We start from the raw sequence: 54,922 nt of genomic DNA, 5'->3' as shown, positions 1-54,922 counted from the left end.
TCGGCCCGATCACCGCTGCCGACCTCGCCGACGAACTCGCCCGACGCGGCGCGCAATGGCAGCTGGCCGCGCTCGCCCCGCGGCTGTCAACGTCGCCGATGCTCAGCGTCTACGCGCGGCATGGTGGCGCCGCCGAGAACAAGGCTTTTGCCGACACCCTTCGCCGCCGCCCCGGCGCAGACGTCACGGCCGTCGAGCTCGACAGCGACCATGCCTTTGCGGACAAGAGGATTGCGCTCACTAGAGCGGTGGTGGGGTGGTTGGAAACGCGAGGGCAAGTGGTGAGCACGTGGCCCGGGCCGGCACAAGTGCAGGCACGGAGGTAGCGCGGCCCGATGTTCCAGGGGACACAAGGCGGAACTTTCCCCCCGAATCGGCGCGCCTCAGTGCGAGCCGATTACTGCCTCCACCCCGCCCCCAACTAACGTCTCCAGCGCCTCCCGCTGCCCGCCCTCCAGCCGCTGCATCTTCGGCGCATCTGCCGAAAATGCGTACGGCGGCACCAACCCCATCAGCAGCATGTAGTTTGCGCAACTATGTTGCGCATACGCCTCCTCGAACCATTCGAGGCCGATGATAGGATTTTGGATATTGATGAACGTACCCGGGAGCGGCGGGATCGGACTCGGCACCGGCGCATAGGGGTAGGCCAGCGCGTCGAGGGCAAGGATGGTCGCCCCAGCCCAGGCATAGACGGCCGGATCGGTATACCAGCCCCCGTAAATGTCGGGGATGGCGCCGATGTCCCACCACGCCTTGGGTACGACGTCCAGCGGATTGACGTAGATCTGCCGGAGCGGACAGGCGTTCACCAAGGCATCGACGAAGCCCTTGCTGCCCGCGGTCGGGCCGGCGAAGGTGATCGGAGTCAGCCACGCTGTCTTGGACGTCGGCAGATTGGCGACCAGCCACGGCGCCAGCACCGAGGCGATGCAGCCGCCGAGGCTGTGGCCGGTGACGAGGATGATCGGTTCGTGCCCGTCCACCTGCGGCAGATTGGCGAGATAGCCGAGCAATGTCTGGCCGTTCGAGGTCAGCGAGATCACCGACCACAAGGCGGAGACGCTGCCATTGGCGATCCATCGGTCGGCAGCGTTTAGCCAGCGCTCCTGCGGCACCGGCGTCGCATCCTCGTAAAGGTCCTCGAGCAGCCCGGCGAGGCTCGGATCGGCGGTGCCGCGGCTGACCACCGCGACCGCGAACGGCGAGGCGCCGGCCGGATCGGCGGCGGTGCCGGCGAACAGGCCGGCGACATAGAGCAGGTTGCCGTCGTCGGCATCGATCGCCGGCCCCCAGACGCAGCGCCAATGGGCGTTAGGCACCGGCGTCGACACCTTGTGGGCGACATCGTCCGGGATAGTGTCGACCGGCTCGTTATAGGCGAAGTAGGAAAGCTGGACCATGCTTGCCGCGATCACGCTCGTCGCCGTCGCCGCCTCGCACGTCGCCTGCAGGCTGCCCACCAGCGCGTCCAAGCGCTCCTTGCTCGTCATCCTGCCCTCCCTTGTTCGACGGCGTGGTCGGCCGGGCGGCCCCGGCCAAATTCGCTCCTCGGCTCGCAACCGCAATGTCGTTGGCTCCGACACGACCGCGCAAGGGAAACTCGCACCGAACTGGAGGAGGCTTGATCAAAAGCTCTCTGTCCGGCCCATTGCCCGGTCCAGCCGCCGGACCATCGAACATGCCGCGACGCTGCGCCGCAAGCGTCGTCATCGAGCGCCGGAACGGCCTGCAGAAACGCGGCCGCGCAAAAGGAGGGAGGGGGGCCGGAGCGATGATGTCTGGGGAGACTGCGTGTCCAGCGCCCCGGCCCTGTCGACGGAAGCAAGGGGGTAGCTTCCGGAACGGCGGCCTTTTACGACGCACGCGACTGTGTCGCCTAGCTGTGGATTCCACCGTACGCACAAAGCCTTACAGGGGCTCCGACCCGCTCCGGACTGCGCTTCAGGGAACCGGGAGGGCAGGCGCACGCTGGGCCGGGCGTGTCGGGGCAACGCCCCGGATCAAGCTGGCGGGCGGGACCCCTCCTGCGCCATGCGCCGCGCGGTCAGCACCGCGTCGGCAAAGGCGACCGGCGCTTCCTGCGGCAGGTTGTGGCCCGCCGCGATCGTGCGATGTTCGTGCGAAGCGGCGAACATGTTCGCCTGATCGGCTGTGCCGCCCGGCTTCAGCGGGTCCTCGGCGCCGTCCAGCGTCACCGCCGGCACCACGATCTTAGGCCTGGTTCGCAATCGCGCCTCGAGCGGCTCCAGCGCAGGATCGCCGGCTTCGGTGCCAAAGGCAAAGCGGTAGGAATGGATGACGACGTCGACGAAGTCCGGAGTGTGGAATGCGTCGGCACTGCGGGCGAAGGTCGCGTCGTCGAACCGCCAGCTCGGCGACCATTGTTCCCACAGCAAGCGGCAGAGCTCCCGCCGATGCCGCTCCAGGCACTCGCGGCCGCGCTCCCGCTGGAACAGATGCTGATACCACAACACGCTTTCGAGATGCGGCGCGACGCAGTGGCCGAGCCGCTCGACGTCGATCACGTCGTAGCTGGCCAAAGAGATAAGTGCCGACACCCGCTCGGGCCACAGCGCCGTGGCAACGCAGGAGGCGAGGCCGCCCCAGTCATAGCCGGCGAGCAGTGCGCGCTCGATGCCCAGGGCGTCGAGCAAATCGACGAGGTCCTGTCCGAGCGCGGCCTGCTGTCCGCTCCGCATCGTCCTTGGCGACAGGAAGCGGGTCGGGCCGAAGCCCCGAAGCCACGGCATGATCACGCGTGCGCCGGCCTCCGCCAGAATGGGCGCGACTTCCGCATAGGCATGCACGTCATAGGGAAAGCCGTGGGAGAGGATGACCGGCCAGCCGTCCGCCTCCCCAAGCTCCTGGTAGCCGATGCGCAGCGTCGGGGTATCGACGGTCTTCATCCATCCCTCCTCCCGATTTCGGCCGATCCGCGTATGCGCGCACCTGATCGGCGAACCCGCACTCGGTCAGCGCTCGCGGGCGAACAGCGCAGGATTGGCGATCGCCAGCCCGCTGCCGAAGACGATCGCATCCTCGACGAAGCCGGTCGCGGTCTGGCCGTATCGCCGCATCCCCCATTTGCGCGCGGCAAGCCCGACATAAGAGGAGGCGATGGCCGTGCCGACGGCGATCGTGGCCCCCAGCACACGCTTGTCACGCGGCGCCAGCGCCGCCCCCGCATAAGCGGCGGTCACGCTGCGGACGGCAAGCCCGATCGGCACCGTCCGGTCGGGCGCGGTCTTCATCTTGTCGCCCGCCATTTCGGCAGCGGCGAACGCGGCGGTCCCTGCCGCGATCACAGGGTTCAGCATCAGCGTCTGCAGCGGCAGTTCGGCTGCAATCTCCTTGCCGCGGGTGGCGGTCGCGATCACCGCCAGCGGCGTCATGCCGCGCTGGCCGGCGACCAGGCCAATGAGGAAGGAACGTAGCACAGAGTTTCTCCGATCAAGATCATGGCAGAGCGGCAGCCGGAAAGGTAACGACCAGCTGTCTGCACGGGCAGTGCACGAGCGCTTGAGAACGTCGTTTCAAACATCTTGCTCCATGAGCCTGCCCGCCCGTCGGCGGGAAGGCTTCGCCGGATCTCGCCACCGAGACGACCCGAGCAGGTTTCTCACTCGAACGGCTAATGCGGCCGGTCGGCAGGGCGAGTCCGCCGGAGCAGGCCGAGGACGCGCCAGAGCCCACGTCGCCGAAAAGAAAGTGGGCAGCGAGAGCGCACACCTTGCATCCCTCCTGCCGGACCTGTCGACGTAGCCCCGCAAGGCCGGTTCACCCGCATGCTGTCCGCCAAGGGCAACGGCCGCACCTAATCCAGACGGCCATGCCGTTGCGTGTTTCGCAACTTTCAGCTTGCACATTCAAGTCAAAATGCTAGAACAAAGAGAGAACATACGGCGGCTCGGGTCGTGAAGCACGGCAGCCGCTGCAATCCAGGTTCTGCAGGAGAGCGCGCATGCACGATCAGGCCACCCGCACCGAAGCCGGCCGCTTCCTTCCCGGCCAGAGCGGCAATCCCGCAGGGCGGCCGCGCGGATCGCGCAACAAGGCCTCGATGCTCGGTGATCTGCTCGACGAAGGCGACGTCGCCGCGATCGCACGGATGGTCATCGATCGGGCGCTGGCCGGCGACTGGCCGGCGTTGCGTGTCTGCTTCACCCGGCTGGTGCCGCCGGTCAAGGACGCGCCGATCGAGCTTGATCTGCCGAAAGTCACCTCGATCGGCGATGCCGTCTCGGCCGGATCGGCGGTGATCGTCGCGCTCGGCGCCGGTGAGATCACGCCCTGCGAGGCGCAAAAAGTCATGGCCGTGCTCGCCGCCCAGACCAGGAGTCTGCAGGCGGCCGCAAGGCCGTCCGACCAGTCTCGTTCCCGGCAAAGTGCCACCGGGAACGCAGCCGCGCCGACCTCCGCCTGTATTTCGCCTGTCGTTGCGGTCGAAATCGACCAAAAGGCCGGGGGCCGAGCAGATGGATCCTGCGCCGAGGGTCCCTCCAATCGCGGGTGTTCGACACGCGGCGAGAGCGGGAAGCGCCGCACGGGTCACGGCAACCCCGCCCGCCCGGCCGAACACGTAGCCGACGACAGCGACAACAACGCGAGCCTGTATTCGACCTGTTCTTCCGATGCGACGGCCAGCCGCGTCATCGACACCATGACATCCGCCGAGTCCTATACGGCTCAGGAGCCCAGCGCGTCTTCACGCGCTTTCGGCGCTGCCGACCTGCGGGATCACCGCGCCTCAACGCGGGCGGCCGAGCCCGTTATCGCGCCCTCCGGCTTTGCGGAGCGCCTGTATCCAGCCTGTTCTTCCGGTGGTGCGTCACATGTCGCGACCGCTGCCAAGGCAGCTGCGCCAGCGCCTGTGGCCGAGCATCCCGTCCCGCGATCCAACATCGGCGACAGCCCGCCGACCGTGCTCCCGGCCGCCCGCGCCGCGACGCGCCGACGCACGGCGCTGCGGCTGCTGGCATCGACCTGCGCCGGCCGCGTCGCGTTCGCCGTCGCCCCGAACCGCACGCGCGGCGCAATCCTGAAACCCCGTCTGCATCACGCCGCCTGACCCGGCGATCGCCCCCCATCACTCCCCTCCCTACTCAGGGAGAGCTGGGGGTGGGTGCGAACGTGCGGGCTGGACGCCCGCACGTTCCCCTCTCTCCGACGCAGCATCGGACCTTGGCCACGGCGTACACCGGCGGACGATCGTATCAGCGCTCTATTCTCCCCTACCGCGCCAGCCGAAGCACCGAAGACATGGCAAGGAAAGAGCACGCGCACGCTCAACCTTGATCATCGTTTCTGTTCTTGTTATGTTCCCGTCCGTTCGTGCCGGAACATGCTTGCCCTGTCCGTCGCGAATTCCGTCGGCTCCGGGCATCCTGCCCTTCTTGAAGGTCACGGATTGGCAAAGTTGATGGCGCGCCCCGCTTTCGCGCGGCAGCGGGGCCGCAGCCACTGCGCATCGAGCACTTTCAGTGCGCGCGTGGGCCCGCAAGGGAAATGGGGCACGCGGGCAGGCGAGCGCCGATGCAAACCTGTATTTCCCCGGTTCTACGGCTCGAACATCACAGGCGCGGCGGCGCGGCCGAACCCGGTTCAGCCCGGCCGGACGACCTCGCCGTCCGCGTTCCGCGACAGCGGCGTGTGGGCGATCACCGCCGCGGGCGGCAGGGCCCCGTAGATGTGTGGGAACAGCGCGCCGCCGCGCGATTCCTCCCACCGCACCGAGTCGCCGAGCATGGCGAGATCCACCGCGGCGACGATCAGGTTGGTGCGGCCGGCGAAATGCTTGGCCACCGTCTCGGTCAGCTGGTCCGCGGCCGAGAGGTGGATGAAGCCGTCCTGCAGGTCGATCGCCGCGCCGCGCCAGCCGCCGCGCTGCAGACCGGCGAATTCGTCGGCGTCGAGCACCTTGTAGGCGACTCTCTCCATCATTCCGCTTCTCCCCGGCGCGGCGCCGATGCGCCGCCCGTCCGTCCGCCTGTTGAATGCTGAAGAACCGACCGCCTCAGCCGTGCCGCCGCCCTGTCCCGCATCGTTCCGAAACACCATCCCGCTCGGCACATCGTGCCGAGCGCTCACTCCTCGCCCATGCGCAGCGCGGCGATGAAGGCTTCCTGCGGGATGCTGACCGAGCCGTACTCGCGCATCTTCTTCTTGCCTTCCTTCTGCTTGTCGAGAAGCTTGCGCTTGCGGCTGATGTCGCCGCCATAGCATTTCGCGGTGACGTCCTTCCGAAGCGCTGCGATCGTCTCCCGGGCGATGACCTTGCCGCCGATCGCCGCCTGGATCGGAATCTTGAACAGGTGGCGCGGGATCAGGTCCTTCAGCCGCTCGCACATGTGGCGGCCGCGCGCTTCGGCGGCGCCGCGGTGGACGATCATCGACAAGGCGTCGACCGGCTCGTTGTTGACGAGGATGCTCATCTTGACGAGGTCGCCCTCGCGGTGGCCGATCTGGTGATAGTCGAAGCTGGCATAGCCGCGGCTGATCGATTTCAGCCGGTCGTAGAAATCGAACACGACCTCGTTGAGCGGCAGCTCGTAGGTGAGCTGCGCGCGGCCCGCGACGTAGGTCAGATTTTTTTGGATGCCGCGACGGTCCTGGCAGAGCTTTAGGATCGGCCCGAGATATTCGTCGGGCACGTAGATCGTCGCCTCGATCCACGGCTCCTCGATGCTCGCAATCCGGTTCGGATCGGGCATGTCGGCGGGATTGTGCAGCTCGATCGTCCGCGCCTCGGCCTCGCCCGCCGCCTTGGTCAGGTGGATGCGGTAGACGACGCTTGGTGCGGTCGTGATGAGGTCGAGATCATATTCGCGGGTCAGCCGCTCCTGGATGATCTCGAGATGGAGCAAACCGAGGAAGCCGCAGCGGAAGCCGAAGCCGAGCGCCGCCGAAGTCTCCATCTCGAAGCTGAAGCTGGCATCGTTGAGCCTCAATTTGGAGATCGACTCGCGCAATTTCTCGAACTCGGCGGCGTCGACCGGGAACAGGCCGCAGAACACCACCGGTTGCACTTCCTTGAAGCCCGGCAAGGCCTCGGCGGCGGGACGGCGCACGTCGGTGATGGTGTCGCCGACCCTTGTTTCCGAAATGTCCTTGATCTGGGCGGTGATGAAGCCGATCTCGCCCGGCCCAAGCTCCGGCAGTTGCTCGATCTTGGGCCGGAACGCGCCGACCCGGTCGACCAGATGGGTGGTGCCGCCGGCCATGAACTTGACGTTCTGGCCCTTCCGGATCGACCCGTCGATCACCCGGATCAGGATGACGACGCCGAGATACGGATCGTACCAGCTGTCGACCAGCATCGCCTTCAGCGGCGCTTCGCGATCGCCCTTGGGCGGCGGGATCCTGGTGACGATCGCCTCCAGCACCTCGTCGATGCCGATTCCGGTCTTGGCCGAAGCGAGCACCGCATCGTCGGCGGGCAGGCCGACGATGTCCTCGATCTCCTTCTTGACCTTGTCGGGATCGGCCGAGGGCAAATCGACCTTGTTGATCACCGGCACGATCTCGTGGTCATGCTCGATCGACTGGTAGACGTTGGCCAAGGTCTGCGCCTCGACACCCTGCGCCGCGTCGACGACCAGCAACGCGCCTTCGCAGGCAGCGAGGCTGCGGCTGACCTCATAGGCGAAGTCGACATGGCCCGGCGTGTCCATGAGGTTCAGGACATAGGTCTCGCCGTCCTTCGCCTTGTAGTCCAGGCGCACCGTCTGCGCCTTGATCGTGATGCCGCGTTCCTTCTCGATGTCCATATTGTCGAGCACCTGGCTCGACATCTCGCGTTCGGTAAGGCCGCCGGTGCGCTGGATCAGGCGATCGGCAAGGGTCGACTTGCCATGATCGATATGGGCGATGATGGAGAAATTGCGGAGCTTGCTGAGATCGGTCATCGGTCTTTTCGGGAAGGTTCGGCGCTGCCCCTAGCAGGGGTGACGGCAGAATCCAAAAATTGTGGGGAGGTATCGGATCGGTGCCGGCCGCGAGACCCGGCGTCGTGCCGCTGCAGCGGACACAGTGCGCTCAAGCCACCGAAGGCGTAACAGGGAGGGCATGCGCGATGCCGCATCTCCCATCCGCGACTCCGTGCAGGATGTAGCGCCTGGACGGCACCCCGTGCGGTCCTAAGGAAGCGCCGCATGGGTGGCCCTTCTCTCACGGTACAAAGCCTTTGAGACTGCATTTTTTTCGCGAAGGACGCGTAGACCGCGACGATCGCGAAGAGGATCTGGACGACGGCCGTCAGCATTCCGGCAGTCCTCCCTGTGCCACCATCACCGTCATGCCTCGTGCGCCGACCGGATCGATGCGACCGTATGAAACGCCCACCTCGCGCTCTTGGCGTCCTTCGCGCCTTCGCGTCAGAAAGCGGCGCAATCGGCGGCTGGGCTTCAGTGGCGAAGCGAGGGCGTGGTCACGATGGCGGGGAGATTGCGAAGCGCGCGAACATCATGCGTGCTTTCATACGACCGCCGGCGAATACCCCGCGTGCCCCAGCGCCATCGGTCCACGCTCCGCGGATAGGACCAGAAAGCTTCGACATAGTTGCCGGGGGAAGAAAGCAGCGGGAACAGGAGGAAAACGCCGTTCCCCTCTCCCCCGCCGGCTTGGACGACGATAGGATGCCCTCTCACTTCAAGGACATCCCGATGAAGCGTCCCGCCCCTGCCGCCCTGCTCGTCACTGCCGCCCTGCTCGTCACCACCGCCACGCCGGCCGCAGCGGAAACTCTGCTCGTCGGCAACAAGGGCGAGGACAGTCTGAGCTTCATCGATCTCGCCACCGGCAAGGAGCTCGGCCGCGCCGCCACCGGCCGAATGCCGCACGAAATCGCGCTCTCCCCCGACGGCAGGCAGGCGGCGGTGGTCGCCTATGGCGGCGCGTCGATCGACATCTTCGACATCGCCGCGCGCACCAGACTGCGGACGATCGACCTGTCGCCCAATGCCGGGCCGCACGGCCTCGTCTGGCTGGCAGACGGCCGCCTGATCGCGACCACCGAGCGCAGCCGCAGCCTGACCATCGTCGACACGCGCAAAAGCGACGCCGTATCGACGATCCCGACCGCGCAGGAGGCGACCCACATGGTCGTGGTCAGCCGCGACGGCCGGCGCGCCTACACCGCCAACATGCGCTCGGGGACGGTCAGCGTTCTCGATCTCGAAGCGGGGCGGAAGCTGCGGGACATCGCTGTCGGCGGGGAGCCTGAGGCGATCGCGCTGTCGGCGGACGGCAAGATCCTCTGGGTCGGCGACAACAAGGGCGCGCGGGTCCAGGCGTTCTCGACCTCCGTCGACGTGCATGATCCGATCGCCGTGGTCGCGACTGGCGGCCGCCCGATCCGGCTGGCGATCAGCCCAGACGGCAAATGGGTGGTGAGTTCCGACCTCGAGACCGGCGGCCTCAGCGTGATCGACGCGAGGACGCGCAGGAAGGTGCGGGACATAAGGGTCAGCGGCAATGCCGAGGCGCAGCAGGTGACGATCCTGTTCTCGGCGGACGGCGCCAGGCTCTACGTCGCCGAGACCGGCCGCAATCAGGTGGCGGAAGTCGATTTCGCCAGCGGCAAGGTCCTGCGCCGGCTCGAGGCCGGCAAGGCCGGCGACGGCCTCGCCGTTGCGCCTTGAAGCCTCAGCCCATGGCCTGATCACCTCAGATCGGGCTGCCCGCTTTCGGCCCTGCGTGCCGAGGAGGCTTCACACTCATGGAATCGCCCGCCAGCCGCGGCCGGCGTTTCGCGGGGCTCAGGCGTAATTGCCCGTCACGCAGGGGCTGGTCGCGCCCTTGCCGTTGGCGCCCCACATGCGGAAGCCCTTCGAATCGACGTGGAAGCGGCGGCCCGAATAGAAGCCGAGGCCGATGTCATACTCACGGCCGCGGAAGCCGTGGATCTTGCAGATGCTGCGGATCATCGCGTCGCGCGACATGTCGACGCTCGCCGGAGTGAGATCGAGCGCGTAGAAATGGCGGTGGGCGCTCGCCTTGGCGCCGCCGGCGCATTGGTTGAGCGCCTCGTTGCGAAAGCCGGACAGAGCTTCGACCCGGCCGATCACCGGTTCGACATGGGCTTTCACGAATTCCAGCGTCTCGGAAATGTGCACCCACTCGCCCATCGGCGCGACTTCGAAGCGCGGCCCTGCGCATTCGCGCCAGTCGCTGGCGGTGCGCACCAGCTGCCAGGTGGGCACGACGTCCTCGACGCCGGCGGCCTCCAGATAGGATTTGAACGAAAGCACTTCGGCGCGGGCGCCGGGATCGCGCGCCAGCCAGGCGAGATAATCCGCCTTATTCTGTCCCTCGGCCATGCTCTGAGCGAGCGTCGGGGTGGCGAAAAGCGCGGTAAGCGCCAGCGCAGCAAGCCGGATTAGTTTTTTCATATCAACAAGATAGTGCATTTCCCGAGAGTTTCAACATGCGCCCGAGTCGTTGCGATCCCGTGCTAAACACGTCTTCCCCTCCCCGCCAAGAAAAGGTTGCATCCATGTCGGCGGGCCGTGCGTTGAGCGGGACGAAGGGGGAAGATCATGCAGGCCGGCAAAGCTTCAGTGCGCGCACCGGCGGCACATGCCCGCGTCGAGCGTGTCTCATCCGCTTTGCAGCGGCACCGCCGCTCCCTATCTCTGCGCCGCATCCTGCACACCACCCGCCAGTCTCTGGCCCTGATCGCCGACCGCGGCCGGCCCGGGCCGCCTCCTCAATTCTGACGCAAAGTCCTCATGCTCTCCCAGCCCTCCCGCCTGCTCGATCCCTCGCGGCATCTCGATGCGATCATCGACAATACCGAAATGGCCCTGTTCGTCATGGACGCGCGGCAGCAATGCGTGTTCATGAACCGGGCGGCCGAGACGCTGACCGGCTACCGGCTCGACGAGATCAAGGGTCGCACCCTCCACGAGGCCGTCCACCATCGCCACCCCGACGGCCGCCCCTACCCGATCGAAGACTGCCCGATCGATCGCGCCTTCCCCGAGCGCAACCGGGTCCAGGGCGAGGAGATTTTCGTCCACAAGGACGGCCATTTCTACCCGGTCGCCTTCACCGCCTCGCCGATCCGCAACGAGGCCGGCGAACCGGTCGGCACGATCATCGAGGCGCGCAACGTCGCGGCCGAGCACGCCAGGGATGCGGCGATCGGTGAAGCCGAGGATCGCTACCGGCTGGTCGCGCAGGCGACCAACGACGCGATCTGGGACTGGGATCTCGCCACCGATCACATCCGCTGGAACGAGGCTGTGCAGACCCTGTTCGGCTATGCGGCCGATTCGGTCGGCCCGAACGGCCGCTGGTGGAAGGACACCATCCACCCGGACGATCGGGGCCGGGTGGTGGAGAGCATTCAGGCGGTGATCGACGGCGTCGCCGACAGCTGGAACGCCGAATATCGGTTCCGGCGGGCGGACGGCAGCTATGCGGACATTCTCGATCGCGGCGCCGTGCTGCGCAACGGCACCGGGCGCGCGTGCCGGATGATCGGTGCGATGCTCGACTTGAGCGAGCGCAAGGCGGTCGAGACCGCGCTGAAGGAGAGCGAGGCGCGGCTGCAGGCGATCGCCGACTCGATCGATCAGATGATCTGGGCGACGCGCGCCGACGGCTATCACGATTATTTCAACAGCCGCTGGTACGAATTTACCGGAGTTCCGGCGGGCTCCACCGAAGGCGCCGGCTGGAACAACATCTTCCATCCGGAGGATCGCGACCGCGCCTGGGCGGTGTGGCAGCATTCGCTCGAAACCGGCGAACCCTATCATATCGAATATCGCCTGCGGCACCGTTCGGGCGAGTATCGCTGGGTGCTCGGCCGCGCCCAGCCGGTCCGCGACGCCGCGGGGCGGATCACCCGCTGGTACGGCACCTGCACCGACATTCACGACCTGCGAGTTGCCCGGGACCAGCTGCGGGCGATGACCACAACGCTTGAGCAAAGAGTGGCGGAACGCACCGCCGACCGCGACCGGATCTGGCGGCTGTCGACCGATCTGATGCTGGTCGCCGGCTTCGATGCGACGATCTCGGCGGTGAACCCCGCCTGGACCACCCTGCTCGGCTGGTCCGAGGAGGAATTGATCGGCCGCTCCTTCCTCGATCTCGTTCATCCCGACGATCGCGAGGCGACGCTCGCCGAGGCCGGCCGCCTGTCCGACGGACTCACCACCTTGCGGTTCGAAAACCGCTATCGGCGCCGGGACGGATCCTATGCCTGGCTGTCGTGGACGGCGGTGCCGGACACGCAGTTCATCCACGCGGTCGCCCGCGACATCGATGCCGAGAAGCAGGCGGCCGAGGAGCTCGCCCGCGCGCAGGAAGCACTCCGGCAGAGCCAGAAGATGGAGAGCGTCGGCCAGCTGACCGGCGGCATCGCCCACGATTTCAACAATCTGCTGACCGTCGTCACCGGCAATATCGACATGGCCAAGCGCGCGCTCGACGCCGCCGGCGCGCCCGATCCGCGCGCCCGGCGTGCGCTCGAAAATGCGATGAAGGGTGCCGAGCGCGCCGCCGCTCTCACCCAACGGCTGCTCGCTTTCTCGCGCCGCCAGCCGCTCGCACCGAAGCCGCTCGACGTCGACAAATTGGTCGTCGGCATGTCCGATCTTCTGAACCGCGCCCTTGGCGAGACCGTGCAGCTGGAGATCGTGACGTCCCCCGGCCTGTGGCGGGTCGAGGCCGATCCCAACCAGCTCGAGAGCGCGGTGCTGAACCTTGCGGTCAACGCCCGCGATGCCATGCCCGAAGGGGGGCAGCTGACCATCGAGACCGCCAATGCCCGGCTCGACGAGGAATATAGCGCCCAGCATGCCGAAGTTGCGCCCGGCCAATATGTCGTGATCGCCGTCACCGACACCGGCGAGGGCATGGGCCGCGAGACGATCGAGCGGGTGTTCGAGCCTTTCTTCACCACCAAGGAGGTCGGCAAGGGCACCGGCCTCGGGCTGTCGATGGTCTATGGCTTCGTCAAGCAGTCCGGCGGGCATGTGAAGATCTATTCGGAGCTCGGCCACGGCACCACGGTCAAGATCTATCTGCCGCGGCTGATGAACGATGTCGGCGCGGCCGAGGAGACCAGCCTGACCAGCGGCCTGGAGGTCAGCCGCGAGGCCGAGACGATCCTGGTCGTCGAGGACGATGACGACGTCCGCGCCTACACCGTCGAATGCCTGCGCGAGCTCGGCTACCGGGTGCTCGAAGCGCATGACGGCCCGTCTGCGCTGCGCCTGCTCGAGCGCCAGGATCGGCCGATCGATCTGCTGTTCACCGACGTCGTCATGCCGGCCATGTCGGGCCGCGAGCTGGTCGAGATCGCGCGCGGGCGGCAGCCCGATCTCACCGTGCTCTATACGTCCGGCTACACCCGCGACGCGATCGTCCATGGCGGCCGGCTCGATCCCGGCGTCGAGATGATCGCCAAGCCGTTCACCTATGCCGCGCTGTCGCAGAAGGTGCGCGACATGCTCGATCGCGGCCGCACCGGCCGGGTGCTGGTGGTCGAGGCCGAACCGACCGTGCGGCTGCTGGCGATGGAGGCGCTGACCGCGGCCGGGTACGCGACCGAGGAAGCCGCCACTGCCGGCGAAGCCCTCGGCAAGATTCGCTCGGCGCAAGGGCGCTACGATGTCGTCCTGATCGATCGGAACCTCGGCGACCGCAGCGGCGAGACCCTCGCCGCGGAAGTGCGCGCCCTCCACCAGGATCTGCCGATCCTGATCACCGCCGAGACCGGGGAAGCGGCGCTGCGCGACGCCTTCGCCGGCGATCGCTGCACCGGCGTGATCGGCAAGCCTTATACCGGCGCCAAGCTCGCCGACGCCCTGCGCAGCGTCGGCGTGAAGTGCCAGCGGGGATAGGCGCCGCTCGCCAACGCTGCAGAGCACGCCCCTCCCGCATTCAGGAAGGGGGTGGGGGTGGGTGCGCAAAGGCGCGCTCGATGCCCGACTTTGCGCGTCCTTCGATCCGAGTACGAGATCGGCAAGAGGGAGCTCTGAAGCTTAGCGCCGCCGCGCCACCCGCGCTTGCGGCTTCTCGTGCTCGGCTTCGGACGGCGCGGTGGTCCAGCCGAGCGACGGCAGGGTGACCGAGCGCTTGCCGGAGAGATCGATGCGGGTGACGATGATGTGTTGCTCTTCCAAGAAAGCGAGCACCCGGCGCAGGCGCGCGGTCGAGCTGGTGCCGTAGATGCGGGCAAGTTCCTCGTCGGTCGGACAGGGCGCGCGCTCGCGCGCCGTGCGCGCCAGCAGGAGCAGCACCGGGTGCATGTCCTCCGGCACGATGTCGGCGAGCGCCAGGGCGCCGTCCCACCCCTCCGCATCGGCAGGAATGCCGGCCTTGGCCATGGCGAGGCGCCGCCGGAAGGCGGGCAGATCGAGCGCCTGGCCGGCGAGACCGAGCATGCGGCAGCGGACTCCGAAATCCTGATAGAGGACGGGCAGCGGCTGGCTGCCGGCTTCGGCGACCACCCCGGCCAGCGCGGTGTCGATGATCCGCGCGCGCGTCTCCTCGTCGACCTCGAGCAGCTCGGTGCGCGACGGCTGGCGCGGCGAATCGGCCGCCGATTCGAGCGCTCGCAGCATGTCTTCCGTAGGAGTCGGCCGCGGGACCGGCGGCGGCGGCGGGGGCGGCGGCGCATCGGCGAGACCGCTGAACAGGTCGCCGAAACCGGCGTCGGCCTTGGGCAAGGGCACCAGCTTCGGGCTGGAGCTGCGCGCCGAGGTCCGCACCGGTCCGATCTTGACGTTGACCGGCCGCCGCGACAGCGCGGGTCCGAGCGCCAGGAACTCGCCGCGCTGGAGATCGCGGATCTGCTCGGCCTGGCGGCGCTCCATGCCGAGCAGATCGGAGGCGCGAGCCATGTCGATGTCGAGGAAGGTGCGGCCCATCAGGAAGTTGGACGCCTCGGCGGCAACGTTCTTGGCGAGCTTGGCGAGACGCTGGGTGGCGATGATGCCGGCGAGGCCGCGCTTGCGGCCGCGGCACATGAGATTGGTCATCGCCCCGAGCGACAGCCGCCGCGCCTCGTCGCTGACCTCGCCGGCGGCCGACGGCGCGAACACCTGAGCCTCGTCGACGACGACCAGGGCGGGATACCAATGGTCGCGCGGCGCATCGAACAAGGCGGACAGGAAGGTGGCGGCGCAGCGCATTTGCGCGTCCATCTCCAGTCCCTCGAGGCTGAGCACGCAGGACGCGCGATGCTCGCGCACCCGCGACGCCATCTTGGCGATTTCGTTGTGGCTGTAGCCGGTGGCGTCGATCGGCAGGTGGCCGAACTCGTCCAGCGAGACGAAATCGCCTTCCGGATCGATGATGATCTGCTGGACGACGCCGGCGCTCTCCTCGAGCAGGCGGCGCAGCAGATGCGACTTGCCCGAGCCGCTATTGCCCTGGACGAGAAGACGCGTGGCAAGCAGCTCTTCGAGGTCCATCGTCACCGCCGCGCCGCCGGCGCCGGACCCCATTTCGATCATCACGGACATGGCAGCTCTCTTGGACGAGCGGCGGGCAGGCGACAAGGCACAAGAGCCCTTGTTTGTCAGCCGCTTGCGTCATCCGCGGGCAAAGCCGTCCGGAACCGCCGATTCGCCGCCGCGTTGCCGCACCGTAACAACCAAGGAGACGATGCATGTCCGACGACAAGAGCAAGCGCGGCGGCCAGGTTCGCGCCCGCGTGTCCGGCGAGGAAACCTACGAAGTCGACTATTTCGCCCGCAAGCACGGCCTCCATCGCGCCCAGGCCGAAGACTTGATCCAGCGCTTCGGCAACAGCCGCGAAGTCCTCGACCGCGAAGCGAAGAAGCTGAAGACGGAGGCGTAAATTTCCTCTCCCCTTCAGGGGAGAGGGTAGGGAGAGGGGCAGATTCGGGGGCATGTTCCGAGTAGCCGGCAAGGCCACCGACTCCCCCTCTCTCGGCCTCTCCCTTCAGGGGAGAGGAGTCATCCCGCCTGCCACACCCGGATCGCGTCGATCGGGGCGACCAGCATCAGGACGTTCAGGATCAGATTGTCCCGGATGATCAGCAGGGTGAGCAATTCGAACCCCGCCGCCAAACTCAGCGTGGCCCATAGCGGCAAGCGGCGGGCGAGCGCGAAGCCGAAGCACATCCAGCCGATGTCGGCGACCGAATTCAAGACGCTGTCGCCGCTATAGCCGAGCGCAATCGTCGTCTGACGATAGCGATCGATGATGATCGGACTGTTCTCGAGCAATTCCCAGCCTGCTTCGATCAGCACCGCCGCGAGCAGCCTGTCCCCGGGCGGGTTGCCGCGAAGGAACAGCCAGCCGAGCAGATAGAAGAGGAAGCCGTGGATGATGTGGCTCGGCGTGTACCAGTCGGCGATGTGCTGGCTGTTGTCGGCGCTGTTGACCGCCCCGGTCCAGAGCCTGATCTCGCCGCAGGTGCAGATCGGCGGCCGCCCCATCGCCAGCAGGATCACGGCGGTGACGGCAACGATTGCGAGCGCGATGAACCAGTAGCGGGCGGCGATCACGGGCACAGGGCCGGTCGCGGTCAGACGGTTCATTGCGCCTCCAGCAGGGTGCCGATCGTTTGCACCGTGCGCCAGTTCCGCGCCGTCCACACGTCCCTGAGCGGGGCGGCGGCCAGCTTCGATCTGCCGGAGCCGGCGCCGAACCAGAACCACAAGGCCTCGCCCACCCGCTCCACCCTCTCGTCGGCCGCAGCGCGCGGCCGCAGCGCCTCGACGTCCGCGTCCGTTGCGGGTCGCTTGCCGATCGTCATCATGACGTAATTGGGTGTGGCGGCGCTCTGCTCGGGAAATGGGTTGCCCGCCGCGAGCCGCGCCCAATGATCGGCCTCCCGGACGATCACGTCGACGGCGAAGCCGAAGCGTTCCGCGATCGCGCCCTCCAGGCGGACCTCCAGTGTCCCCGCGTCCTGGCCGTCGGCGGAAAAGACGAGATTGCCGCTGGCGACGTAGGTGCGGACGCCCGCAAGGCCGAGGCCCTCCGCCAAGCTCCTGAGATCGGCCATCGGGAGCTTGCGGTGACCGCCGACATTGATGCCGCGGAGTAGTGCGATGAATCGGGCCATGCGCCATCCTGCTTGACGCGGGCGCCGCTGCCAAGCCAAGGGCGGCCATGGCGATGGTCAATCCCCTCAAGCGACGCGGGCTCCTTTTCGTTCTTTCCAGCCCCAGCGGGGCGGGCAAGTCGACGATCGCGCGCATGATCCTGCAGCGCGACGAGGGCATCGGCCTGTCGGTTTCGGCGACGACCCGCCCGATCCGTCCAGGCGAGGTCGACGGCCGCGACTATCATTTCGTCTCGCCGGAAGCGTTCGACCAGCTCGTCGCAGACGGCCGCTTCCTCGAATGGGCGCACGTCTTCGGGCACCGCTACGGCACCTTGAAGAGCGAGGTGGTGAAGCAGATCGAGAGCGGCCGCGACGTGCTGCTCGACATCGACTGGCAGGGCACCCAGCAGCTGAAGCAGGTCGATCCGGACATCGTCCGGGTGTTCATCCTGCCGCCTTCGATGGAGGAGCTCGAGCGCCGGCTGCGCACCCGCGCCACCGACAGCGACGAGGTGATCACCGGCCGCATGGCACGCGCAGAAGTCGAGATCAGCCATTGGGCCGATTACGACTATGTCTTCATCAACGACGATGCCGAGCATTGCCTGAAGCTGGTGCACACCGTGCTCAAGGCCGAACGGCTCAAGGCGACGCGGCGAATCTTCCTCAACGACTTCGTCGCCGACCTGCTCGGCTGATCGCTCCGCCGGTTCGCGCGCCTGCCGGCGGTACCTTCTTCACGGCGATTGCGTTACTCTCCCGAAACGCGGCGGCTCGCGTCGCCGTGCAACAGGGAGGACATCATGATCCGGGTGATCATCGGCGCGGTTCCGGCCGCACTGGCCATGTTCGTGATCGGCTTCATCTTCTTCGCCAGCGGGCTGCAGAACATCGCGACCCGCAGCCTGGACGATCTTCCCGCCGCCGCCGTCCAGCGCAGCCTCGCCACCAATCTACAGGGCACCGGCACCTATATCGTGCCGAACCCCGCGACATCGGCGGCGCAGACGACGATGTACGGACGCGGGCCGATCGCCACCATTCACTACAATGCAGGCGGCTTTCCGGCGATGGACACCGGCGCCCTGCTCGGCGGACTGGTGCTCGACTTCATCGTCGCCCTGCTGATCGGCGCTGCCTTGATCGGGATCGACCGCCGCGTGCCCGATTTCCCGTCGCGGGCGCGCGTCGTCGCCATCCTTGCGGTGGCGGCGTCCGCGTTCATGCACCTTGGCGAGCCGATCTACTATCATCACGATTGGCTGCACTTCATCTATCTGTTCATCGCCGATGCCGCGGCCCTGATCGCCGCCGGGCTGATCATCGCCCGCTGGTTCCTGCCGAAGGGGGTAAGCGCCGTATACGAGCCGCGCGAAGCCAATGCCCACCCCCATGCCTCCGTTGCGGAGGCGGAAGTGCGGGGGACAGGCGAAGGCATCTGAGCCGAGCCCGATCCGGGAGCGACGTCAGAGCAGGGTCAGGAACTGGTAGGCGGCGTCGAAATCCTGCTCGCGGGCGGCGAGCGCCTGCGCGGCGAGGGCGTCTTCGCCCCATTGCTCCGCCTGCCAGGCTTCGTCGAGAGTAGCCGCCGCCCAGGCGTCGCCGAGCCGGATCTCTCCTTCCGCCAGAGCCAGCGCGATCACGATCGATCCGGAGATGGTGACCAGCGGCGACATCGCCGCCAGCCGGAACGGATCGCGGGCACGGATCTCCGCGCCGAGGCGGGCCACCGTCTCCGGCGGTTGCGGGCGGTGCATGACGCCGGTTGCGAGGGTGAATGCGACACCGAAGCGCCGCTCTGCCCACGCGAGCAACGGATCCCAGCGCTCCGCCTGACGGGCGACCAGAGGCTGCGGCCCGTCCGCGCGGTAGCAGAGCAGATCGCTTTCGGCATAAGCGGCGAGCCCGCCGGCAAAGCTGTCGGCATCGGGTGCGACCCGATCGATCGCCGCATTGGCAAGTCCGGTCAGCGGCATCGTCCTCGGATCGATCTGCTCTCCCTGCCCGTTCCATTCGGCCGCGATCGCCTCGGCGAGTTCCTCCGTCGGCACGATCAATCCCGCCCGCGCCGGAGTCTTCACCGGCCGTCCATCGAGTTCGATCGTCACGCCGCCGCCGACGGCACGTGCCGCCGCCTGCTTGTAGAAGCGCTTCATTGGCCGGGTGGGCTCCGCCAGCGCCGGGCGAGGTATTTGGGCAGGACGAAGCTCGCAACGACGCCGCCGAGCGCCAGCGGCAGGCCGATCGCCATCGATCCGCCCGGCACCAGGAAATCCGAATACCAGACGAACAGGCCGAGCAGCGCAACGGCGGTGCCGCCGATCCCGGCGAGGTTGATCAGGATGAAGCGGTTGCGCCAATAGGCTTCATCGTGGCGCGGCGGTTCTGGCGGGCTCATACGTGCGCCTTCATCAATGCGGCGATCTCGCGCGGTGCGTGGACGATGATATCGGCGCCCGCGGCGAGGAGTTCCTCGGGCGGATGATAGCCCCAGGATACGCCGACCGCGACCACGCCGGCCTGCTTCGCCATGATCATGTCGTAGCTGGTGTCGCCGATCATCATGCTGCGTGCGGGATCGGCCCCGGCGTCGGCAAGCGCCGTCTCGATCATCGAAGGGTGCGGCTTCGAGGGATGCCGATCGGCCGTCTGCAGCGTGCAGAAATGGTGGGCAAGGCCGTGATGATCGAGGCAGATCGCCAGGCCGCGGTCCGATTTGCCGGTTGCGATGCCGAGCAGCCAGCCATCAGCCTCCATCTCCGCCAGCACATCGGCAATGCCGTCATAGAGCGGCTCGACCGCCAGGCCACGGGCGCGAAGCGCCTGATAGGCGCGCTTGTAGGCGTCGGCCATGCGACGATGCTCCGACGCATCCGCTTCAGGGAGCAGATCCTGCATCGCTTCGACCAGGCTGAGGCCGACGATGCGGCGGGTGCGGTCGCGCGCCGGCTGCGGCAGCCCGGCTTCGGCGAAACAGGCCTCCATCGCCAGGCAGATGTTGGCCTGGCCGTCGACCAGCGTGCCGTCGCAGTCGAAGATGGCGAGCCGGTTCACGACAACGGCACCGGCGGCTGCGTCACCAGCGATGGCGTCCGAACCAGCTCGGCCGCCTCCGGCCAGCCCGCTGCGGCCATCGCATCGGCCAGCCGCGCGCGGACGTCGTCGGGCTTGTCCTGGTCGAGCTTGGCGGTCCCGCGCCATTCGACGACAGGGATCTCGAAGCCGGTGATCGCCTTCAGCAGGCCCTCGAACAAAGCGGGATCGACCTTTTCGCGAGTCCACGGCGTCTTCGGCGCGAGCTTTTCTTCATGCTCGGCCGACAGATCGTCCATCAGCCGGATCAGCGCGTCGCGCCCGAGCGGCACCGCGCGGCCGTTCATCTCGACGGCGACATAGTTCCAGGTCGGCACCCGTCCGGGCTGGCCGTACCAGTCGGGGCTGACATAAGCGTCGGGCCCGTTGACCACCACCAGTGCGTCGGCGCCGGCGAGCAGTGCCGAATGGACCTTGTTGCCGCGCGCGACATGGAAGCGCAGCCGATCGCCCTGCAGCAGCAGCGGCAGGTGAACGGCACGAAGCCCGTCTTCGGTTCCGACGACGAGCGTCCCGAATCCGACGCTGCGCACCAGCGCGGCCATCGTCGCCCGATCCTCGATGTGGAACTTGCGATTGGGATGCATCAGCGCTTGCTCCGGCCGCCACCCGAATTGCTCCGCCCGCCTTCGGAGCCATTGCCGCGGCTGCGGCGCTCGCCCTTGCGCTCCTTGCGGCGCGACTTGGCGGCAGCCTCGGCGGCACGGCGCTTCCCCTCCGCAGTCTCGGAGAATTTGATCTCGTCCAGCGGGAGGTCGCCATCGGCCGGGTCGAAGCCGAGATAGGCCATGCTCTCGGCGAAATGATCGGGCAGTTCGGCGGTAACGTCGATCTGGCCGCCGTCGGGATGATCGATGCGCAGGCGACGGGCGTGGAGGTGCAGCTTGCGGCTGATCGATCCGGTGAGGAACGCGTCCTGACCGCCATATTTGCCGTCGCCGACGATCGGATGGCCGATCGCAGCCATGTGCACGCGCAATTGATGGGTGCGCCCGGTGAGCGGTTGCAGCTCGACCCAGGCGGTGCTGTTGCCGGCCCGCTCGACGATCCGGTAGCGGGTCCGCGCAGCGAGGCCCTCTTCCTCGTCGACGTGCATCTTCTCGCCGCCAGTCCCCGGCTGCTTGGCGATCGGCAGGTCGATATAGCCGTCCTTGATGTCGGGCACGCCGATCACCAGCGCCCAGTAGACCTTCCGCGCCGTGCGCCCGGAGAAGCTCTTCGAGAAGAAGCTCGCCGCCCGCGCGCTGCGCGCGAGCAGCAGCACGCCAGACGTATCCTTGTCGAGCCGATGGACCAGCTTTGGGCGGTTGCCGGCGTCGTCGGCGAGACCATCGAGCAGGCCATCGAGATGGGTGTGGGTCTTCGTCCCGCCCTGGGTTGCAAGGCCCGGCGGCTTGTTGACGACGATGGCTGCGGGATCGCGGTGAATGACGATCTCGTTGACGAACGCGATCTCGTCTTCGGTAAGCGTCGGCCGCTCGACCTTCGGCTTGGCCGCGGCCGTGGGCGGCGGAGTCTCGGCCGGGGGGACGCGGACGATCTGCCCGGTTTCGACGCGATCGCCCGGCGTCGCACGTTTGCCGTTCACCCGCAACTGTCCGGTGCGGGCCCAGCGAGACACGAGATTGAAGCTGGCATCGGGCAAATTGCGCTTGAACCAGCGATCGAGCCGGATGCCGTCATCGTCGGCGGAGACGGTGAATTGCCGGACTTCGGCCTCGATCTTCTTGTCGCTCATGCCGCCGCCCTTCCGATCGCGAAACCGCCCGCGGCAAGCGCAAGGCCGGCGATCACCGAGCCTGCGGCGTAAGCGAAGGCGGCAACGAACTGGCCTCGCTGTGCCATCGACAGCATCTCCAGGCTCAGCGAGGAGAAGGTGGTGAACCCGCCGAGCCCGCCGACGACGAGCAGCAGCCAGGCCGCGCGATCGCCGCCGACACCGTCCTCGAGCAGGACGGCGGCAAGAACGCCGATCGCCAGACTTCCCGTCATGTTGACGATCAGGGTTCCCCACGGGAAGCCGGCGCCGAAGGCGCGCAGGGCCGCCTGGCCGGCACCGTAGCGCAGGCCGGCGCCGGCTGCGCCGCCGAGCATGACGAGAAGAAGATTGGGCATGACGCGCGATGTAGCGATGCGGGCAGGGTTCCGCCAGTGCGGAAGGCCGTTCCCCCGGCACGAGCCGTGCTCGGAGTATCCGCAGCTAGGCGGCGGGCGCTAGTCTGCGGATCGCCGAGAGATCGCCCTCATGTTCGGTCGACGTGCTCGGCCGGGTCGGCCGGATGGCGCTTGAGCGCGGCCACCTGCCGATGGAAGGAACGTGAGAGCGCTAACATTTTCCTTGCGGAGGCAACGCCTTTTCGCCGACCAAGGGAGTAGAACACAAAGAGGGGACGAATGGCCACTGCACCTGTCGACGGCGTCGAACTGCGCCAGAACGAGAAGCTCGTCATCGCCGCCTCATCGCTCGGCACGGTGTTCGAATGGTATGACTTCTACCTGTACGGGCTGCTCGCGACGATCATCTCCGCCCAATTCTTCTCGGGCGTGAACGAGTCGACGGCGTTCATCTTCGCCCTGGCCGCGTTTGCCGCCGGCTTTGCGGTTCGGCCGTTCGGTGCGATCCTGTTCGGCAGGATCGGCGATCTCGTCGGCCGCAAGAACACCTTCCTGGTGACGATGGGGATCATGGGCCTGTCGACCTTCGCGGTTGGCCTGCTGCCGAGCTACGCCTCGATCGGGGTCGCCGCACCGGTCACCCTCGTCTTGCTCCGGCTGCTCCAGGGGCTGGCGCTCGGCGGCGAATATGGCGGCGCGGCGACCTATGTCGCCGAGCATGCGCCCGATCATCGCCGCGGCCTCTACACCAGCTTCATCCAGACGACCGCGACGCTCGGTCTGTTCGCCGCGCTGATCGTGGTGATCTCGATCCGGTCGTCGATGGGCGAGGAGGCCTTCGCGGCCTGGGGCTGGCGAATCCCGTTCATTGTTTCGATCGTCTTGCTGGCGGTGTCGATGTGGATCCGGCTGAAGCTCAACGAGAGCCCGGTCTTTCGCAAGATGAAGGAGGAAGGGAAGACATCCAAGGCCCCGCTCACCGAGGCCTTTGCGCGCTGGGGCAATCTCAAGATCGTCCTGATCGCCCTGTTCGGTGCCGTCGCCGGCCAGGCGGTGGTCTGGTATACTGGCCAGTTCTACGCTCTGTTCTTTCTGGAAAAATCGCTCCGTGTCGACGGCGCGACCGCCAACATCATGATCGCCGTCGCGCTTGCGATCGCGACTCCAGGTTTCGTCTTCTTCGGCTGGCTTTCCGACCGGATCGGCCGCAAGAAGATCATCCTCGTAGGCTGCGCGCTTGCCGCCCTCACCTATTTCCCGCTCTTCCAGGGTCTGTCGCGCGCCGCCAATCCTGCGCTCTACCGAGCGCAGGCGACCGCGCCGGTGACCGTGATCGCCCATGATGCGGAATGCTCGGTGCAGTTCGATCCGATCGGCCGCAACAAGTTCGACCGGACGAGCTGCGACATCGCCAAGTCCTTCCTCGCCAGATCGGGCATTTCCTACGCCAACGTCGCCGCCCCGGCCGGAACCGTGGCGGAAGTGCGGATCGGCGACACTGCTGTCGCAGGGGTGGACCCGCGCGGCCTCGACGACGCCACCCGCGGTGCGGCGATCAAGTCGTTCCAGGAGCGTGCCAAGGTCGGGCTCGCCGCCGCCGGCTATCCGGACAAGGCCGATCCGGCCGCGATCAACAAGCCGCTCGCCATCCTGATCCTCACCATCCTGGTCGTCTATGTGACGATGGTCTACGGGCCGATCGCCGCCCTGCTCGTCGAGCTGTTCCCGACCCGCATCCGCTACACGTCGATGTCGCTGCCCTACCATATCGGCAACGGCTGGTTCGGCGGCTTCCTCCCGACCACCGCCTTCGCGATGGTCGCCGCGACGGGGGACATCTATTACGGCCTCTGGTACCCGATCGTCGTCGCCGCGCTGACCGTCGTCATCGGCCTGCTGCTGCTGCCCGAGACATTCCGCCGCAAGATCGAGGAGTAAGGCGGAGAGCTCCACACCCTGCTCAGCCCCGCCTCTTTAAAACCGCCCCTCCCCAACGGGGAGGGGATTGAGGGTGGGGCAGGCGCGAGGCTGCTCGATGCAGCCGAGCGCCTCATTGGCGTCCTCAGCCCCATCGAGGGGCTTCGGCCGCGACCCACCCCTTGATCCCCTCCCTTGGAAGGGAGGGGAGAAGAGAGGCTTACCGCGCGCGGTGCGGCTTCGCCTTGTAAGCTGGTTTTGCCTTGTGGCGCGCCGGCGGCGGTCCTTCGCGGCGGTTCTGCTTGGCGGCGTCGCGAGGCGTGCCGTTCATCGCCTCGATCTGGATCGCGCCCTCGCCGTCGGGATCACCGCCGGCGGTGCGCTTGACCGCTTCGGCGAAGCGGCGTGCAGCCGCCCGGGGGATCTCGAACGCTGTCTCGTTGGGCGCGATGCGGATCGCGCCGATCTCGTTACGGGTGATGTGGCCGCGGCGGCAAAGCAAGGGCAGAAGCCAGCGCGGGTCGGCATTGTGGCGACGGCCGATGTCCATCCGGAACCAGACGGTGTCCTCGAAGCCCTGGCGATGCTCCTTCTGCTGCCGCTGGTCGCCGCCGTCCTGCTGATCGGCGAGTTCCTCCGGCGCCGGCATGCGGGCGCGATGGGCACGGACCAGAGCCGCGGCGATATCCTCGGGACTCCGCTCGGCGAGGAGCTTCTGTGCGACCTCGCGATCCTCATCGTCATATTCGACGGGCTCGAGCAAGGCTTCGAGCAGGCGCGTGCGATCGTTGCGGCGGATATCTTCCGGCGTCGGCGGCTGGATCCACTCGGCGGCGATCTTCGCCCCGCGCAGCATCATGTCGACGCGCTTGCGGCGCTGATACGGGACGAGCAGCACAGCCGTGCCCTTCTTGCCGGCGCGCCCGGTGCGGCCGGAGCGGTGCTGCAGCGTTTCGGCATCGCGCGGCAGTTCGACATGGATGACCAGCGACAATGTCGGCAGATCGATACCGCGCGCGGCGACGTCGGTGGCGACGCAGACGCGGGCGCGGCGATCGCGCAGCGCCTGCATCGCATGGTTGCGCTCGCTCTGGCTGTGCTCGCCGGACAGGGCGACCGCGGCGAAGCCGCGTTCGATCAGGCTAGCGTGGAGACGGCGAACGTTGTCGCGGGTGGCGCAAAACAGCATCGCAGACTCGGCTTCGTGGAAGCGGAGCAGATTGACGACGGCATTCTCGATATCGGCCGGAGCAACCGTGACCGCCTGATAGGCGATGTCGCCATGGCCGCGATCCTCGCCGACGGTGGAGATCCGCAGCGCGTCCTTCTGGTATCGCTTCGCAAGCGCGACGATCGGCTTCGGCATGGTTGCCGAGAACAACAGGGTGCGGCGTTCTTCGGGAGTCGCGTCGAGAATTTCTTCGAGATCCTCGCGGAAGCCCATGTCGAGCATCTCGTCGGCCTCGTCGAGCACGGCGACGCGCAGCTGCGACAGATCGAGCGCGCCGCGTTCGAGATGGTCGCGAAGGCGGCCGGGCGTACCGACGACCACGTGCGCGCCCTGCGCCAGCATGCGGCGTTCCTTCGAGGCATCCATTCCGCCGACGCAGGTCGCGATCCGCGCGCCGGCCTTGCCGTACAGCCAAATGAGCTCGCGGCTGACCTGGAGCGCAAGTTCGCGCGTGGGGGCGATGACCAAAGCGAGCGGCTCTCGGATGAAGGGCAGCGCGCCGCTCTGCTCGAGCAATTGCGAGGCCATGGCGAGGCCGAAGGCGACCGTCTTGCCGGAGCCGGTCTGCGCCGACACGATGAGGTCTCGGCCGTCGGCGTCGCTCTCGAGAACGGCGGCCTGAACCGGGGTGGGAGCGGAATAACCGCGCGCGGAGAGGGCTTCCGCGAGAAGCGGGGGCAATTGGCTGAAAGGCATGGGAATCCAAATGGGAGGTGTGCCCTCGATGGGCAAGGTTTGTGGGCGCCTTAGACCCTGATCGCCCGGGAGGGAAGCGACTTGCTGCACCGCAGCAACTCTGACCCAGTCCGGGACTAAGCGCCGGCCTCGTCTTCTTGCGGCGACCGGCACGCATCCACCCAGCGCGCGGCGGTGATCTCCGCGAGGCGTTCGGGCGAGACTTCCACCGACGAATTGAGTGAACCGGCGGCCGGATAGACGATCGCGAAATTCCGCAACGAGACGTCGCAATAGATTGGCAGCGGCATTGCCAGCCCGAACGGACAGACGCCGCCTACCGGGTGGCTGGTCAGCGCCAGGGTCTCGTCGGCGCCGAGCATCCGGGGACGCCCGCCGAATGCCGCCTTCGCCTTCTGATTGTCCAGCCGCGCATCTCCGCGGGCGACCAGCAGAAAGGTCTCGCCGCCGGCGCGCACGGCGAGCGTCTTGGCGATCCGGCCGGGCTCCACACCCAGCGCGTCCGCGGCCTCGTCGACGGTGGCGGTGCTCGCCTCGACTTCGATGATCGGCAGATCCGGAGCGTTCGCCGCAAGCCACGCGCGAACCGATTCAAGGCTCATGTCATTCCCCCAGAAGATGCAGAGCGATCGTACGCCGGTGCGGCCTGCGACGATGTTCGAACAGATAGATGCCCTGCCACGTGCCGAGGGCGAGTCGCCCGCCGATCACCGGGATCGACAGCTGCACGGCGGTGAGCGCCGCGCGCAGATGGGCCGGCATGTCGTCCGGACCTTCGTCATCATGGGCGTATGCGGACGAATCTTCCGGGGCGATGCGCGCGAAATAGCGTTCGAGATCGGCCCGGGCATCCGGCGCCGCATTCTCCTGGATGAGCAGCGAACAGGAGGTGTGACGACAGAAGAGCGTGAGCAAACCTTCGCGCACGGCCTGGCTTTCGACCCACTGCACGATGGCGCCAGTGGTCTCGACCAGGCCCTGCCGCGTCGTTGCGATTTCGATCATCGAGGTTGATTGGCGCATCGTCGCGCCTTAGACAGGCCGCTGCGGATGCGCCACACTTCACACTTCCTATTGCCTGTCACGAGCGTTGACAGAGGCGCGCCCAACACCTATTTGGCCGTTATCCCGATCACCGGTCGTCCGGCGGCGCATCTGCGCGCGTCGGCTATGCCCGTTTCGGGATATGTCACGAAGCGCTGAGATGGGGCGGTCAGCCAGCCGCCCTGTGGAGCAGGAGAAAATATCACATGGCACGTATTGCGGGTGTCAACATCCCGACCAACAAGCGCGTCGTTATCGCGCTCACCTACATTCACGGCATCGGTCGCACCAAGGCCGTGGAAATCGCCAACAAGCTCGGCATCGCGCCTGAGCGCCGCGTTCAGGATCTTTCCGACCAGGAAGTCCTCCAGATCCGTGAAACGATCGACGCCGAGCACACCGTGGAAGGTGATCTTCGCCGCGAAGTGGCGATGAACATCAAGCGGCTGATGGATCTCGCGTCCTATCGCGGCCTGCGCCATCGCAAGGGCCTCCCGGTCCGTGGCCAGCGCACGCATACCAATGCGCGCACCCGCAAGGGCAAGGCCAAGCCGATCGCCGGCAAGAAGAAGTAATTCGTCCGCGAATTGCTCCGCCGGCAGCGCCGTTGAACCGCGCCCGGCGTCACACGAGATTTGGTAGGATAAGAGACCATGGCACGCGAACCTCAGCGCATTCGTCGGCGCGAGCGCAAGAACATCACCGCCGGCGTCGCGCACGTGAACGCCAGCTTCAACAACACGATGATCACCATCACCGATGCCCAGGGCAATGCGATTGCCTGGTCTTCGGCCGGCATGATGGGCTTCAAGGGCAGCCGCAAGTCGACTCCCTATGCCGCCCAGGTCGCCGCAGAGGATGCGGGCAAGAAGGCCGCCGAGCATGGCGTCCGCACCCTCGAGGTCGAGGTGAAGGGTCCGGGTTCGGGCCGCGAGAGCGCCCTGCGCGCGCTTCAGGCGGTCGGCTTCACGATCACTTCGATCCGCGACGTGACGCCGATCCCGCACAACGGCGTGCGCCCTTCGAAGCGCCGCCGCGTGTAACGACTTCGCCGGGGCACCCCCAGGGTGTCCCGGCCTTCATATCCGGAACCGTCCCCGCGGCTCCGTTGCATCCAAGGGAAGATCATGGCCGTCAACGCTAAGAACTGGCAGGAAATGAAGAAGCCCAACGCACTCGAGAAGCGCGCCGCCGGCGACGCGCGGCGCAAGGCGACGTTCGTCGCCGAGCCGCTCGAGCGCGGTTTCGGCCTGACGCTCGGCAATTCGTTGCGCCGCGTCCTCCTCTCCTCGCTCCAGGGTGCGGCCGTCACCTCGATTCGCATCGAGGGCGTGCTGCATGAATTTTCGAGCCTCACCGGCGTTCGCGAGGACATCACCGACCTCGTCCTCAACGTGAAGCAAGTCGCGCTTCGCATGGAGGGCGATCAGCCCCGCCGCCTGCAGCTGTCGGCGACGGGCCCCGGTGAAGTCACCGCCGGCGCGATCACCACCACCGGCGACATCGAAGTGATGAACAAGGACCTGGTCCTGTGCCATCTCGACGACGGCGCGACGCTCAACATGGAGCTGACCGTCGAAGCCGGAAAGGGCTATGTGCCCGCCGCTTCGAACCGTCCCGTCGACGCGCCGATCGGGCTCATCCCGGTCGACGCGCTCTACAGCCCGGTGCGTCAGGTCAGCTACAAGGTCGAGAATACCCGCGTCGGCCAGGAGCTGGACTATGACAAGCTGACGATCACCGTCGAGACCGACGGCACGATCACCCCGGACGACGCGCTCGCTTATGCCGCGCGCATCCTCCAGGATCAGCTGCAGCTCTTCGTTCATTTCGACGAAGGCCTGACCATGACCAGCGTTCCGACCGGCGTCGCCGCAGTGTCGGCCGGCGAGGGCGAAACCGACGCGAACCAGCTCAACCGCTACCTTCTCAAGAAGGTGGACGAGCTCGAACTGTCCGTGCGTTCGGCCAATTGCCTCAAGAACGACAACATCATCTACATCGGCGATCTCGTTCAGAAGACCGAAGCCGAGATGCTCCGCACGCCGAATTTCGGCCGCAAGAGCCTCAACGAGATCAAGGAAGTCCTCTCCTCGATGGGTCTGCGCCTCGGCATGGACATTCCGGGCTGGCCGCCCGAGAATATCGAAGAGATGGCCAAGAAGCTCGAACAGGAGCTGATGGGCTGAGCCAGCGGCTCGAACCATTGATCTTCCGGAAAGGCCGCCGCGAGGCGGCCTTTCTTTTGCCCGGCGCAGCGGACCTGAAACGTGTCTGCGCCTTGACTCTGCCCGCGGAATCCTGTTGAGGAGCGCTCGACAGGCGGGGCCGCGGCTCCGCCTTTTCGCATGGACTTTCAGTCCGGCGAGAACGGGGTCGGGGCTGTCCCCCATTCGACAGCCTGGCCGGATTTACCTGACACGGGGTCCGGACGAACGAAGAAGGAAGTCACCATGCGTCACCGCGTTGCCGGACGTAAGCTCCAGCGCACCTCCAGCCATCGCGCCGCCCTGTTCCGGAACATGGCCGCCGCCCTGATCAAGCACGAGCAGATCACCACCACCGTCGCCAAGGCGAAGGAGCTTCGTCCGTATGTCGAGAAGCTGGTGACGCTCGCCAAGAAGGGCGGCCTCAGCAATCGCCGCCTGGCCCATGCTCGGCTGCTCGACGACACCCAGCTCGTCAAGCTGTTCGACACGCTGGCGCCGCGCTACGCCGATCGCAACGGCGGCTACACCCGCGTGATCAAGGCCGGCATCCGCGCCTCCGACGCGGCGCCGATGGCGATCATCGAGTTCGTCGATCGCGACGTGTCCGCCAAGGGCCAGGATTCGGGCCCGGTGCAGGGCGCCGACGACTTCGACGAAGCCGCCTGAGCAATCGACGGCTCGAAATCGAGCCCGAGTTGATCGAATGACGAAAGGGCCTCCGCGTTGCGGGGGCCCTTTCCCGTTTCGGCGGGTATTGATCAGCCGCCCTGGAGCTGGCGGGCACGATCAAGATGTTGCTGGACGATCGGCACCGCCGCAGAGGCTACGGCGCGGAGCGCCTCGGTGTCGCCGCTGCTGGCATAATTGCTGTGCAGTGCGAGCGCCATTTCGTGAGCGGGCACCTGCTGACGCAGATAGACCCCGTCGAAATCACCGCCCGAAGCATTGCGCAACTCGCTCATCATCTGCGCCTGCATCGGCATCAGATCCGGCGTCGGCGGCGTTCCCGCCGCCGTGGCGGCCGCGGTGAGTTGGGCGGTCGTCTGCTGATGATGCTGGATCAGCATGCGGGCGAATTCCTTGACCTCGGGGCGGGTTGCGCGCTGCTCGGCAAGTTGCGACGACTGGATCTCGAACAGATCGCTCGCTGCCGCCATTTCAACATAGGCGCCGCGCTGTGTCGGGGTCATGTCGCCCGATGCCGCGGCGGCATCGGCCTGCATGTCGGCTTCGGTGGTGGCGCAAGCGGACAAGGCGACCGCGCAGGACGCGGCAAGCAGCAGGGAACGGATCATCTGGTCATCTCCTCCGGCCAAGCGCGCGCGGGGGCGCACGATGGCACCGGATCCGCCGATCAGGGCCGCCATTTTCGGTGTGGTTTATCTTGGCGACGTCAAGCAAACCGGAAGACGTGCCGCCCGGTTCCCAATCAAACCAGAAGGTTAACCCAGATCACGAAGAATTCCGTGATGCTCACCCGCCGGCAAGGCCCTCGATGATCTTGCCGGTGCCGCCGCACACCGGACAGGGCGTCCCGTCATGCTCTCCGGTGCCGTTGCAATGACGGCAGAGATTCTCGCCGGTGCCCGGGGTGCCCGGCGCGGCCTCGTCGCCCGGTGCCTGGCCGGAGGATGTCCGGCCGCCTGAAGTGTCGCTGGTCATGCGGGAGGAACCCTGCCCGTCGGCCCCGGTTCCCATCTGGACGCCGGCGGCCGATGCCGTTTACGATGCCCGGATGCAGCATTGCCTGCTCAGCCTCGTGGCGGCCCTCTTCTTCCGGCCTGCTGCGCCGATTCGTTGAGGAAAATCTCATGTTCGACCGCCGTACCGCCCTGCTTTCGGGGGCGGCCCTCCTCGCCGGCTGCGCCGCGTCCGGCACCGGCCCTGGTGGGGCCGCAGGATCGTCGCGCTTCGTGCGAGCTGACGGCACCCGCTTCCGCGTGGGCGACGAGATCTACCGCTATGCCGGCGCCAACATCTGGTACGCGGCCTATCTGGGTGCAAACGCGGCCTATGGAAACCGGGATCGGCTGAAGCGGGAACTGGATTCGATGGCGGCGCTCGGCATCGACAATCTCAGGATCCTCGGATCCGCCGAGCTGTCGCCGCTCAAGAACTCGATCACGCCGGGGTTCCGGACCGAGACCGCCAATTATAACGAGACACTGCTGACCGGCCTCGACTTCGCCCTCGCCGAGATGGGCAAGCGCGGCATGAAAGCGGTCATCTACCTGACCAACTTCTGGGAATGGTCGGGCGGGATGATGACCTACCTCTACTGGACCAATGGTGGCCGCTACATCAACATGAACGATCCGGCCCATCCCTGGCCCGAATTCGCCGACATGAACGCGGCTTTCTATACCAGCGATGCCGCGATCGGCCTGTATCACGATTATGTGAGGGCGGTGGTCGGGCGCACCAACTCCCTCACCGGCATCCGGTACGCCGACGATCCGGCGATCATGGCCTGGCAGCTCGCCAACGAGCCGCGGCCCGCCGGAAGCGAGGCGGTCGGTCGCCCCAATCTGCCGGCCTTCTATGCCTGGATCGGCAAGACCGCGAACCTGATCAAGTCCATCGACCCCAATCACCTCGTATCGACGGGCAGCGAAGGCCTTCAAGGATGCCACAGCGACGCCCAGTGCGTGATCTCGGCGCACGAGCCGGCGGGCGTCGATTATCTCACCACCCACATCTGGCCGCTCAATTGGACGTGGGTCGACAGCGCCGACCTGCCCGGCACCTATGACGCGGGAGCCGGCAAGGTCCGCACCTACATTGCCGACCACATCGCCCTCGCCACCCGCCTGGGCAAGCCGCTGGTGATCGAGGAATTCGGCTTTCCGAGGGACCGTGGCCTCTTCGATCCGGCGTCCTCAACCAGCTTCAAGGATCGCTTCTACCGGCTGATCTACGATTCCGTCCTCGCCGATGCGAAGAACGGCGGACCAACCGCGGGATCAAATTTCTGGGCGTGGGGCGGGGAAGGCCGCGCATCGAGCCCGGACCATCGCTTTCAGCCGGGCGACACGACCTATCTCGGCGACCCGCCGCACGAGCCGCAGGGCTGGTACAGCGTGTTCGACAGCGACGAGAGCACCAAGGCCGTGATCCGCGAGCATGCAGGCGCGCTCAAAGCCCTGCGAGCCTGAGCTTCCCGAGCTGAGGGTGGCCGGTGAGGCTTGCGCCGGCGGCGCGTTGCTGGGAAGCTTCTCGCAAAGACAAAGGAGAGACGCGGGATGGCACGATACTGGCTGGCCTGGATCGTCGGCGCGCTCGGCTTATGGAGCGCATGTGCCGGCACAGCTGCGGCGCAGATCCTTCCCGACCGCGTCCTGATCAACGCCTCGGCGCGCGCCGGAAAGGATCTTTCGGGACCCTGGAACTGGTCGGTCGACCCGTATCGCGACGGCGTCGCCGGCTTTCATGGCGAGGCGCCAGGGCGCACGCACCAGCGCTATGCCGACGTCGACGTCGATGCGGAGACGCGCAAGGACCCGTACGCTCTGTGGGAACAGGATCTGCGCCGATCTCCGGTGACTACACTGCCGTCCTCGTGGATCACCCACGATGCCACGATGCGCTATTATGACGGGCTCGTCTGGTATCAGCGCCGGTTCGAGGCGGCGCCGAAGGTGGGCGAGCGGCAGTTCCTGCATTTCGGGGCGGTCGACTATCGCGCCAGCGTCTTTCTGAACGGAGCGCCGCTCGGAACCCACGAGGGCGGCTTCACCCCTTTTTCCTTCGAAGTGACCGGGAAGCTGCGCCCAGGTGAAAACCAGATCACCATCGGGGTCGATTCGGAGCGCTCGGCCGATGCGGTACCGCCAACCGTGACCGACTGGGAGACTTATGGCGGCGTGATCCGCCCCGTCCGGCTCGTCACCACGCCCGTGACCTATGTCGACGATGCGTGGATCCGGCTGACCAGGGACGGACGGATGCGCGCATCGATCGCCCTCGATGGTCCCAGCGCAGCGGGTCAAGCGGTGCGGGTTCGCATTCCTGCGCTCGGACTCGTTCTCTCCGGGAAGACCGGCGCAGATGGCCGCTGGACCGGTGACATGGCGGCGCCGCAACGGCTGAAGCGATGGACGCCGGAGGCGCCGACCCTATACGAGGTGCAGTTCGAAGGCGGCGCGGACGTGCTTGCCGATCGGATCGGATTCCGAACCCTGGAGGTCCGGGGAACGCAGATCCTGCTCAACGGCAAACCGATCTTCCTGCGCGGCATCTCGCTGCATGAAGAGGAACTCGGCAAGGAACCTACACGCGCGATCACGCCGGCCGCAGCCCGTGCCTTGCTGTCGGAGATCAAGGACGGTCTGCACGGAAACTTCGTTCGCCTCGCCCACTACCCGCATTCCGAGGTGATGACCCGAATGGCGGACGAGTTGGGCCTGATCGTGTGGAGCGAAGTGCCGGTCTATTGGCGCGTTGCGTTCGCGCGGCCCGAGACGCTAACCGTCGCCCGCAAGATGCTCGCCGAAAACATCCTGCGCGATCGCAACCGGGCGTCGATCGCGTTCTGGAGCGTCGCCAACGAGACGCCGGTATCGCCGCCGCGCAACGCCTTCCTCACCACTCTCACCGACGACGTCCGAGCGCTCGACGACAGCCGCCTCGTCACCGCCGCCTTGCTGACCCGACGGAACGAACAGGACGGGAAGATCGAAATGGTGATTGATGATCCGCTGGTCGCAAAGCTCGACGTGATGGCGATCAACACCTACAATGGCTGGTATAGCGGCGATCGGCTGGAGCACCTGCCGGCGATCGGCTGGCGTTCGGACGCCGGCAAGCCCCTGATCCTCTCGGAATTCGGGGCGGACGCCAAAGCCGGATTCCTGGATCCGACGCTTCGCCGCAAATTCTCGGAGGATTTTCAGGCCGAATATTACCGGCAGACGCTGGCGATGGCGGGCAAGATCCCGTTCCTGGCGGGCATGTCGCCCTGGATCCTGAAGGACTTCCGCTCGCCGCGGCGCCAGCATCCCGTCTACCAGCAAGGCTGGAACCGCAAAGGGCTGATCTCGGAGACCGGCGAGCGCAAGCAGGCGTTCGGCATTCTCGCGGATTGGTATCGCAGCCGGGAAGACCGCGGCCGCTAAAGCTTCAAGTGAAGCAACTGGTTGAAAGCGGTATGCTCGTACTCCCCGAACGGCTCTCCATGCTCGAAGCCCCGCCGCCGGTAGAGGGCCAGCGCCGGCTCGAACGCCTCGCCGGTCCCGGTCTCGATGCTCAGCCGGCGATAGCCGCGCAGCTTCGCTGTCTCGATCGCATATTCGAGCAGTGCTGCGGCGACTCCCTTGCGGAGATGATCGGGGTGGGTTCGCATCGACTTGAGCTCACCGGTGCCGTCACCGAGATCCTTCAGCGCGCCGATCCCGGCGAGGTCGCCATCGATGCGGGCCGTCCAGACCGTAACGGCGGCCGACTGCAAGCCGGAGAGATCGAGGGCGAAGACATGTCCCGGCGGCGAACTGGCGTGCATGCCGGAAAGATGCAGCGCGAGCAGCGCGCGCACGTCCTCGCTCGAAAGATCGTCTTCGCCTATCTGGATCATCGCGGCCCCCACTTCCTCGGTGTCCGCGTTCTAAGCGATGATGGGTGAGCGGCCAAAGGCGAGAAGTTCACGGACGTCTCCGAGATGGTCTCGGCGACGTCCGCGACACGCTTACCGGCCGAGCATGGTCTCCGGCTTGACCACGCGATCGAAGGTCTCGGCATCGACCAGGCCGAGCTCGAGCCCGGCTTCCTTCAAGGTGAGACCCTTCTTGTGGGCGTGTTTGGCGATGTTCGCCGCATTGTCGTAGCCGATCTCCGGCGCGAGCGCGGTCACCAACATCAGCGACCGGTTCATCAGATCGGAAATGCGGCGCTCGTCCGGCTCGAGGCCGTCGAGCGTGCGCTCGGTGAAGCTTTCCATGCCGGTGGCAAGCAGATCGATCGAGCGCAGCACGTTGGCGGCGATCACCGGCTTGAACACGTTGAGCTCCATGTGGCCCTGAAGCCCGCCGACGGTGACCGCGACGTGATTGCCCATCACCTGGGCGGCGACCATGGTCAGCATCTCGGCCTGGGTGGGATTGACCTTGCCCGGCATGATCGAGCTGCCCGGCTCGTTCTCCGGAAGCTTCAATTCACCGAGACCGCAGCGCGGGCCGGAGCCGAGCAGGCGGATGTCGTTGGCGATCTTGGTCAGCGAAACCGCAAGGACGTTGAGCACGCCCGAAAGCTCGACCAGGGTGTCGTGGCTGGCCAAAGCCTCGAACTTGTTGGGTGCGCTGGTGAAGGGCAGCCGGGTGAGCTTGGCGACCTCGGCCGCGAAATCCTCGGCAAAGCCTTTGGGCGCGTTGAGGCCGGTGCCGACGGCGGTACCGCCCTGGGCGAGCCGGTACACGCGCGGCAGCACGCCGCGCACGCGCTCGATGCCGTCCGCGATCTGCGCCGCATAACCGGAGAATTCCTGCCCCAGGGTCAGCGGAGTCGCGTCCTGGAGGTGAGTGCGGCCGATCTTGACGATCGGATCCCACGCGGCCGCCTGCGCGGCGAGGCGCCGGTGCATCGTCTCGAGGGCGGGGATCAGTCGCTGCTCGACGGCGCGCGCCGCCGCGATGTGCATCGCCGTCGGAAAGCTGTCGTTGGACGACTGGCCCTTGTTGACGTGATCATTGGGGTGGACCGGGCTCTTGCCGCCGCGCTTTCCGGTCAGGATCTCGTTGGCGCGGCCGGCGATTACCTCGTTCGCGTTCATGTTGGATTGGGTGCCCGAGCCTGTCTGCCAGATCACCAGCGGGAACTGATCGTCGAGATTGCCTGCCGCAACCTCACCGGCCGCCTGCTGGATCGCCTCGGCGAGCCCCGCATCCAGGCCGCCGATCCTCGCATTCACCCGGGCCGCCGCCTGTTTGACGAAGCCCAGGGCATGGACGATCTCGGACGGCATCGTCTCGCGCGGGCCGAACGGGAAATTCTGGATAGAGCGCTGGGTCTGGGCGCCCCAATAGCTGTCGCCGGGGACGTCGATCGGGCCAAAGCTGTCGGTTTCGGTGCGGGTTGGGGTGAGCGATGCCATGAAGACTCCGTTGCGCTGATCTTTGCCGCGCCCTTTATGGCTTCGCGGAGCGCAAGGAAAGGACAACGCGCCCTTCGAGGGCACGCAGACACGGAGACCACCTCGGTGGCCGCTCTACAAGCTCAGCTTTGCTGCGACGACGGCGGCGCGCCGCTTACTTCTTGCGGCTGAAATCGATCGAGACGACGTTCGACCCATCCTCGACCGGCTCGGGGGCGGGATGGTCGTTCTCCGCCTGCTCATGATCCTGGAGATCGGCTTCGTCCGCCTGCGCCTGGAACTGCAGGGCGAAATTGACCGCCGGATCGACGAAGCCGGTAATCGCGGAGAAGGGAATGACGAGCCGAGCCGGCATCTGATTGAAGCTGAGACCGACTTCGAAGCCGTCTTCCGCAACCTTCAGATCCCAAAAGCGGTTCTGGATGACGATGGTCATCTCGTCGGGGAACCGCTCGGAAAGGTGGCGCGGAATATCGACGCCCGCGGCCGCGGTCTTGAAGGTAATGTAGAAATGGTGCTCGCCGGGAAGCCGCCCGGTCGATTCCACTTCGCCAAGCACGCGGCCGACGACCGCGCGCAGGGCCTCCTGCACGATCTCGTCATAGGGAATCAGGCTATCGGGCATATCGTCCTGCATGAGGCCCGTGGTAGCGCCGCGTCCGAGCGGGTCAAGCATTTGCGCGCTCGGACTGCACGAGATCGGTGCAATCCGGGGGGCGATTGCGCATGCGTCCCGGGCGATGCGGCGATACTTTCCCGTCCGGCGAGGAGGTCCTAAGGCTGCCCCTGAGCAGGCCAGCAGACAAGGAACTCCATCCATGGCGATCGACGCGACCAGCCCCTATGATCACGCCAACATCTTCGCCAAAATCCTCCGCGGCGAGATACCGAACCGGACTGTCTACGAGGACGAATGGGCGCTTGCCTTCCACGACATCAACCCGGCCGCGCCGACCCACATCCTGATCATTCCCAAGGGTGCTTACGTCTCGTGGGAAGATTTCTCCGCCCGAGGCTCGGACGCCGAGATCGCCGGCTTCGTCCGCGCGATCGGCCACGTCGCGCGGTCGCACGATCTGGTGACACCCGGCTACCGCCTTCTCGCCAACGTCGGCGGCCATGGCGGACAGGAGGTGCCGCACCTCCATGTTCACCTGTTCGGCGGCCGCCCGCTCGGGCCGATGCTTGCCCGCTGAACGCCTCCTGGCGCCGGGTACGCGTCCCGCCCGCGCCGCTTTCCTGCTTTGCGCCCGAGGATTTAGCGTTTAGGTTCCGCGCCATTCCAAGAAGGGCGCCCTCAGACGCGCCCATGTTTTTCCAAGGGGACGGGTAAATGATTTTCGGGCGCGTAAAGCCTCTCGATGCCATTCTTGCCACCGCCGAGAAAAAGTCGCTGCACCGTACGCTGGGCGCGTTCCAGCTGACTCTGTTCGGCATCGGCTGCGTGATCGGAACCGGCATCTTCGTTTTGACGGCGGCGGGCGCGCAGAAAGCCGGGCCGGGGCTGATGCTGGCCTTCGCGATCGCCGGTGCCATCTGCATCGTCGCCGCGCTCTGCTATGCCGAGATTGCAGCGATGGTGCCGGTGGCCGGCTCCGCCTACACCTATACCTATGCTTCGATGGGCGAATTCCTCGCCTGGACCGTCGGCTGGGCGCTCGTGCTCGAATATCTGGTCGCCGCCAGCGCCGTCTCGGTCGGCTGGTCCGGTTACTTCACCGGCACCTTCCTCAACCAGACACTGGGCGTCACGTTGCCGCCATGGATGACGGCAGGGCCGCTCGCCCTTGGCGGCGCCCCCGGCGGTCTGGTCAACCTCCCGGCTGCCGCAATCGCTCTGCTGGTGACCTGGCTGCTGATGATCGGCACCAGCGAATCCGCCCGCGTCAACGCCGTGCTGGTCGCGATCAAGGTGACTGCGCTGACCGCGTTCATTCTCCTTACCCTGCCGAACGAGCATTTCTCCGCCGAGCGCTTCAATCCGTTCCTGCCCGCCGGGATCTTCGGCGGCCTCGGCACTGGAGTCGGCGCCGTCGGCGCGGCTGCCACCATCTTCTTCGCTTATGTCGGCTTCGACGCGGTCTCGACCGCAGCCGAGGAGACCAAGAACCCCCAGCGCAACGTTCCCATCGGCCTGATCGGATCGCTGCTCTTCTGCACGATCTTCTACATCCTGGTCGCAGCCGGCGCGATCGGCACCGTCGGCGGACAGCCGATCATGGGGCCGAACGGAATCCCCTTCCCGACCGGATCCGAGGAACTGGCCCGTCAATGCGCGCTGCCCCAATATGCCGACGCCCTGGTCTGCTCGAACGAGGCGCTCGCCCATGTCCTTCGCCAGATCGGCTGGTCCGGTGTCGGCAACGCGCTCGGCTACGCAGCCGGCTTCGCATTGCCCTCCGTCATCCTGATCCTGCTGTTCGGCCAGACCCGCATCTTCTTCGTGATGGCGCGGGACGGGCTGCTGCCGGCCCGGCTGGCGACGGTGCATCCGAAGTGGAAGACTCCGCACATCGTTACCGGAATCACCGGCGTCGTCACGGCTCTGGGCGCGGCCTTCTTCCCGGTCGGTCAGCTCGCCGACTGGGCCAATGCAGGAACGCTCTACGCGTTCATGATGGTCGCGTTCTGCGTGATGATCCTGCGCCGCACGGCGCCCAACGTCCAACGATCGTTCAAGACCCCCGCCCTCTGGCTGATCGGTCCGCTGACCATTGCGGGGACGATCTTCCTGTTCCTCAACCTTCCTTGGCAGGCGATCCTGGTGTTCGTCGTGTGGGCGGCGATCGGCATCCTGGTCTATCTGGTCTATGGCCGCCATGTCAGTCATCTCGGCCGCGGCATCGTCGAGGTCCACGAGCCCGAGATTCATGATCTCGCGCCGGACGTGCCCGGCGTTTCGGACCCGCGCTGAGCGAGGCGACGATCAGGAAAAAGGGAGGCGAAAGCCTCCCTTTTTTGTTGCGCTTCTCCTCGGCGACAGCGCCGCCCGCCCTCACACCGGCAGCCCGGATCCTTTGACGAGCGGGAACAGGGCGCGCAGCAGAGCCTCACCGGGCTCCGGCTCGTCAACGATGTCGTACGCCCCGGTGTTGAGCAGCTTCGCGGCATCGCCGGCGTCGCAGCCCGGGCGAAGGATGATCGCAGGCACCCGCGCCGCCCTTCCGCCGAGCGCCTGAAGCACCTCGCGCGCGCAAAGCATCTCGGGCCCGGAGGTGGCGACCAGAACGGCGCCCGAGCAGCGTCCGGCCTGATCCGTGAAATCCTCTGCGGCGACGACATGAACGTCGTAGCCGTGTGCGGTCAGCAGAGCGCGCGGCATCGCCGCCGCCCCCGGATCGCATTCCACCAGATAGAGGCTGTCAGGTGACACCGCGCGATTCTCCTTTGCGCCGTCACTAAGCAGCGTCCGCTGAACGGATGCTGCCGTGCCCGTTGTCGCCGCTTAAGCTTTAGACGCGCGAGGGCGCGCTTCCCGACATGCGGCAGATCGCATGAATCGGCTCAGGACATCGGTCGGAGCGCACGCACTGCCGGTGGACGCGGCGCAGCGGACGGCCGGCGGCAGCCCTGCTTTCGCCGCGCCTCGCGTCAGCCGAGCTTCTGCGCGACCATGGCCTTCAGATCGGCTTCCGGGCGGGCGCCGTAAAGAGAGATGACTTCGGCGGCGGCGATCGCGCCGATCCGGAGACTGTCCTCAAGGCTTCGGTGCTGGGCAATCCCGGTGAGGAAGCCGGCGGCGAACAGGTCGCCTGCGCCGGTGGTGTCGACGATCTGGGCGACCGGCTCCGCCGGAACGTCGACGCGCTGGCCGTTCTGGACCGCAACCGCACCCTTCTCGCTCCTGGTGACGACGAGCAGCGGAACCCGCGGTGCGATGCTGGCGATTGCCGCGTCGAAATCGTCGCTGCCGCTCAGCGAGATGATCTCAGCCTCGTTGGCGAACAGAATGTCGACCTTCTTGTCGTCGATCAGCTTCAGGAAACCGTCACGGTGACGATCGACGCAGAAGCTGTCCGACAGGGTGAAGGCGACGCGGCGACCCGCCGCATGCGCCACTTCGATCGCGCGCTCCATGGCCGCACGCGGCGTCTCCGGATCCCACAGATAGCCTTCGAGATAGAGGATGGCGGCATCCTTCACCTGCGCTTCGTCGAGCCTGGCGGTGTCGAGATGCTGGGCTGCGCCGAGGAAGGTGTTCATCGTCCGCTGCGCATCGGGCGTGACGAGGATGAGGCAGCGCGCGGTCGGAACGTCGCCGCTGTCGCGGAAGGGCGTGGTGAATTCCACCCCGATCGAGCGGATGTCGTGGGCGTAGACTTCACCCAATTGATCGTTCGCGACCTGACCGACGAAGCCCGCCCGGGCGCCGAGCATGGCGATGCCCGCGGCCGTGTTGCCGGCCGAGCCGCCGCTGATCTCGCGGCCGGGACCCATCTTGCCATAGAGCCGCGTCGCCTCGTCCGCATCGATCAGCCGCATCGATCCCTTGTCGAGCCCCTCGGCGACAAGGAAGCCTTCGTCGGCGACGGCGATGACGTCGACAATGGCATTGCCGATGCAAAGGACGTCGAGGCGGGTATCGGTCACATTCTCTCTTTCTCAGCCGGGAAAGATCGGGCCGTAGCCGCGCGGCACGGAGCGATCAACCTTGACCAGCGCGAGTCTCACGGGGCAGCAAGGCGGATGCTTTCCGCTTTTGCCCTCGCCTTCGGCCAGATCGGGGACCGTGCCTTTCTGAAGGTATTGGTCAAATCGCTGCTGCTGACGCTGCTGCTGTTCGGGCTCGTCGCCGGCGCGGCCGGATGGCTCCTCGCCGGCGTGGATCCCTGCGCCAACCCCTGGATTGGCGGCCGCTGCCGGCTGGGGGCCGGGGGCGGCACGGTTGCGGCGCTGCTGCTTGGGGGTGCCGCACTCGTGTTCCTGTTCCCGGCGATCGCCATCGGCGTCATCGGCATCTTCTCCGACGAGATCGTCGAAGCGGTCGAAGCCCGCCATTACCCTGGAGCCAGAGGGCGGCCCGTACCGCTCCCACGAAGCCTTGCTCTGTCAGCGCGATCGGTGGCGCGCCTTCTGCTGTGGAACCTGATCGCTTTGCCTTTCTACGTCCTGCTTTTGATCACCGGCCTCGGTCCGCTGCTCCTGTTCTCGGCCGTCAACAGCCTGGCGCTCGGCCGGGACCTTGGCGAAATGGTGGCGGCACGGCACCTCGACGGCGCGGCGTTCGACGCATGGCTGAAGCGGACTCGGCCCCAGCGGGCGCTGCTCGGCCTGGGTGCGACCTGGCTGTTCCTCATTCCCTTTGCCAATCTGCTCGCGCCTTTGTTAGGGGCAGCGGCTGCCACGCACATGTTCCACAAGGGCAAGAGATGAAGCTCCAAATCGCGCCTCTCCTGCTGCTGCCGATCCTGGGGGCCTGCGTCGCCAAGACCGAAGGGACTGCCACGACAGCGCCGCGAGTCCAGTTGCCGCCGCCGCGCGTCTACAGCGTCGTCGGTCTCGAAACCGTGATCGGCCGCACCGCCCGGGTCATCGAAGCGCAGTTCGGCCGGCCCGAGCTCGACGTTCGCGAAGGTTCGGCGCGCAAGCTGCAATTTTCGGGACCGGCGTGCGTGCTCGACGTCTATTTCTATCCGCCACGCGGCGGAGGCGATCCGATCGTCATCCATGTCGACGCGCGCCTGCCCGACGGGCGCGATTTCGATCGCGCGAGCTGCGTCGCGGCGCTCGGGAAGGCGACCCAGCACCGCTGAGCGCGGACGATCATCCGACGAAAGCGCGCTCCACCGCGAAATGCGCCGGGCGTGCATTCGACCCCTCCTCGAAGCCAAGGGCAGCCAGGCGGCCGGACAGATCCGAGATCATGGCGCTGCTGCCGCACAGCATCACGCGGTCGAGAGCGGGATCGAGCCGAGCCGGCCCATGAACCGGCGGTCCGAACAGGATGTTGTTATCGATGAGCGCCTGAATGCGGCCCCGGGTCGGGAATGGCTCCCGGGTCACGGTCGGCAGATAGGTGAGCTGGAGCAAGGCCTGGTCGCGGATCAGCGGGTCGTCGGCGAGTTGGGCGGTCAATTGGTCGCGCCAGGCAAGATCGCTCACCCGTCGCACCGAATGGACCAGAACGATCTGGGCGAAGCGCTCATAGGTGTCCGGATCTCGCAGCAGGCTTAGGAACGGGGCAAGGCCCGTCCCGGTCGAGAGCAGGAACAATCGGCTGCCGGGCGTCAGTGCGTCGGTGACCAGGGTGCCGGTCGGCTTGCGGCCGAGATAGAGCTGATCGCCCGGCTCGACGCGCTGGAGGCGCGAGGTCAAGGGTCCGTCGGGAACCTTGATCGAGAGGAATTCCAGTTCGTCCGCATAAGCGGCGCTTGCGATCGAATAAGCGCGCATCAGCGGCTTGCCGCCGGCGTGCAGCCCGAGCAGGACGAACTCGCCGGAGCGGAAGCGGAAACTGCGCGGCCGATCGAGCGCGAGGCTGAAGAGATGCGCGTTCCAGTGACGGACCCAGCGGACGGCGACGGTATCGAAGGCGGGCTGATCGGGCTGAACCAGCGGCAGGCGAACGGGTGCGTTCAACGGCCTTCCTTCCCACGGCTGCAGCGAGAGGCGGGCGCATCGATCAGACCGGCCGCGACCGCCGCGAGGGCTTTCGAGAGCGCCGGCACCATGTCGGCCGCAACCAGTGCCCTGGCGGCGTCGACGCGGGCGCGCTCCGATCCGGCCTGATCGAGGAGGCCGAGCAACACGGCTTCGTCCTCCGCCACGGTCTGCCGGCAGCGGGCACCGAAGCCGAGCGGACGAAGGCCGTCCCGGTTGAGGATCGCCATCATCATCTGGAAGGGCGCAAGCACATCGCGCGCGCCGGCGGCGGCGAAACCCGGCGCCAGCGCCCGGCAGGCGCAGCGTCCCTCACGCACCGCGGCAACCCATTCGCGCATGGCGGCGAGAACGAAGCGGCTGCCCGGCGCAAGAGCTACGCAGGGACGATCGACATAGAGATACATGATTTCCCTTCTTCAGCATTGTGCGGCGCAACCGGCCGCTGCGACGCCGGTCCCACCGACAAGACGCTCATCGGGTGCGGCATTCCGGATCCCGGTAAGACCGTTCGCGCTGAGCTTGTCGAAGCCCAACCCTTCTCGTGCCTTAGGACAGGAAAAGAGAGGGCTACGACGGGCTCAGCCCGAACGGGATGAGAAAACAGACCTGGCCCGCAGCCATCCTCCAGTCGCCTGACCACACCCATCTCTATTGCGAGTCACTCTCATTAGCAACTAGGTTTTGGGGATTGGCAGTGAGCTGATCAGCGCCCGGTGACGAGCGTCTCGAAAACCCGGGAGGTCAGGCGCGACGCAGCCTCGCCAGGGCCCAGGCGGCTGCGTCCGCGACGACGGGATCCGGGTCGTTGGCAAGGGGTTCGAGCGCAGAAATCAGATCGGTGCAGCCGCTATTCCCCGCCGCAATCGCCGCATTACGGACCATGCGGTTGCGGCCGATTCGCTTGATCGGGGATCCGGCGAAGACGGTTCGGAAGGCGGCGTCGTCGAGCGCGAGGATGTCGGCAAGCGCCGGCGCGGTGAGCTCGGCCCGCGGCAGAAAAGCCTGGTTGCGCCGGGCCGTGTCGGCGAAACGGTTCCACGGACAGACCGACAGGCAATCGTCACAGCCGTAGATACGGTTTCCGATCGCCTCGCGAAACGCTTCCGGAATGGGGCCCTTATGCTCGATGGTGAGATAAGAAATGCAGCGCCGCGCATCGAGCTGGAACGGAGCGGGGAAAGCACCCGTCGGGCAGGCGTCGAGGCAGGCGCTGCAGCTTCCGCAATGCACACGGTGCGGTGGGAGCGCCGGCCCGAGATGCTCCGGCAGCGGCTCCGGGGACATCGGCGCATCGCCCCCCGCTGCGAGCTCCAGGGTCGTGTAGATTGCGCCGAGGAACAGCCAGCTCCCGTCCTTGCGGCTCACCAGATTGGTGTGCTTGCCCTGCCAGCCGAGCCCGGCCGCCTCGGCGAGCGGCTTCTCCATCACCGGGGCGGTGTCGACGAAAACCTTGAGTTCGCACCCGGCCTCCTCGACCAGCCAGCGGGCCAGCGCCTTCAGCGCTTTCTTGACGATGTCGTGATAATCGGCGCCCTGTGCGTAGACCGAGACACGGCCGATCTCCGGCCGCCCGGCGAGCGCGAGCGGATCGATGGAGGGGGCATAGCTCATGCCGAGCGAGATCACCGACCGCACGTCGGGCCACAGGCCGGCGGGCGAGGCGCGCCGATCGGCAGTCTCCGCCATCCACAGCATGTCGCCATGAGCGCCGCCCGCCAGCCATTGACGCAACCGCTCGCCCGTCTTCGGGGCGGCATCGGCACGCGCGACGCCGACGGCGGCGAAGCCGAGTTCCCTCGCCTTGGCCTCCATCCTCTCGCGCAACCCGGGCTTGCCTTGGTTCATCGGTCCCCGCTACCACATTTGCCGCAGGGGGTACGACAGCGTGGGCAATGGCTTAGCTATTGAAGCGAAAGGCCTCTTCAAGGCCTTCGACGGCAAGACCGCGGTCGATGGAGTCGATATCGCCGTCCCGCAAGGCAGTATCTACGGCATCCTCGGCCCCAACGGCGCCGGCAAGACCACGACCCTGCGCATGCTGCTCGGTATCATCGATCCCGATCGTGGCGAACGGCGCCTGCTCGGCCATGCCTCGCCGCTCGATGCCGCCGAGCAGGTCGGCTACCTGCCCGAAGAGCGCGGCCTCTATCAAGCCATGTCGGCGCGGGAATCGATCGCCTTCATCGGCGCGTTGCGCGGTCTGCCTCTGTCGGTCGGACGCGCCCGGGCGGAAGGCCTGCTGCGCGACAATGGCCTCGGCGACTATGTCGACAAGCCGATCAAGGCCCTATCGAAAGGCATGGCCCAGACCGTCCAACTGTTCGGCACGATCGTGCACCGGCCGAAGCTGATCGTCCTCGACGAGCCGTTTTCCGGCCTCGACGCGATCAACCAGGGTAGGCTGGAGACGCTGATCCGCGACGAGGCCGCCGCCGGCGCGACGGTGATCTTCTCCACCCATGTGATCGCGCACGCCGAACGGCTGTGCGAGCGGGTCGCGATCATCGCCGGCGGCCGGATCCGCTTCGAGGGCACGGTCGAGGACGCGCGGCAGCGTCTGCGCCCGCAGGTGCGCCTGCGCACCCGCAACGCCGACGGACCGTGGCGGAACGCCCTCCCAGCCGGCACCGACAAGATCGACGGCGTCTGGCATTTCGAGCTGCCGCCGGCCGGGATCGAACCTTTGCTCAAGGCCCTGATCGACGGCGGCGCCGGAATCGAGGAATTGTCTATCGAGCGGCCGGGGCTGCACGACGCGTTCGTGGCGATCGCCGGCGAAGCGGCCGCCCGCCAGATGCAGGAGGATGCGTCCCGATGAAGAGCTTCGCCAGAGCCGCCTTCGTGATCGGCCGCCGCGACTTCATGGCAACGGTGTGGTCGCGCACCTTCCTGCTGTTTCTTCTCGGGCCGCTGGTGATCATCACCATCTCCGTCCTGTTCACCGATACGACGGAGAAGATGGCGCGGCAGGACATCAAGCCCACGGTGGCGGTAATCGCAAGCAAGGCTGCGTTCGCATCGGTAGCACAGGCCAAGGCGCGGCTCGATCCCGCATTCGGCGAGCGAGCATTGCCGGATCTCGTTCGCTTCGACCCCGATTACGTCGTCTCCGATCAGATCCAGCAACTGCTCGGCGCTCGCGACAAGAAGGTCGTTGCAGTGCTGACCGGGATCCCCGACCGGCCGACCCTCACCGGATCGCTGTCGCGGGGCGGCCTGCAGCACAAGCAGATCACCTTGATCCTGGACGAAGCCCGGCAGACGCAGGCGCTCGCCGCCGCGCCGATCGCGCCGACCCGGATTCGCGTGGTTCCCGTCGCGCAATCGGCCGGCAGCGTCGCAACCCTGCGCGCGATCACCGCCCGCGCCACCCAGCTGCTGCTGTTCATGCTGACCGTCCTGCTCGCCGGCATGCTGCTGTCCAATCTGCTGGAGGAAAAAGGCAACAAGATCATCGAGGTGCTTGCGGCGGCGGTTCCGATCGATGCGATCTTCGTCGGCAAGCTCGTGTCGATGCTGGCAATCTCCTGCGTCGGCATCGCCGTCTGGGCGGTCGGCGGGATCACCGCCTCGCTGCTATGGGGCGAAGGCCTGGGCAGCCTGCCGGAGCCCGCGGTCGGATGGCCGCTCTACATTCTGCTCGGCCTGATTTATTATGCGGCCAATTATCTCCTGCTCGGCGCCGTGTTTCTCGGCATCGGCAGTCAGGCCAATTCGGTGCGCGAGGTGCAGACCCTGTCGATGCCGGTGACCGTCGCCCAATTGCTGATCTTCCTGTTCGCCTCCTTCTCCGTCGGCCAGCCCAACAGCCTGCTCGGCATCGCCGCCGCCGCGGTGCCGTTCAGTTCCCCGCTGACGATGGTGGCGAGGGCGGCGCAGCTCGAGGACCTCTGGCCGCATCTCGTCGCGATTCTCTGGCAGGCGCTCTGGGTCTGGCTGATCGTCAGCCTGGGCGCGATGCTGTTTCGCAGGAACGTGCTCAAGTCCGGCGAAGGCGGCGGCGCGCGCAAGGGCATTCGGTTCGGGCGGCGCGGCAGCCCGGACCCGACATCCGCCGGAGCGTGACGTGAAGAGGCGGGCTGCGGCTCTCGCACTCATCGCCTTGGGCAGCGGAACCGCGGCGGCTCCGACGGACCAGGCCGACTCCGCCGAGTCCGAGATCGTCATCGTCGCGGTCAAGAACCCCTATCGCCTTTCGGTAAAGGAACTCCGCAAAGCGCTCCGGGCCTTCCGCAAGGGAAAGCCGGTCTACGCTCCGGAGGCGACCCTGCTCTTTCAGGTAAAGGCAACGGGGGCGAAACCGCTGGCCGGGATCACTCTCTCCCTCCGGCGTGGCGCCGACGTGATCCCGTTGCCGCTCGATCCGGCGGGACGCTTCGTTCTCCCCGATCTCTCCGCCGACGACTGGACCCTTGTCGCCAATCGAGCTCGCGCGGGGCTCGAAGTGCGGCCGCTCGTTCTTTCACCGGGCACCGCGGAGGGCGACCGCCTGCTCGGTGACATGCGCCTGCAATGCCTGGTCGGCTGGGCGATCGAGGCACAGCATGTTTCGATCGTTGCGCGCGCCGCCTTCAACGCGGCGGGCGGCTGCTTCGGATCGAAATTTGCGATCTATGGATATAGCGACCGGCCGATCGCAGCGGCAACGGTGACGAGCGGTCAGAACGTTCGGCCGGTCCAGGTGCTGCGCGATCGCCATCTTTATCGGGCGCCGCTCCACGACGCGTCGCTGCCAAATCTCGCCCGAGTCCGCTTCCGCTTCGACTAGGGCGTCAAAACGGGCTTCACACGGGCGAGGGGCCGATTTGCTCCCAAAGCTCGATCTTGATCCCGTCGCAATCGAGGATCCAGGCGAACTTGCCGTACTCCTCGCTTTGGCGCCCGAGAATCTCGACTCCCTTGCCCTCCAGTTCGGCGGTGAAGGCATCGAGATCGTCGACGCGGAGGTTGATCATGAACGTGGAATCGCTCGGTGCGAAATAGTCGCTGGTTGCCTTGAACGGCGTCAGCAGGCTGTAGGCTTCGCCGCTCGCTTCGGCCTTCCAGGGGAACATCGCCCCCCAGTCGCCGCCGACGCCGAGCACCTCCTTGTACCATCGCGCGGTGCGCTCGCTGTCTTCGACCTTGTAGAAGACACCGCCAAGTCCGGTCACACGTGCCATCGCGTTGCTCCCTCGCGAATGTGAATCCTCGGTTCGTTGCCTCAGCCTTCGCCCCGATGCGCGGCGGCCGCAGGCTCCGCCAGCGCCTGCATCGCCACCCGCCAGGGCGCCCCGGCATGGCTGATCCGCGCGGCGCCGAGTTCGGCAAGGCGGCCGAGCGGGGGCGTGGTACCCGGCCAGACCATGATGTTGACCGGCAGCGGGCTCTCCGCGCACATCCGTTCGATCAGCCGCTCGTCGGAGAGCCCGGGCACGAACAGCCCCTTGGCGCCGGCGTCGGCATAAGCCTGGGCCCGTTCCAGTGCCTCGTCCATGCGCGACGGGTGCTCGACATGGGCGACCGACAGGAAGACATCGGTGCGGGCATTGACGAAGAACCCGTCCGGCGCGGCGGCGACGATCGCGGCGATCCGCTCGGCCTGGCGCGCCAGGGCATGCAGGCCATCGCCGCCGACGATGCGATCCTCGAAATTGCAGCCGATGGCGCCGGCTGCCGCAAGCGCGGCGACGTTCGCCGCCACGTCGTCCGGTGCCTCGGCATAGCCGCCCTCGAAATCGATCGTGACCGGCAGCTCCACGGCATTGGCGATCCGGGCGGTGTTGCCGAGGACGAAATCGATCGGCACCTGCTCGCCGTCGCCATAGCCATTGGCTTCGGCAACCGACCAGCTTCCGGTGGCGATCGCCCTGGCCCCGGCCGCGGCGACGATTCGGGCGCTGCCGGCATCCCAGATGTTGAACAGAATCAACGGGTCGCCCCGCCGGTGGAGCGCCGCAAAGGCGCGCGCTTTCTCTCCCCAGACGCTCATCCCCGGAAGGCTAGGACGCCCGCGCCTTGCTGTCCATGCCGCTTCCGAGCAGCCAGCCGGCGAACAGGCCGTAGAGAAGGTTGGAAACGCCGATCTCGATCATGTGAACCGAGCGGACGCTCCACGGCATGAATTCCGACGGGAACAGCAGGGGGACGATCATGAAGAGGGAGAAAGCGAGGCCGGTCAGCAGCATGCGCGCCGTCAGGGATCCCACCAAGGTCCGGGCCAGCAGCCAGGCGAGGCCCGCCCAGATCGCGCCGCGGCCGATCTGGAGCAAGGCGAGATTGAAGCGGTCGATCTCCAGTGCGTTGCCGTAATAAGCGCGGACGATTTCGCTCTGGAATGCGATGAACTCGCCGGCGCCGAAATAGAAGCCGACATAGGCGAGCGCGAGCACCGGCAGCTTCCAGGCGAGCCCGCGCGGATGCCGCTGCGGGGCTTCGGGTGCGCGCCACAACCAGGCGGCGGCGCCGGCGGCCAGTGCGGACTTGACGACGTTGATCACCGCCAGTCCGCCGAGCAGGCCTGCGGGAAGGCCGAGATAGCGCTGGAAGTAAAGCGCCTCGATCACCGAAAGCAGGGTCTCGACGCAGTAGAGCAGGACGAACAAGGTCAGTGCACGCTGCCAAATGCGGCCGGCGATGCGCGGCGCCAGCACGGCGATCGTCAGAGCGAGAAGGGCATTGGCGAGCAGCAGTGCCTGACCTGAGGTGAACGGCCCATCGACGATCGCCTTGCCCTGCGGCAGGGCGGCGACGAGAGCGCCGGCGATCATGCCGATGGTCAGCGCTGCCCACACGAGCAGCGTCTTGCCGATATCCCTTGCGATGGTCCTCATCCGTCTCCCTCCCCATTCTGGGCGCGGGCGAGGCTCGCACGCGCATCCCGGGCCCATTGCCCGGACGATCGAATTGCTCTCAGTCCATGGTCGACGGCGAGGCGGCTGTGCAGCGACAGCGCCTGGCCGTTAGTACCGGCCAGGAAAGTCTCGAGCCTGGCGGCGTGCGCGTCGCACGCCTCGGCAAATGCCGCGAGAAAGGCATCGATCTCCTTCGGGCTGCTGCGGCCCTGCAGGAAGGCGAAACGGAGAAGGACGATGCCGAGATCGTCCGCGACCTCGGCCGCAGTCGGCGGCGCGGCCAACCATGCGTCGAGCGCGGCGCGCCCTTGCGCAGTCGGAACATAGCCCTTCTTGCTGGCGCCGAGCGGCTCCTGCCGGGCGAGGCCGAGCGCCTCGAGGTTGCGCAGCGCCGGGTAGATGCTGCCGGGGCTGCTCGAATAGGCGCCAAGCGGGGTCGTCTCGAACACGCGCCGCAGAGCGTAGCCGCTGCGCGGAGTCTCTCCCATCAGACCGAGCAGGGCGTAACCGAGGGGCGTGATCGTCCGAATGAGGGCTGCCTTCCTGAAGACGCCCATGGTTTAGTACGATTCGTACTAAACTTCAATCAGGCGTAGACAGGCCTCGCCCAGCGCGGCCTTCGGGCAAGCGCGTGGCCGGCAGAACGCAGCACGTCTGCGATATCGGATTGGTTTGGAGGATGGGGGGAAGCGCCGCGCTTCCCCCGTTCGGCTCAGTGCACGAAGCGTGCGACGACGTCGCGATAGGAGCGGCTGACCTTCACCTGGCTGCCGCTTTCCAGCACCAGAAAGCATTCGCCGTTGGTGTGCGGCTTGACCTGGCGGACCTGATCGAGATTGACGATGCACGAGCGGTGGACGCGCTGGAAGCGGCGGGGATCCAGGCGCTTCTCGAGATCCTTCATCGTCTCGCGAAGGATCAGGGTGTTGTCGCCGGTATAGATGCACATGTAATCGCCGGCGGCATCGATCTTCTCGATCGAATCCACGTCCACGCGGAAGATCTGGCCGCGATCCTTGATGTTGATCAATTTCTCGTAGCGGTTCGAATTGTGGGTATCGTCGCCGCCCCCGGAGCCGACCTGATCGACCGCGTCCGGCGCCACTTCGGCGAGCACTTCCTTGAGCTTGCCGGCCTCCTCGGCCCCGCGCTTCTCGGCGAGCCGGTTGCGAACCCGGTCGAGCGTGTCGGCGAGCCGATCCTCCTCCACCGGCTTCATGAGATAGTCGACCGCCTGCGCCTCGAACGCGCGGATGGCGTGATCGGAATAAGCGGTGACGAAGACGAACAGCGGCGGCTCCACCTCCATCAGGCCCTGGATCACCGAGAAACCGTCGAAGCCGGGCATCTGGATGTCGAGGAAAACGAGATCCGGCTTGTGAGTCTTGATCGCCCGGATCGCTTCGCGTCCGTTCGAGCAGGTCTCAACGATCTCGACGTCCTCGTGCTTGTCGAGGCGAAGCTGCAAGCCCTGAATGGCAAGCGGCTCGTCGTCCACGAGAATCGTGCGAATGGTCATTTCGGCTCCTCGGATGTTTCAATCTGATAGGGTATTTCGATGGTAACGCTGAACCCCCCGCTCCTGTTGGTATCCGTTTCGAACCGATGGTCGGGGCCATAAGCCTGCGCCAGTCGGTCCCGGATGTTGGCGAGCCCGACCCCCGTCGACTCCTGTGCCTTCACCCAATGGTCTTCCGCGCCCGGACCGGTATCGCGGACGGTGATCACCACCCGCTCTCCGAACCGGCGCGCCGAAACTTCGATGTCCGCCCCTTCCTCCTGCGGCGTGACCGCATATTTGATCGCATTCTCGACCAAAGGCTGGAGGAGCAAGGACGGCAGACGTGCCTTCGACACGCTTTCGTCGATCTCGAAGCGCGGCCGCAGCCGGTCTTCGAAGCGCATCTTCTCGATGTCGAGATAGAGCTTCAAGGTCTCCACCTCCTGCGCCACCGTCACGGACCCCGTCGGCTCGTTGACCAGCGTGTAGCGCAGGAACGAGGACAGGCGCGACAGCATCGCGTTGGCCCGCTCGGTCTGCTTCAAGAGCACCAGAGTGGAGATCGAGTTCAGCGTGTTGAACAGGAAATGCGGATTGAGCTGGTAGCGCAGCATCGCCAGCTGCGCCGAACTCGCCTGATTCTCGAGCCGGAGCAGGCGATCGCTCTGCTCCTCGAGCAGCAGGTAGTAATTGATCCCGTAATAGAGCGCCGACCACGCCACCAGCAGCGAGACGGTGAGGATGATCGATCCGAAGAATTGGAGGCCTTCGGGCGTGATTCCCGGCTTGACGAAGGTCGCGTGGCTCCACGTCTCGATCGCCGAAAAGGCCGCAGAGGCGATCAGCACCAGGATGATCGAGGTCACCCAGGTGATCACCGGCCGCATCTTGATCAGCCGCCGGAACATCGCCGCCATCAGCAGGGTCAGCGAATAGCCGGTCGCGGTCAGCAGCGCGATGTGGATGACGAGGTTGAAGCCGAAATTGTTGGCGAGGCCGGAGAGGCTGCGAAGGAAGAAATAGCCGCCCCAGCCGGCCGACTGGAGGATCCAGAACGCCCGGTTCTTGTCGTCGAAAAAGGGCTGCTGCTGAAGCCGGAAAGGCTTCCAGCCGCCTGCTGCCTCGCCCCTCCCGGGGGCTCCTGCCTGAACTGCGCTCGTGGACACCGTCGGCCGTTCTAGAGCGTTTCTGCGACGAATGGAAACCTTCAGCCTCCCGTTCCGGCTGCGGAAGGGGCGGAAGCTGCGGTGGCCGGAGCCGCTTTTGCGGGCGGCGGAGCGGCAGGGCCGGCCGCCGACGCGGCGGCTGCGCGTGCCGGCACGATGGTGAAGGCCCAGGGATCCTCGTCAGCGACATAAGCGGCGACCGCGGCGCGAACGTCCTCCGCGGTCATCGCCTTGTAGTCGGACTCCAAAGTGCGCGTGAGTTCGATCAGGCCGGGCTTGCGCGACCAGCTTTCCATCGCCGAGAGCCAGTAGGCATTGGTCTTGAGCCGCCGATCGAGGCCGCTCATCACCGGACTGATCGCGCGCTCGAACTCGTCGGCGGGCGCGGGCTTGGCGGCCATGTCGGAGACGATCTCTCGGGCGAGGCGGAAGAAAAGATCGGTCCGCTCCGGCCGCACTTCGGCCGCGGCGCCGAGCACCCCCCATTTCTCGAAAATCTCGGAGCTGCTGGCGAAGCCGTTGGGTGAGTAGGTCGCGCCTTCGACATCTCGCAGCCGCTCGAACAGACGAACCTGGATCATGTTGCCGGCCAGCGCCAACGCGCGCCGCGCCTTTCTGTTGTCGATGCCGCCGAACGTGGACCAGCCGATCGCGGCATAGGCCTGGGTCGGATCGCCCTGGTGATCGAACCGCGCAGTCTCGCCGGCGCGTGGCGGCCGCACCGCGAGCGAGGCGGGTGGTGGCGGCACGTCCGTGCGCTTCGGCAGCGCCGCGACCGTTTTCAGCATCGCCGCAACCGTCGGCTCGAGATCGGCATCGCCGATCACGACAGCCTCGATCGATCCCTGCTGCAGCAGAGGTTGGAAGAATTTCTGGAAATCCTGCGGCGTCGCCCTGGCGATCTCGTCCCGTTCGACCGCGCTCCAGCGGGCGTCGCCGTCATGGTTGAAGCCGCCGAACTCGCGGCTCGCCCGTGCCGATGCGGACGAGAAGCTCAACTGGTAATTTTCGAGCGCCGCCGTCTTGTACCGGTTGAACAGGGTCGCGTCCCAGCGCGGGTAAGCGAGCTTGGTGACGAGCAGCCGCAGCTGATCGGGAAGATCCTGCGCATTGGTGGTGCCTGCAAGCTCGAACGCATCCTCGGCGACGCCGAAGCCGATCGTCATCCGCCGGCCGGTCAGCAGCCGCTCGAGCGCGTCGAGATCGAGCCCGGCGATCCCCGTCGATCCGATCAGCGAGCCCATCCAGGCGATCGTCCGCCGATCCGTCGGCAGGCCCGAAATTCCATTGCCGAAGCGCAGCGAGACGTTGACCCGGCCCTTTTCGAAATCGGTCTTCTTGAAGACGAGGCTGGATCCGTTGGCGAAGCGGACGATGGTGACGCCGAGATCCGGTATCTGCTCGCGCGACACTTCGCGGCCGGGGGCGCCCAAGGCTGGAAGATCGTCCATCGTCACCTTGCGGTCAGCGAGGCGCGCGGCGGGGGCGGCCTTCTCGGCTGCGGCGAGCGCCTGCGGCACCCCCGACACCGGATCGGGCGAGAGCAGCACCATGCGGGGCCCGCTGCCGGCGAACAGGCGCTTCATGCCCGCCTCGATCGTCGCCGGCGTCATCTGCGGCGCCAGCGCCTCGAACAAAGCCATGGTCACCGGTGCGCTCGAGACGATGCTGTCGCCGTCGATCGCCGTGACTAGGGCCTGCGCCCATTGATTGGATTTGCGGGTCGGCTCGCCCTCGACATTGGCGCGGCCGGAAGAGCGGAGATTGTCGATCTCGCGCGCGACCTCGGCGTCGCTCGGCGGGGCGCGAAGCGCATCGGCGAGGATCGCATAGACCTCGTTCAGCGCTTCCTTCCACCGCCCTTCCTTGGCCATCACCGAAACCTGGGTGTAATCGGCGATGTCGGTCGATCGGTCGCCGCCGATCTGGGCATTGAGGAAGGCGGCATCGCCACGTGCCTTGGCTTCGAGACGTCGATTGAGGATCCGCTTGGCGAGCGCTTCCTCCAGATCCTCGCGTTCGCGTGCCCTGGTGTGGGGAAGCTGGCGATAAGGCCGCACCCAGCTCAACGTGGCGGCATAAGGCGAACCGGGATAGGCGAGCGCCGCGGTCCGCTCGGGCACCGGCTTGATGGCGCCGATCTCAGGATCGGACGGCGCCGTTCCGGTGCCGGCCCAGCCGCCGAAGGTCTTCGCCACCAGGGCCTCGAGCATCTTGGGATCGGCGTCGCCGACCAGGACGAGAGTCGCCCGCTCCGGTCTGTACCAGCGCTCGTAGAAGCTCTTCAGACCGGCGGCGGTCGCGCCTTTCAAGGTCGCTTCGGTGCCGATCGTGTCGCGATCGGCGAACTTCAGGCCTGAGAAGAACAGGTTGCGGGTGAGATCGCCGAG

General features: G+C 66.7%; 56 protein-coding genes (2 of these 56 cut by a window edge). 21 read left to right on the top strand and 35 right to left on the bottom strand.

The features are described from left to right. On the top strand, nucleotides 1-326 hold the end of the coding sequence (locus tag ETR14_RS13225) for an alpha/beta fold hydrolase (protein WP_129385216.1). The gene continues 772 nt to the left of window position 1, outside the view; the window shows 326 of its 1,098 coding nt (coding positions 773-1,098); its start codon lies off the left edge, out of view; its stop codon occupies nucleotides 324-326. A gap of 57 nt (nucleotides 327-383) precedes the next feature. Here the strand turns inward: ETR14_RS13225 and ETR14_RS13220 are convergent, their stop codons facing one another. The 3 genes from ETR14_RS13220 to ETR14_RS13210 form a co-directional block, all read right to left on the bottom strand. Continuing rightward, a complete protein-coding gene (locus ETR14_RS13220; protein WP_129385215.1) occupies nucleotides 384-1,493 on the bottom strand; it encodes a hypothetical protein in 1,110 nt (369 codons plus the stop codon). A 510-nt stretch (nucleotides 1,494-2,003) separates the two neighbouring features. Next, the gene (locus ETR14_RS13215) at nucleotides 2,004-2,909 is read right to left on the bottom strand and encodes an alpha/beta fold hydrolase (protein ID WP_129385213.1); all 906 of its coding nucleotides are present in this window, start codon (nucleotides 2,907-2,909) and stop codon (nucleotides 2,004-2,006) included. A 66-nt stretch (nucleotides 2,910-2,975) separates the two neighbouring features. Beyond that, a complete protein-coding gene (locus ETR14_RS13210) occupies nucleotides 2,976-3,440 on the bottom strand; it encodes a DUF4126 domain-containing protein (RefSeq protein WP_243455509.1) in 465 nt (154 codons plus the stop codon). A gap of 524 nt (nucleotides 3,441-3,964) precedes the next feature. On the opposite strand from ETR14_RS13210, the gene ETR14_RS13205 reads away from it, so the two are divergent. After that, nucleotides 3,965-5,071 (top strand): DUF5681 domain-containing protein, encoded by a 1,107-nt coding sequence (locus ETR14_RS13205; RefSeq protein WP_129385211.1) that lies wholly within the window; start codon nucleotides 3,965-3,967, stop codon nucleotides 5,069-5,071. A gap of 533 nt (nucleotides 5,072-5,604) precedes the next feature. Here ETR14_RS13205 and ETR14_RS13200 read toward each other — a convergent pair. Continuing rightward, the gene (locus ETR14_RS13200; protein ID WP_129385209.1) at nucleotides 5,605-5,943 is read right to left on the bottom strand and encodes a DUF952 domain-containing protein; all 339 of its coding nucleotides are present in this window, start codon (nucleotides 5,941-5,943) and stop codon (nucleotides 5,605-5,607) included. A gap of 143 nt (nucleotides 5,944-6,086) precedes the next feature. After that, nucleotides 6,087-7,907: a translation elongation factor 4 gene (gene lepA, locus ETR14_RS13195; protein WP_129385207.1), complete on the bottom strand. Its 1,821-nt coding sequence runs from the start codon at nucleotides 7,905-7,907 to the stop codon at nucleotides 6,087-6,089. A gap of 756 nt (nucleotides 7,908-8,663) precedes the next feature. Between lepA and ETR14_RS13190 the strand changes: the two genes are divergently transcribed. Continuing rightward, complete coding sequence (locus ETR14_RS13190) at nucleotides 8,664-9,641, top strand: cytochrome D1 domain-containing protein (protein ID WP_165356428.1); 978 nt, start codon at nucleotides 8,664-8,666, stop codon at nucleotides 9,639-9,641. A 117-nt stretch (nucleotides 9,642-9,758) separates the two neighbouring features. Here the strand turns inward: ETR14_RS13190 and ETR14_RS13185 are convergent, their stop codons facing one another. Beyond that, the gene (locus tag ETR14_RS13185; protein ID WP_165356427.1) at nucleotides 9,759-10,391 is read right to left on the bottom strand and encodes a D-Ala-D-Ala carboxypeptidase family metallohydrolase; all 633 of its coding nucleotides are present in this window, start codon (nucleotides 10,389-10,391) and stop codon (nucleotides 9,759-9,761) included. A 339-nt stretch (nucleotides 10,392-10,730) separates the two neighbouring features. On the opposite strand from ETR14_RS13185, the gene ETR14_RS29190 reads away from it, so the two are divergent. Further along, on the top strand, nucleotides 10,731-13,859 hold the full coding sequence (locus ETR14_RS29190; RefSeq protein ID WP_129385201.1) for a PAS domain S-box protein: 3,129 nt from the start codon (nucleotides 10,731-10,733) through the stop codon (nucleotides 13,857-13,859). Nucleotides 13,860-14,000: 141 nt separating this feature from the next. Here ETR14_RS29190 and ETR14_RS13175 read toward each other — a convergent pair whose 3' ends face one another. Next, nucleotides 14,001-15,485 (bottom strand): ATP-binding protein, encoded by a 1,485-nt coding sequence (locus ETR14_RS13175; protein WP_129385199.1) that lies wholly within the window; start codon nucleotides 15,483-15,485, stop codon nucleotides 14,001-14,003. Nucleotides 15,486-15,631: 146 nt separating this feature from the next. Between ETR14_RS13175 and ETR14_RS13170 the strand changes: the two genes are divergently transcribed. Continuing rightward, nucleotides 15,632-15,823, top strand: coding sequence for a DUF3606 domain-containing protein (locus ETR14_RS13170; RefSeq protein ID WP_129385197.1), 192 nt, complete (start codon nucleotides 15,632-15,634; stop codon nucleotides 15,821-15,823). Nucleotides 15,824-15,942: 119 nt separating this feature from the next. Here the strand turns inward: ETR14_RS13170 and ETR14_RS13165 are convergent, their stop codons facing one another. Beyond that, nucleotides 15,943-16,530 carry a DUF2585 domain-containing protein gene (locus ETR14_RS13165; RefSeq protein ID WP_129385196.1) on the bottom strand — a complete coding sequence of 196 codons (588 nt, stop codon included), beginning with the start codon at nucleotides 16,528-16,530 and terminating at the stop codon, nucleotides 15,943-15,945. Then, nucleotides 16,527-17,060 carry a DUF1697 domain-containing protein gene (locus ETR14_RS13160; protein WP_129385194.1) on the bottom strand — a complete coding sequence of 178 codons (534 nt, stop codon included), beginning with the start codon at nucleotides 17,058-17,060 and terminating at the stop codon, nucleotides 16,527-16,529. The genes ETR14_RS13165 and ETR14_RS13160 overlap by 4 nt, the downstream gene beginning before the upstream one ends. A gap of 47 nt (nucleotides 17,061-17,107) precedes the next feature. Between ETR14_RS13160 and gmk the strand changes: the two genes are divergently transcribed. Beyond that, the gene (gene gmk, locus ETR14_RS13155; RefSeq protein ID WP_129385192.1) at nucleotides 17,108-17,740 is read left to right on the top strand and encodes a guanylate kinase; all 633 of its coding nucleotides are present in this window, start codon (nucleotides 17,108-17,110) and stop codon (nucleotides 17,738-17,740) included. 105 nt (nucleotides 17,741-17,845) lie between these two features. Beyond that, on the top strand, nucleotides 17,846-18,484 hold the full coding sequence (locus ETR14_RS13150; RefSeq protein WP_206185826.1) for a hypothetical protein: 639 nt from the start codon (nucleotides 17,846-17,848) through the stop codon (nucleotides 18,482-18,484). A gap of 24 nt (nucleotides 18,485-18,508) precedes the next feature. Here ETR14_RS13150 and ETR14_RS13145 read toward each other — a convergent pair whose 3' ends face one another. The 6 genes from ETR14_RS13145 to ETR14_RS13120 are packed head-to-tail and all read right to left on the bottom strand — an operon-like array spanning nucleotide 18,509 to nucleotide 22,250. Beyond that, nucleotides 18,509-19,198, bottom strand: coding sequence for an ATP12 family chaperone protein (locus tag ETR14_RS13145; protein WP_129385190.1), 690 nt, complete (start codon nucleotides 19,196-19,198; stop codon nucleotides 18,509-18,511). Beyond that, on the bottom strand, nucleotides 19,195-19,440 hold the full coding sequence (locus ETR14_RS13140; RefSeq protein ID WP_129385188.1) for a hypothetical protein: 246 nt from the start codon (nucleotides 19,438-19,440) through the stop codon (nucleotides 19,195-19,197). The genes ETR14_RS13145 and ETR14_RS13140 overlap by 4 nt, the downstream gene beginning before the upstream one ends. Further along, complete coding sequence (locus tag ETR14_RS13135) at nucleotides 19,437-20,096, bottom strand: HAD-IA family hydrolase (protein WP_129385186.1); 660 nt, start codon at nucleotides 20,094-20,096, stop codon at nucleotides 19,437-19,439. Before ETR14_RS13135 ends, ETR14_RS13140 begins: the two co-directional genes overlap by 4 nt. Then, on the bottom strand, nucleotides 20,093-20,722 hold the full coding sequence (locus tag ETR14_RS13130) for an FMN-binding negative transcriptional regulator (protein WP_129385184.1): 630 nt from the start codon (nucleotides 20,720-20,722) through the stop codon (nucleotides 20,093-20,095). Before ETR14_RS13130 ends, ETR14_RS13135 begins: the two co-directional genes overlap by 4 nt. Continuing rightward, nucleotides 20,722-21,873, bottom strand: a complete 1,152-nt coding sequence (locus tag ETR14_RS13125) for an RluA family pseudouridine synthase (RefSeq protein WP_129385182.1) — start codon at nucleotides 21,871-21,873, stop codon at nucleotides 20,722-20,724. Before ETR14_RS13125 ends, ETR14_RS13130 begins: the two co-directional genes overlap by 1 nt. Continuing rightward, nucleotides 21,870-22,250 carry a CrcB family protein gene (locus ETR14_RS13120; protein WP_129385180.1) on the bottom strand — a complete coding sequence of 127 codons (381 nt, stop codon included), beginning with the start codon at nucleotides 22,248-22,250 and terminating at the stop codon, nucleotides 21,870-21,872. Before ETR14_RS13120 ends, ETR14_RS13125 begins: the two co-directional genes overlap by 4 nt. Nucleotides 22,251-22,529: 279 nt before the next feature. On the opposite strand from ETR14_RS13120, the gene ETR14_RS13115 reads away from it, so the two are divergent. After that, entirely contained in the window at nucleotides 22,530-24,188 is a 1,659-nt protein-coding gene (locus ETR14_RS13115; protein ID WP_129385179.1) for an MFS transporter, read from the top strand. Nucleotides 24,189-24,387: 199 nt separating this feature from the next. Here the strand turns inward: ETR14_RS13115 and ETR14_RS13110 are convergent, their stop codons facing one another. The 3 genes from ETR14_RS13110 to ETR14_RS13100 form a co-directional block, all read right to left on the bottom strand. Further along, nucleotides 24,388-26,094, bottom strand: coding sequence for a DEAD/DEAH box helicase (locus tag ETR14_RS13110; protein ID WP_129385177.1), 1,707 nt, complete (start codon nucleotides 26,092-26,094; stop codon nucleotides 24,388-24,390). A gap of 116 nt (nucleotides 26,095-26,210) precedes the next feature. Then, nucleotides 26,211-26,696: a YbaK/EbsC family protein gene (locus ETR14_RS13105; RefSeq protein WP_129385175.1), complete on the bottom strand. Its 486-nt coding sequence runs from the start codon at nucleotides 26,694-26,696 to the stop codon at nucleotides 26,211-26,213. A gap of 1 nt (nucleotide 26,697) precedes the next feature. Beyond that, entirely contained in the window at nucleotides 26,698-27,117 is a 420-nt protein-coding gene (locus tag ETR14_RS13100; protein WP_129385173.1) for a secondary thiamine-phosphate synthase enzyme YjbQ, read from the bottom strand. A 227-nt stretch (nucleotides 27,118-27,344) separates the two neighbouring features. Here ETR14_RS13100 and rpsM point away from each other — a divergent pair, with 227 nt between their 5' ends. From rpsM to rplQ, 4 genes are all read left to right on the top strand, one after another. Then, nucleotides 27,345-27,713: a 30S ribosomal protein S13 gene (rpsM, locus tag ETR14_RS13095; protein ID WP_129385171.1), complete on the top strand. Its 369-nt coding sequence runs from the start codon at nucleotides 27,345-27,347 to the stop codon at nucleotides 27,711-27,713. Between the two features lie 78 nt (nucleotides 27,714-27,791). Next, on the top strand, nucleotides 27,792-28,181 hold the full coding sequence (rpsK, locus tag ETR14_RS13090) for a 30S ribosomal protein S11 (protein WP_106512160.1): 390 nt from the start codon (nucleotides 27,792-27,794) through the stop codon (nucleotides 28,179-28,181). 84 nt (nucleotides 28,182-28,265) lie between these two features. Further along, nucleotides 28,266-29,327, top strand: coding sequence for a DNA-directed RNA polymerase subunit alpha (locus ETR14_RS13085; protein ID WP_129385169.1), 1,062 nt, complete (start codon nucleotides 28,266-28,268; stop codon nucleotides 29,325-29,327). A gap of 264 nt (nucleotides 29,328-29,591) precedes the next feature. Further along, nucleotides 29,592-30,014 (top strand): 50S ribosomal protein L17, encoded by a 423-nt coding sequence (gene rplQ, locus ETR14_RS13080; protein WP_129385167.1) that lies wholly within the window; start codon nucleotides 29,592-29,594, stop codon nucleotides 30,012-30,014. Nucleotides 30,015-30,106: 92 nt separating this feature from the next. Here the strand turns inward: rplQ and ETR14_RS13075 are convergent, their stop codons facing one another. Together ETR14_RS13075 and ETR14_RS13070 are read right to left on the bottom strand one after the other, a co-directional pair. Continuing rightward, complete coding sequence (locus tag ETR14_RS13075; protein ID WP_129385165.1) at nucleotides 30,107-30,643, bottom strand: DUF4142 domain-containing protein; 537 nt, start codon at nucleotides 30,641-30,643, stop codon at nucleotides 30,107-30,109. Nucleotides 30,644-30,821: 178 nt separating this feature from the next. Continuing rightward, on the bottom strand, nucleotides 30,822-31,010 hold the full coding sequence (locus ETR14_RS13070) for a hypothetical protein (RefSeq protein WP_129385163.1): 189 nt from the start codon (nucleotides 31,008-31,010) through the stop codon (nucleotides 30,822-30,824). A gap of 149 nt (nucleotides 31,011-31,159) precedes the next feature. Between ETR14_RS13070 and ETR14_RS13065 the strand changes: the two genes are divergently transcribed. Then, complete coding sequence (locus ETR14_RS13065) at nucleotides 31,160-32,503, top strand: cellulase family glycosylhydrolase (protein ID WP_129385161.1); 1,344 nt, start codon at nucleotides 31,160-31,162, stop codon at nucleotides 32,501-32,503. Nucleotides 32,504-32,590: 87 nt separating this feature from the next. After that, nucleotides 32,591-34,462: a glycoside hydrolase family 2 protein gene (locus ETR14_RS13060; RefSeq protein WP_129385159.1), complete on the top strand. Its 1,872-nt coding sequence runs from the start codon at nucleotides 32,591-32,593 to the stop codon at nucleotides 34,460-34,462. Here ETR14_RS13060 and ETR14_RS13055 read toward each other — a convergent pair. The 3 genes from ETR14_RS13055 to ETR14_RS13045 form a co-directional block, all read right to left on the bottom strand. After that, complete coding sequence (locus ETR14_RS13055) at nucleotides 34,459-34,917, bottom strand: GNAT family N-acetyltransferase (protein WP_129385157.1); 459 nt, start codon at nucleotides 34,915-34,917, stop codon at nucleotides 34,459-34,461. The two genes, ETR14_RS13060 and ETR14_RS13055, sit on opposite strands and share 4 nt — an antisense overlap. A gap of 111 nt (nucleotides 34,918-35,028) precedes the next feature. Continuing rightward, entirely contained in the window at nucleotides 35,029-36,429 is a 1,401-nt protein-coding gene (gene fumC, locus ETR14_RS13050; RefSeq protein WP_129385155.1) for a class II fumarate hydratase, read from the bottom strand. A 154-nt stretch (nucleotides 36,430-36,583) separates the two neighbouring features. After that, nucleotides 36,584-37,066 carry an SspB family protein gene (locus tag ETR14_RS13045; protein ID WP_129385153.1) on the bottom strand — a complete coding sequence of 161 codons (483 nt, stop codon included), beginning with the start codon at nucleotides 37,064-37,066 and terminating at the stop codon, nucleotides 36,584-36,586. A gap of 181 nt (nucleotides 37,067-37,247) precedes the next feature. Between ETR14_RS13045 and ETR14_RS13040 the strand changes: the two genes are divergently transcribed. Together ETR14_RS13040 and ETR14_RS13035 are read left to right on the top strand one after the other, a co-directional pair. Then, a complete protein-coding gene (locus tag ETR14_RS13040; RefSeq protein WP_129385151.1) occupies nucleotides 37,248-37,625 on the top strand; it encodes an HIT domain-containing protein in 378 nt (125 codons plus the stop codon). A gap of 137 nt (nucleotides 37,626-37,762) precedes the next feature. Further along, nucleotides 37,763-39,343 carry an amino acid permease gene (locus ETR14_RS13035; RefSeq protein WP_129385149.1) on the top strand — a complete coding sequence of 527 codons (1,581 nt, stop codon included), beginning with the start codon at nucleotides 37,763-37,765 and terminating at the stop codon, nucleotides 39,341-39,343. Between the two features lie 81 nt (nucleotides 39,344-39,424). Here ETR14_RS13035 and ETR14_RS13030 read toward each other — a convergent pair whose 3' ends face one another. Beyond that, nucleotides 39,425-39,802 (bottom strand): response regulator, encoded by a 378-nt coding sequence (locus tag ETR14_RS13030; protein WP_129385147.1) that lies wholly within the window; start codon nucleotides 39,800-39,802, stop codon nucleotides 39,425-39,427. Between the two features lie 218 nt (nucleotides 39,803-40,020). Next, nucleotides 40,021-41,019 (bottom strand): adenosine kinase, encoded by a 999-nt coding sequence (locus tag ETR14_RS13025; RefSeq protein ID WP_129385145.1) that lies wholly within the window; start codon nucleotides 41,017-41,019, stop codon nucleotides 40,021-40,023. Nucleotides 41,020-41,115: 96 nt separating this feature from the next. Between ETR14_RS13025 and ETR14_RS13020 the strand changes: the two genes are divergently transcribed. After that, nucleotides 41,116-41,802 carry an EI24 domain-containing protein gene (locus ETR14_RS13020; protein WP_129385143.1) on the top strand — a complete coding sequence of 229 codons (687 nt, stop codon included), beginning with the start codon at nucleotides 41,116-41,118 and terminating at the stop codon, nucleotides 41,800-41,802. Then, a complete protein-coding gene (locus ETR14_RS13015) occupies nucleotides 41,799-42,182 on the top strand; it encodes a hypothetical protein (protein ID WP_129385141.1) in 384 nt (127 codons plus the stop codon). The genes ETR14_RS13020 and ETR14_RS13015 overlap by 4 nt, the downstream gene beginning before the upstream one ends. A 10-nt stretch (nucleotides 42,183-42,192) precedes the next feature. Here ETR14_RS13015 and ETR14_RS13010 read toward each other — a convergent pair whose 3' ends face one another. The 3 genes from ETR14_RS13010 to queG form a co-directional block, all read right to left on the bottom strand. Continuing rightward, entirely contained in the window at nucleotides 42,193-43,008 is an 816-nt protein-coding gene (locus ETR14_RS13010; protein WP_371416805.1) for a ferredoxin--NADP reductase, read from the bottom strand. Further along, nucleotides 43,005-43,436 (bottom strand): hypothetical protein, encoded by a 432-nt coding sequence (locus ETR14_RS13005; protein ID WP_129385139.1) that lies wholly within the window; start codon nucleotides 43,434-43,436, stop codon nucleotides 43,005-43,007. Before ETR14_RS13005 ends, ETR14_RS13010 begins: the two co-directional genes overlap by 4 nt. A 337-nt stretch (nucleotides 43,437-43,773) precedes the next feature. Further along, on the bottom strand, nucleotides 43,774-44,877 hold the full coding sequence (queG, locus tag ETR14_RS13000) for a tRNA epoxyqueuosine(34) reductase QueG (RefSeq protein ID WP_129385137.1): 1,104 nt from the start codon (nucleotides 44,875-44,877) through the stop codon (nucleotides 43,774-43,776). Nucleotides 44,878-44,917: 40 nt separating this feature from the next. On the opposite strand from queG, the gene ETR14_RS12995 reads away from it, so the two are divergent. From ETR14_RS12995 to ETR14_RS12985, 3 genes are read left to right on the top strand one after another with little or no spacing between them, the layout of a single operon-like run. Beyond that, nucleotides 44,918-45,850 (top strand): ABC transporter ATP-binding protein, encoded by a 933-nt coding sequence (locus ETR14_RS12995; RefSeq protein WP_206186038.1) that lies wholly within the window; start codon nucleotides 44,918-44,920, stop codon nucleotides 45,848-45,850. Then, nucleotides 45,847-47,097 (top strand): ABC transporter permease, encoded by a 1,251-nt coding sequence (locus tag ETR14_RS12990; protein WP_129385133.1) that lies wholly within the window; start codon nucleotides 45,847-45,849, stop codon nucleotides 47,095-47,097. Before ETR14_RS12995 ends, ETR14_RS12990 begins: the two co-directional genes overlap by 4 nt. Nucleotide 47,098: 1 nt before the next feature. Then, the gene (locus ETR14_RS12985) at nucleotides 47,099-47,800 is read left to right on the top strand and encodes a hypothetical protein (RefSeq protein WP_129385131.1); all 702 of its coding nucleotides are present in this window, start codon (nucleotides 47,099-47,101) and stop codon (nucleotides 47,798-47,800) included. A 16-nt stretch (nucleotides 47,801-47,816) separates the two neighbouring features. Here ETR14_RS12985 and ETR14_RS12980 read toward each other — a convergent pair whose 3' ends face one another. From ETR14_RS12980 to ETR14_RS12950, 7 genes are all read right to left on the bottom strand, one after another. Further along, nucleotides 47,817-48,194: a VOC family protein gene (locus tag ETR14_RS12980; protein WP_129385129.1), complete on the bottom strand. Its 378-nt coding sequence runs from the start codon at nucleotides 48,192-48,194 to the stop codon at nucleotides 47,817-47,819. Between the two features lie 41 nt (nucleotides 48,195-48,235). Continuing rightward, entirely contained in the window at nucleotides 48,236-49,003 is a 768-nt protein-coding gene (locus ETR14_RS12975) for an isocitrate lyase/phosphoenolpyruvate mutase family protein (RefSeq protein ID WP_129385127.1), read from the bottom strand. Between the two features lie 10 nt (nucleotides 49,004-49,013). Beyond that, entirely contained in the window at nucleotides 49,014-49,844 is an 831-nt protein-coding gene (locus ETR14_RS12970) for a hypothetical protein (RefSeq protein WP_129385125.1), read from the bottom strand. Continuing rightward, complete coding sequence (locus ETR14_RS12965; RefSeq protein WP_129385123.1) at nucleotides 49,841-50,422, bottom strand: PadR family transcriptional regulator; 582 nt, start codon at nucleotides 50,420-50,422, stop codon at nucleotides 49,841-49,843. Before ETR14_RS12965 ends, ETR14_RS12970 begins: the two co-directional genes overlap by 4 nt. Nucleotides 50,423-50,577: 155 nt before the next feature. After that, nucleotides 50,578-51,384, bottom strand: coding sequence for a LytTR family DNA-binding domain-containing protein (locus ETR14_RS12960; protein ID WP_129385121.1), 807 nt, complete (start codon nucleotides 51,382-51,384; stop codon nucleotides 50,578-50,580). Further along, nucleotides 51,381-52,415: a sensor histidine kinase gene (locus tag ETR14_RS12955; protein WP_243455916.1), complete on the bottom strand. Its 1,035-nt coding sequence runs from the start codon at nucleotides 52,413-52,415 to the stop codon at nucleotides 51,381-51,383. The genes ETR14_RS12960 and ETR14_RS12955 overlap by 4 nt, the downstream gene beginning before the upstream one ends. Before the next feature lie 158 nt (nucleotides 52,416-52,573). Further along, a protein-coding gene (locus ETR14_RS12950; protein WP_129385117.1) for a pitrilysin family protein crosses the window boundary here: on the bottom strand, nucleotides 52,574-54,922 show its 3' portion. 576 nt of this gene lie beyond the right edge of the window; 2,349 of the gene's 2,925 nt are visible here — the last part of the coding sequence; its start codon lies beyond the right edge, outside the window; it ends in the stop codon at nucleotides 52,574-52,576.

The sequence above is a fragment of the Sphingosinicella sp. BN140058 genome (assembly GCF_004135585.1).
In the GTDB taxonomy this organism is placed as follows: Bacteria; Pseudomonadota; Alphaproteobacteria; order Sphingomonadales; family Sphingomonadaceae; genus Allosphingosinicella.
Note: the sequence above shows the minus strand (reverse complement) of the source record. Positions and strands in the feature narration are given on the sequence as shown.

Bases quoted from the DNA above. Each gene is read 5' to 3' on its own strand.
- ETR14_RS13220 (WP_129385215.1), bottom strand. From the start codon at position 1,493: ATGACGAGCAAGGAGCGCTTGGACGCGCTGGTGGGCAGCCTGCAGGCG.
- ETR14_RS13215 (WP_129385213.1), bottom strand. From the start codon at position 2,909: ATGAAGACCGTCGATACCCCGACGCTGCGCATCGGCTACCAGGAGCTT.
- ETR14_RS13205 (WP_129385211.1), top strand. From the start codon at position 3,965: ATGCACGATCAGGCCACCCGCACCGAAGCCGGCCGCTTCCTTCCCGGC.
- ETR14_RS13200 (WP_129385209.1), bottom strand. From the start codon at position 5,943: ATGATGGAGAGAGTCGCCTACAAGGTGCTCGACGCCGACGAATTCGCC.
- lepA (WP_129385207.1), bottom strand. From the start codon at position 7,907: ATGACCGATCTCAGCAAGCTCCGCAATTTCTCCATCATCGCCCATATC.
- ETR14_RS13190 (WP_165356428.1), top strand. From the start codon at position 8,664: ATGAAGCGTCCCGCCCCTGCCGCCCTGCTCGTCACTGCCGCCCTGCTC.
- ETR14_RS13185 (WP_165356427.1), bottom strand. From the start codon at position 10,391: ATGAAAAAACTAATCCGGCTTGCTGCGCTGGCGCTTACCGCGCTTTTC.
- ETR14_RS29190 (WP_129385201.1), top strand. From the start codon at position 10,731: ATGCTCTCCCAGCCCTCCCGCCTGCTCGATCCCTCGCGGCATCTCGAT.
- ETR14_RS13175 (WP_129385199.1), bottom strand. From the start codon at position 15,485: ATGTCCGTGATGATCGAAATGGGGTCCGGCGCCGGCGGCGCGGCGGTG.
- ETR14_RS13170 (WP_129385197.1), top strand. From the start codon at position 15,632: ATGTCCGACGACAAGAGCAAGCGCGGCGGCCAGGTTCGCGCCCGCGTG.
- ETR14_RS13165 (WP_129385196.1), bottom strand. From the start codon at position 16,530: ATGAACCGTCTGACCGCGACCGGCCCTGTGCCCGTGATCGCCGCCCGC.
- ETR14_RS13160 (WP_129385194.1), bottom strand. From the start codon at position 17,060: ATGGCCCGATTCATCGCACTACTCCGCGGCATCAATGTCGGCGGTCAC.
- gmk (WP_129385192.1), top strand. From the start codon at position 17,108: ATGGCGATGGTCAATCCCCTCAAGCGACGCGGGCTCCTTTTCGTTCTT.
- ETR14_RS13150 (WP_206185826.1), top strand. From the start codon at position 17,846: ATGATCCGGGTGATCATCGGCGCGGTTCCGGCCGCACTGGCCATGTTC.
- ETR14_RS13145 (WP_129385190.1), bottom strand. From the start codon at position 19,198: ATGAAGCGCTTCTACAAGCAGGCGGCGGCACGTGCCGTCGGCGGCGGC.
- ETR14_RS13140 (WP_129385188.1), bottom strand. From the start codon at position 19,440: ATGAGCCCGCCAGAACCGCCGCGCCACGATGAAGCCTATTGGCGCAAC.
- ETR14_RS13130 (WP_129385184.1), bottom strand. From the start codon at position 20,722: ATGCATCCCAATCGCAAGTTCCACATCGAGGATCGGGCGACGATGGCC.
- ETR14_RS13125 (WP_129385182.1), bottom strand. From the start codon at position 21,873: ATGAGCGACAAGAAGATCGAGGCCGAAGTCCGGCAATTCACCGTCTCC.
- ETR14_RS13120 (WP_129385180.1), bottom strand. From the start codon at position 22,250: ATGCCCAATCTTCTTCTCGTCATGCTCGGCGGCGCAGCCGGCGCCGGC.
- ETR14_RS13115 (WP_129385179.1), top strand. From the start codon at position 22,530: ATGGCCACTGCACCTGTCGACGGCGTCGAACTGCGCCAGAACGAGAAG.
- ETR14_RS13110 (WP_129385177.1), bottom strand. From the start codon at position 26,094: ATGCCTTTCAGCCAATTGCCCCCGCTTCTCGCGGAAGCCCTCTCCGCG.
- ETR14_RS13105 (WP_129385175.1), bottom strand. From the start codon at position 26,696: ATGAGCCTTGAATCGGTTCGCGCGTGGCTTGCGGCGAACGCTCCGGAT.
- ETR14_RS13100 (WP_129385173.1), bottom strand. From the start codon at position 27,117: ATGCGCCAATCAACCTCGATGATCGAAATCGCAACGACGCGGCAGGGC.
- rpsM (WP_129385171.1), top strand. From the start codon at position 27,345: ATGGCACGTATTGCGGGTGTCAACATCCCGACCAACAAGCGCGTCGTT.
- rpsK (WP_106512160.1), top strand. From the start codon at position 27,792: ATGGCACGCGAACCTCAGCGCATTCGTCGGCGCGAGCGCAAGAACATC.
- ETR14_RS13085 (WP_129385169.1), top strand. From the start codon at position 28,266: ATGGCCGTCAACGCTAAGAACTGGCAGGAAATGAAGAAGCCCAACGCA.
- rplQ (WP_129385167.1), top strand. From the start codon at position 29,592: ATGCGTCACCGCGTTGCCGGACGTAAGCTCCAGCGCACCTCCAGCCAT.
- ETR14_RS13075 (WP_129385165.1), bottom strand. From the start codon at position 30,643: ATGATCCGTTCCCTGCTGCTTGCCGCGTCCTGCGCGGTCGCCTTGTCC.
- ETR14_RS13070 (WP_129385163.1), bottom strand. From the start codon at position 31,010: ATGACCAGCGACACTTCAGGCGGCCGGACATCCTCCGGCCAGGCACCG.
- ETR14_RS13065 (WP_129385161.1), top strand. From the start codon at position 31,160: ATGTTCGACCGCCGTACCGCCCTGCTTTCGGGGGCGGCCCTCCTCGCC.
- ETR14_RS13060 (WP_129385159.1), top strand. From the start codon at position 32,591: ATGGCACGATACTGGCTGGCCTGGATCGTCGGCGCGCTCGGCTTATGG.
- ETR14_RS13055 (WP_129385157.1), bottom strand. From the start codon at position 34,917: ATGATCCAGATAGGCGAAGACGATCTTTCGAGCGAGGACGTGCGCGCG.
- fumC (WP_129385155.1), bottom strand. From the start codon at position 36,429: ATGGCATCGCTCACCCCAACCCGCACCGAAACCGACAGCTTTGGCCCG.
- ETR14_RS13045 (WP_129385153.1), bottom strand. From the start codon at position 37,066: ATGCAGGACGATATGCCCGATAGCCTGATTCCCTATGACGAGATCGTG.
- ETR14_RS13040 (WP_129385151.1), top strand. From the start codon at position 37,248: ATGGCGATCGACGCGACCAGCCCCTATGATCACGCCAACATCTTCGCC.
- ETR14_RS13035 (WP_129385149.1), top strand. From the start codon at position 37,763: ATGATTTTCGGGCGCGTAAAGCCTCTCGATGCCATTCTTGCCACCGCC.
- ETR14_RS13020 (WP_129385143.1), top strand. From the start codon at position 41,116: ATGCTTTCCGCTTTTGCCCTCGCCTTCGGCCAGATCGGGGACCGTGCC.
- ETR14_RS13015 (WP_129385141.1), top strand. From the start codon at position 41,799: ATGAAGCTCCAAATCGCGCCTCTCCTGCTGCTGCCGATCCTGGGGGCC.
- ETR14_RS13005 (WP_129385139.1), bottom strand. From the start codon at position 43,436: ATGTATCTCTATGTCGATCGTCCCTGCGTAGCTCTTGCGCCGGGCAGC.
- queG (WP_129385137.1), bottom strand. From the start codon at position 44,877: ATGAACCAAGGCAAGCCCGGGTTGCGCGAGAGGATGGAGGCCAAGGCG.
- ETR14_RS12990 (WP_129385133.1), top strand. From the start codon at position 45,847: ATGAAGAGCTTCGCCAGAGCCGCCTTCGTGATCGGCCGCCGCGACTTC.
- ETR14_RS12980 (WP_129385129.1), bottom strand. From the start codon at position 48,194: ATGGCACGTGTGACCGGACTTGGCGGTGTCTTCTACAAGGTCGAAGAC.
- ETR14_RS12975 (WP_129385127.1), bottom strand. From the start codon at position 49,003: ATGAGCGTCTGGGGAGAGAAAGCGCGCGCCTTTGCGGCGCTCCACCGG.
- ETR14_RS12970 (WP_129385125.1), bottom strand. From the start codon at position 49,844: ATGAGGACCATCGCAAGGGATATCGGCAAGACGCTGCTCGTGTGGGCA.
- ETR14_RS12965 (WP_129385123.1), bottom strand. From the start codon at position 50,422: ATGGGCGTCTTCAGGAAGGCAGCCCTCATTCGGACGATCACGCCCCTC.
- ETR14_RS12960 (WP_129385121.1), bottom strand. From the start codon at position 51,384: ATGACCATTCGCACGATTCTCGTGGACGACGAGCCGCTTGCCATTCAG.